The organism is Paraburkholderia lycopersici, from assembly GCF_900096975.1.
Lineage (GTDB): Bacteria > Pseudomonadota > Gammaproteobacteria > Burkholderiales > Burkholderiaceae > Paraburkholderia > Paraburkholderia lycopersici.
The window spans coordinates 228,209-285,237 of sequence record NZ_FMYQ01000003.1; the positions used below are offsets into that span (position 1 = coordinate 228,209).

At 65.9% G+C, this 57,029-nt stretch carries 49 protein-coding genes and 1 tRNA gene (2 of these 50 running past the window's edge); 16 read left to right on the plus strand and 34 right to left on the minus strand.

The annotated features are described in order from the left end of the window. The 4 genes from BLU17_RS05520 to BLU17_RS05535 all read right to left on the minus strand — a co-directional run. On the minus strand, positions 1-14 hold the 5' portion of the coding sequence (locus BLU17_RS05520; protein WP_091995558.1) for a DNA internalization-related competence protein ComEC/Rec2. Its footprint begins 2,581 nt before the window's first position; the window shows 14 of its 2,595 coding nt (coding positions 1-14); the start codon lies at positions 12-14; its stop codon lies off the left edge, out of view. A gap of 81 nt (positions 15-95) precedes the next feature. After that, the gene (locus BLU17_RS05525; RefSeq protein WP_091995560.1) at positions 96-884 is read right to left on the minus strand and encodes a TatD family hydrolase; all 789 of its coding nucleotides are present in this window, start codon (positions 882-884) and stop codon (positions 96-98) included. A gap of 20 nt (positions 885-904) precedes the next feature. Further along, positions 905-1,636, minus strand: a complete 732-nt coding sequence (gene lolD, locus BLU17_RS05530) for a lipoprotein-releasing ABC transporter ATP-binding protein LolD (RefSeq protein WP_091995562.1) — start codon at positions 1,634-1,636, stop codon at positions 905-907. Continuing rightward, on the minus strand, positions 1,629-2,882 hold the full coding sequence (locus BLU17_RS05535; RefSeq protein ID WP_091995564.1) for a lipoprotein-releasing ABC transporter permease subunit: 1,254 nt from the start codon (positions 2,880-2,882) through the stop codon (positions 1,629-1,631). The genes lolD and BLU17_RS05535 overlap by 8 nt, the downstream gene beginning before the upstream one ends. A gap of 295 nt (positions 2,883-3,177) precedes the next feature. On the opposite strand from BLU17_RS05535, the gene BLU17_RS05540 reads away from it, so the two are divergent. From BLU17_RS05540 to BLU17_RS05560, 5 genes are all read left to right on the plus strand, one after another. Then, the gene (locus tag BLU17_RS05540) at positions 3,178-4,317 is read left to right on the plus strand and encodes a regulator (protein WP_176928924.1); all 1,140 of its coding nucleotides are present in this window, start codon (positions 3,178-3,180) and stop codon (positions 4,315-4,317) included. A gap of 33 nt (positions 4,318-4,350) precedes the next feature. After that, positions 4,351-6,057 carry a single-stranded-DNA-specific exonuclease RecJ gene (recJ, locus tag BLU17_RS05545; protein ID WP_091995566.1) on the plus strand — a complete coding sequence of 569 codons (1,707 nt, stop codon included), beginning with the start codon at positions 4,351-4,353 and terminating at the stop codon, positions 6,055-6,057. A gap of 121 nt (positions 6,058-6,178) precedes the next feature. Continuing rightward, positions 6,179-7,283, plus strand: a protein-coding gene (gene prfB / locus BLU17_RS05550) for a peptide chain release factor 2 (RefSeq protein WP_143189184.1) whose coding sequence is annotated in 2 segments (ribosomal slippage) — positions 6,179-6,259 and positions 6,261-7,283 — 1,104 coding nt in all. Because the reading frame shifts where the segments join, the coding sequence is not laid out codon by codon here. Positions 7,284-7,498: 215 nt separating this feature from the next. Then, positions 7,499-9,034 (plus strand): lysine--tRNA ligase, encoded by a 1,536-nt coding sequence (gene lysS, locus BLU17_RS05555; protein WP_091995568.1) that lies wholly within the window; start codon positions 7,499-7,501, stop codon positions 9,032-9,034. A gap of 306 nt (positions 9,035-9,340) precedes the next feature. Next, entirely contained in the window at positions 9,341-10,066 is a 726-nt protein-coding gene (locus BLU17_RS05560) for a glycine zipper 2TM domain-containing protein (protein ID WP_091995571.1), read from the plus strand. A gap of 111 nt (positions 10,067-10,177) precedes the next feature. Here the strand turns inward: BLU17_RS05560 and iscX are convergent, their stop codons facing one another. The 12 genes from iscX to BLU17_RS05620 all read right to left on the minus strand — a co-directional run bounded on the left by iscX (position 10,178) and on the right by BLU17_RS05620 (position 19,700). Further along, complete coding sequence (gene iscX / locus BLU17_RS05565) at positions 10,178-10,375, minus strand: Fe-S cluster assembly protein IscX (RefSeq protein WP_091995573.1); 198 nt, start codon at positions 10,373-10,375, stop codon at positions 10,178-10,180. Positions 10,376-10,400: 25 nt separating this feature from the next. Next, complete coding sequence (gene fdx, locus BLU17_RS05570) at positions 10,401-10,742, minus strand: ISC system 2Fe-2S type ferredoxin (RefSeq protein ID WP_091995576.1); 342 nt, start codon at positions 10,740-10,742, stop codon at positions 10,401-10,403. Between the two features lie 158 nt (positions 10,743-10,900). Further along, the gene (gene hscA / locus BLU17_RS05575; protein WP_091995578.1) at positions 10,901-12,772 is read right to left on the minus strand and encodes a Fe-S protein assembly chaperone HscA; all 1,872 of its coding nucleotides are present in this window, start codon (positions 12,770-12,772) and stop codon (positions 10,901-10,903) included. A gap of 65 nt (positions 12,773-12,837) precedes the next feature. Beyond that, a complete protein-coding gene (gene hscB, locus BLU17_RS05580; protein ID WP_091995581.1) occupies positions 12,838-13,386 on the minus strand; it encodes a Fe-S protein assembly co-chaperone HscB in 549 nt (182 codons plus the stop codon). 75 nt (positions 13,387-13,461) lie between these two features. After that, entirely contained in the window at positions 13,462-13,785 is a 324-nt protein-coding gene (gene iscA / locus BLU17_RS05585; protein WP_091995583.1) for an iron-sulfur cluster assembly protein IscA, read from the minus strand. 142 nt (positions 13,786-13,927) lie between these two features. After that, positions 13,928-14,332, minus strand: a complete 405-nt coding sequence (gene iscU, locus BLU17_RS05590) for a Fe-S cluster assembly scaffold IscU (RefSeq protein WP_091995585.1) — start codon at positions 14,330-14,332, stop codon at positions 13,928-13,930. 98 nt (positions 14,333-14,430) lie between these two features. Beyond that, positions 14,431-15,654 (minus strand): IscS subfamily cysteine desulfurase, encoded by a 1,224-nt coding sequence (locus BLU17_RS05595; protein WP_091995587.1) that lies wholly within the window; start codon positions 15,652-15,654, stop codon positions 14,431-14,433. A gap of 81 nt (positions 15,655-15,735) precedes the next feature. After that, positions 15,736-16,269 carry a Fe-S cluster assembly transcriptional regulator IscR gene (gene iscR / locus BLU17_RS05600; protein WP_091995590.1) on the minus strand — a complete coding sequence of 178 codons (534 nt, stop codon included), beginning with the start codon at positions 16,267-16,269 and terminating at the stop codon, positions 15,736-15,738. A gap of 167 nt (positions 16,270-16,436) precedes the next feature. Further along, positions 16,437-16,919, minus strand: a complete 483-nt coding sequence (locus BLU17_RS05605; protein ID WP_091995592.1) for a low molecular weight protein-tyrosine-phosphatase — start codon at positions 16,917-16,919, stop codon at positions 16,437-16,439. A 132-nt stretch (positions 16,920-17,051) separates the two neighbouring features. Continuing rightward, positions 17,052-17,285: a hypothetical protein gene (locus BLU17_RS05610; protein ID WP_091995594.1), complete on the minus strand. Its 234-nt coding sequence runs from the start codon at positions 17,283-17,285 to the stop codon at positions 17,052-17,054. A 168-nt stretch (positions 17,286-17,453) separates the two neighbouring features. Next, positions 17,454-18,899: a lactate utilization protein B gene (locus BLU17_RS05615; protein ID WP_091995596.1), complete on the minus strand. Its 1,446-nt coding sequence runs from the start codon at positions 18,897-18,899 to the stop codon at positions 17,454-17,456. 78 nt (positions 18,900-18,977) lie between these two features. Further along, positions 18,978-19,700: a (Fe-S)-binding protein gene (locus BLU17_RS05620; protein ID WP_091995599.1), complete on the minus strand. Its 723-nt coding sequence runs from the start codon at positions 19,698-19,700 to the stop codon at positions 18,978-18,980. Between the two features lie 189 nt (positions 19,701-19,889). Between BLU17_RS05620 and BLU17_RS05625 the strand changes: the two genes are divergently transcribed. Continuing rightward, positions 19,890-20,690, plus strand: a complete 801-nt coding sequence (locus BLU17_RS05625) for an IclR family transcriptional regulator (RefSeq protein WP_091995601.1) — start codon at positions 19,890-19,892, stop codon at positions 20,688-20,690. Between the two features lie 163 nt (positions 20,691-20,853). Here the strand turns inward: BLU17_RS05625 and pbpG are convergent, their stop codons facing one another. Continuing rightward, the gene (gene pbpG, locus BLU17_RS05630) at positions 20,854-22,038 is read right to left on the minus strand and encodes a D-alanyl-D-alanine endopeptidase (protein WP_091995603.1); all 1,185 of its coding nucleotides are present in this window, start codon (positions 22,036-22,038) and stop codon (positions 20,854-20,856) included. A 710-nt stretch (positions 22,039-22,748) separates the two neighbouring features. Here pbpG and BLU17_RS05635 point away from each other — a divergent pair. Further along, complete coding sequence (locus BLU17_RS05635) at positions 22,749-23,321, plus strand: phasin family protein (protein WP_091995605.1); 573 nt, start codon at positions 22,749-22,751, stop codon at positions 23,319-23,321. Positions 23,322-23,558: 237 nt separating this feature from the next. On the opposite strand, the gene lpdA is transcribed toward BLU17_RS05635, so the two are convergent. The 3 genes from lpdA to aceE all read right to left on the minus strand — a co-directional run bounded on the left by lpdA (position 23,559) and on the right by aceE (position 29,858). Beyond that, complete coding sequence (gene lpdA / locus BLU17_RS05640; RefSeq protein WP_091995607.1) at positions 23,559-25,316, minus strand: dihydrolipoyl dehydrogenase; 1,758 nt, start codon at positions 25,314-25,316, stop codon at positions 23,559-23,561. A 97-nt stretch (positions 25,317-25,413) separates the two neighbouring features. After that, a complete protein-coding gene (gene aceF, locus BLU17_RS05645; protein ID WP_091995609.1) occupies positions 25,414-27,081 on the minus strand; it encodes a dihydrolipoyllysine-residue acetyltransferase in 1,668 nt (555 codons plus the stop codon). An 80-nt stretch (positions 27,082-27,161) separates the two neighbouring features. Further along, complete coding sequence (gene aceE, locus BLU17_RS05650) at positions 27,162-29,858, minus strand: pyruvate dehydrogenase (acetyl-transferring), homodimeric type (protein WP_091995611.1); 2,697 nt, start codon at positions 29,856-29,858, stop codon at positions 27,162-27,164. 295 nt (positions 29,859-30,153) lie between these two features. Between aceE and fixL the strand changes: the two genes are divergently transcribed. From fixL to BLU17_RS05670, 4 genes are all read left to right on the plus strand, one after another. Then, positions 30,154-32,667 carry an oxygen sensor histidine kinase FixL gene (gene fixL, locus BLU17_RS05655; RefSeq protein WP_091995613.1) on the plus strand — a complete coding sequence of 838 codons (2,514 nt, stop codon included), beginning with the start codon at positions 30,154-30,156 and terminating at the stop codon, positions 32,665-32,667. Continuing rightward, entirely contained in the window at positions 32,664-33,311 is a 648-nt protein-coding gene (gene fixJ, locus BLU17_RS05660; protein WP_028210080.1) for an oxygen response regulator transcription factor FixJ, read from the plus strand. Before fixL ends, fixJ begins: the two co-directional genes overlap by 4 nt. Before the next feature lie 275 nt (positions 33,312-33,586). Next, positions 33,587-34,441 (plus strand): bifunctional methylenetetrahydrofolate dehydrogenase/methenyltetrahydrofolate cyclohydrolase FolD, encoded by an 855-nt coding sequence (folD, locus tag BLU17_RS05665; RefSeq protein WP_091995616.1) that lies wholly within the window; start codon positions 33,587-33,589, stop codon positions 34,439-34,441. A 253-nt stretch (positions 34,442-34,694) separates the two neighbouring features. Beyond that, positions 34,695-36,794, plus strand: coding sequence for a M3 family metallopeptidase (locus BLU17_RS05670; protein ID WP_091995618.1), 2,100 nt, complete (start codon positions 34,695-34,697; stop codon positions 36,792-36,794). A 79-nt stretch (positions 36,795-36,873) separates the two neighbouring features. Here the strand turns inward: BLU17_RS05670 and BLU17_RS05675 are convergent, their stop codons facing one another. Both BLU17_RS05675 and dinB read right to left on the minus strand, forming a co-directional pair. Beyond that, positions 36,874-38,160 carry an amidohydrolase family protein gene (locus BLU17_RS05675; protein WP_091995620.1) on the minus strand — a complete coding sequence of 429 codons (1,287 nt, stop codon included), beginning with the start codon at positions 38,158-38,160 and terminating at the stop codon, positions 36,874-36,876. Between the two features lie 98 nt (positions 38,161-38,258). Next, complete coding sequence (gene dinB / locus BLU17_RS05680) at positions 38,259-39,452, minus strand: DNA polymerase IV (protein WP_176928926.1); 1,194 nt, start codon at positions 39,450-39,452, stop codon at positions 38,259-38,261. 140 nt (positions 39,453-39,592) lie between these two features. On the opposite strand from dinB, the gene BLU17_RS05685 reads away from it, so the two are divergent. Continuing rightward, positions 39,593-40,297: an aspartate/glutamate racemase family protein gene (locus BLU17_RS05685; RefSeq protein WP_091995623.1), complete on the plus strand. Its 705-nt coding sequence runs from the start codon at positions 39,593-39,595 to the stop codon at positions 40,295-40,297. A 93-nt stretch (positions 40,298-40,390) separates the two neighbouring features. Here BLU17_RS05685 and BLU17_RS05690 read toward each other — a convergent pair. Both BLU17_RS05690 and BLU17_RS05695 read right to left on the minus strand, forming a co-directional pair. Then, positions 40,391-40,467 (minus strand) — tRNA-Met (locus BLU17_RS05690). Positions 40,468-40,606: 139 nt separating this feature from the next. Beyond that, the gene (locus BLU17_RS05695) at positions 40,607-41,149 is read right to left on the minus strand and encodes a PadR family transcriptional regulator (protein ID WP_091995625.1); all 543 of its coding nucleotides are present in this window, start codon (positions 41,147-41,149) and stop codon (positions 40,607-40,609) included. Positions 41,150-41,364: 215 nt separating this feature from the next. On the opposite strand from BLU17_RS05695, the gene BLU17_RS05700 reads away from it, so the two are divergent. Then, on the plus strand, positions 41,365-42,354 hold the full coding sequence (locus tag BLU17_RS05700; RefSeq protein WP_091995628.1) for an NAD(P)H-dependent flavin oxidoreductase: 990 nt from the start codon (positions 41,365-41,367) through the stop codon (positions 42,352-42,354). Between the two features lie 74 nt (positions 42,355-42,428). On the opposite strand, the gene BLU17_RS05705 is transcribed toward BLU17_RS05700, so the two are convergent. Continuing rightward, complete coding sequence (locus BLU17_RS05705) at positions 42,429-43,049, minus strand: 2-hydroxychromene-2-carboxylate isomerase (RefSeq protein WP_091995630.1); 621 nt, start codon at positions 43,047-43,049, stop codon at positions 42,429-42,431. 180 nt (positions 43,050-43,229) lie between these two features. Between BLU17_RS05705 and BLU17_RS05710 the strand changes: the two genes are divergently transcribed. Beyond that, a complete protein-coding gene (locus tag BLU17_RS05710) occupies positions 43,230-43,958 on the plus strand; it encodes an SDR family oxidoreductase (RefSeq protein ID WP_091995632.1) in 729 nt (242 codons plus the stop codon). A 123-nt stretch (positions 43,959-44,081) separates the two neighbouring features. After that, complete coding sequence (xth, locus tag BLU17_RS05715; RefSeq protein WP_091995634.1) at positions 44,082-44,867, plus strand: exodeoxyribonuclease III; 786 nt, start codon at positions 44,082-44,084, stop codon at positions 44,865-44,867. 7 nt (positions 44,868-44,874) lie between these two features. Here xth and BLU17_RS05720 read toward each other — a convergent pair whose 3' ends face one another. The 4 genes from BLU17_RS05720 to glnA all read right to left on the minus strand — a co-directional run bounded on the left by BLU17_RS05720 (position 44,875) and on the right by glnA (position 51,452). Then, a complete protein-coding gene (locus tag BLU17_RS05720; RefSeq protein ID WP_091995636.1) occupies positions 44,875-46,968 on the minus strand; it encodes a prolyl oligopeptidase family serine peptidase in 2,094 nt (697 codons plus the stop codon). A gap of 107 nt (positions 46,969-47,075) precedes the next feature. Then, complete coding sequence (ntrC, locus tag BLU17_RS05725) at positions 47,076-48,647, minus strand: nitrogen regulation protein NR(I) (RefSeq protein ID WP_091995638.1); 1,572 nt, start codon at positions 48,645-48,647, stop codon at positions 47,076-47,078. A 56-nt stretch (positions 48,648-48,703) separates the two neighbouring features. Beyond that, on the minus strand, positions 48,704-49,846 hold the full coding sequence (glnL, locus tag BLU17_RS05730; RefSeq protein ID WP_091995640.1) for a nitrogen regulation protein NR(II): 1,143 nt from the start codon (positions 49,844-49,846) through the stop codon (positions 48,704-48,706). A gap of 190 nt (positions 49,847-50,036) precedes the next feature. Continuing rightward, positions 50,037-51,452, minus strand: coding sequence for a type I glutamate--ammonia ligase (gene glnA / locus BLU17_RS05735; RefSeq protein WP_091995642.1), 1,416 nt, complete (start codon positions 51,450-51,452; stop codon positions 50,037-50,039). Between the two features lie 470 nt (positions 51,453-51,922). On the opposite strand from glnA, the gene BLU17_RS05740 reads away from it, so the two are divergent. Next, on the plus strand, positions 51,923-52,387 hold the full coding sequence (locus BLU17_RS05740; protein ID WP_091995644.1) for a rhodanese-like domain-containing protein: 465 nt from the start codon (positions 51,923-51,925) through the stop codon (positions 52,385-52,387). 113 nt (positions 52,388-52,500) lie between these two features. Here BLU17_RS05740 and BLU17_RS05745 read toward each other — a convergent pair whose 3' ends face one another. The 5 genes from BLU17_RS05745 to hrpA all read right to left on the minus strand — a co-directional run. After that, positions 52,501-53,328 carry a competence/damage-inducible protein A gene (locus BLU17_RS05745; RefSeq protein WP_091995646.1) on the minus strand — a complete coding sequence of 276 codons (828 nt, stop codon included), beginning with the start codon at positions 53,326-53,328 and terminating at the stop codon, positions 52,501-52,503. A gap of 35 nt (positions 53,329-53,363) precedes the next feature. Then, on the minus strand, positions 53,364-54,197 hold the full coding sequence (locus tag BLU17_RS05750) for an EI24 domain-containing protein (protein WP_091995648.1): 834 nt from the start codon (positions 54,195-54,197) through the stop codon (positions 53,364-53,366). A gap of 152 nt (positions 54,198-54,349) precedes the next feature. Beyond that, on the minus strand, positions 54,350-55,408 hold the full coding sequence (locus tag BLU17_RS05755; protein WP_091995650.1) for a sterol desaturase family protein: 1,059 nt from the start codon (positions 55,406-55,408) through the stop codon (positions 54,350-54,352). A gap of 13 nt (positions 55,409-55,421) precedes the next feature. Further along, on the minus strand, positions 55,422-56,435 hold the full coding sequence (locus BLU17_RS05760) for a YVTN family beta-propeller repeat protein (protein ID WP_091995652.1): 1,014 nt from the start codon (positions 56,433-56,435) through the stop codon (positions 55,422-55,424). A gap of 146 nt (positions 56,436-56,581) precedes the next feature. Next, positions 56,582-57,029, minus strand: the end of a protein-coding gene (hrpA, locus tag BLU17_RS05765; RefSeq protein WP_245746731.1) for an ATP-dependent RNA helicase HrpA. 4,196 nt of this gene lie beyond the right edge of the window; 448 of the gene's 4,644 nt are visible here — the last part of the coding sequence; its start codon lies beyond the right edge, outside the window; it ends in the stop codon at positions 56,582-56,584.

The following is a 57,029-nucleotide window of genomic DNA, read 5'->3' on the forward strand; positions in this document are numbered from 1 at the left end:
CAAATCGCCCGCATCCCGCCTCCTCGCGACGAAGGGGCGAAAGACGTCGAATGCGCCGCGCGGCATGCCCGCCGCGCCCGCCACCCTCGAAACGATTATGCCGACGAAACCGCGAGCCGCGGCAGCGCCGCCGCCGCGTTAGCCGTTGTGCCAAGGGCGAGTTCCTCGGCGCTCAAGCCGCGCAAGCCCGCGAGCACCGCACCGATGCGCGGCACCTGGTCGGGCGTGTTGCGCTCGCGGTAGCGCCAGGCGGGCGCGATGTCGGGCGCGTCGGTTTCCACAACGATCGCCTCGAGCGGCAACTGCTGCGCGAGCCTGCGGATCTGCAGCGCGCGCTCGAACGTGACGTTGCCGCCGAAGCCCAGATGCAAGCCGTGATCGATGAACGCGCGCGCCTGCTGGAAGCTGCCGTTGAAGGCGTGTGCAATGCCGCTTTTCACGCCGTTGCGCCGCAGCCCCTTGAGCACCTGGTCCTGCGACTTGCGCACGTGGCAGATCGCGGGCAAGTCGAACTCGCGCGCGAGACGCAGTTGCGCGTCGTAGAAGTGCTGCTGGCGCGCGTCGTCGAGACCCGGCACGAAATAGTCGAGCCCGATCTCGCCGATGCCGACGAAGCGCGGGTCGTCGAGACTCGCCTCGACTTCGCGCCGCAACGCCTCCAGATCGTCTTCGCGCGCCTGCGGCGTGTAGAGCGGATGGATGCCGAGCGCGTAGACCGCGCCCCCGGTTCGATGCGCGAGCGCGCGCACCGTCGCGAAGTTTTCGCGCGCCACCGCGGGAATCACGATCCGCCCCACCCCCGCCGCCTGCGCGGCCGCCGCGACCGCGTCGCGGTCCGCGTCGAACTCGGCGGCGTCGAGGTGGCAATGCGTGTCGATCCACATGGCGTGCGCGCCCCGGCGGCTCAGACCGGCACGACCGGCTCTTCGTGCAGCATGCCGTCGCGCAGCCGCACGATGCGATCGCAGCGCGCCGCGAGATCGGGATCGTGCGTGACGATCACGAAGCTCGTCTGGAACTGTTCGGACAGTTCGAGCATGAGGTTGAAGACGGTGTCGGCCGTTGCGCCGTCGAGGTTGCCCGTGGGCTCGTCGGCGAGCACGCACGCGGGCTTCGTCACCAGCGCCCGCGCGATCGCCACGCGCTGGCGCTCGCCGCCCGAGAGCTCGCCCGGCCGGTTGCGCGCGCGATGCGCGAGACCCACGCGCTCCAGTATCGCCATGGCTTCGGCGCGCGCGTCTTCCTGCATCATGCGCCGGATGCGCAGCGGCATCGCCACGTTGTCGAGCGCCGAGAACTCGGGCAGCAGGTGGTGGAACTGATAGACGAAGCCCAGCGCGCGATTGCGCAACTCGTTGCGCTCGCGCTCGGAAAGCTCGGTGAACGGCTTGCCGAGCACCGAGACCTTGCCGGCGCCCGGCTCGTCGAGGCCGCCCAGCACGTGCAGCAGCGTGCTCTTGCCCGACCCCGAAGCGCCTACCACGGCGAGCTTCTCGCCGCGCCTGACCTTGAGCTCGGTGTCGTGGAGCACCTGCACGGAAAGCGCGCCCTGGCCGAATACCTTCGAAACGCCGTGCGCTTCCAGCACGTACGGATAGTCGCCAGCCGCGGCGACGAGCGATTGACGGTCATTCATAGCGCAGCGCCTCCGCGGGTCGAACCTTGGCCGCGCGCCAGCTCGGATAGAGCGTCGCGAGCGCGGACAGCACGAAAGCGATGACGCCGATGCGTATCACATCCGAAGCGACGAGCTCCGAAGGCAGCTCGCTGATGAAATAGACCGAAGGCGGCAGGAACTGGATGCCGAGCAGATGCTCGATCATCGGCACGCTCCACGGAATGCTCCACGCGATCAGACAGCCGAGCGCAATGCCGATGCCGGTGCCCACGAAGCCGATCGTCACGCCCTGGACGACGAAAATCTTCATGATCGAGCCTGGCTGCGCGCCGAGCGTGCGCAGGATCGCGATGTCGGCCTGCTTGTTGGTGACGGTCATGACGAGCGAAGACACGAGATTGAACGCCGCGACCGCGATGATGAGCGTGAGGATGATGAACATCATGCGCTTTTCGATCTGCACGGCCGAGAACCAGGTCTTGTTCTGCTGCGTCCAGTCGCGGATATAGAGGTCGCCCGAGAGCGTGTGCACGAGCTGGCGCGCCACCGCCGGCGCGCGCTGCATGTCCTTCAGGCGCAGGCGCACGCCGCTCGGCGCGCCGAGACGGTAGAGCACTTGCGCGTCGCGGATGTTGACGAGCGCGAGCGTGCTGTCGTACTCGTAGTGGCCCGACTCGAACACGCCCGCCACCGTGAACTGCTTCAGGCGCGGCAGCATGCCGGCCGGCGTGATCGAGCCCTCGGGCGCGACGAGCGTGACCTTGTCGCCGACCGTCACGCCGAGGTTCACGGCGAGGTCCGCGCCGAGCACGATGCCGAAGCTGCCGGGCGTCAGATCGTTGAGACTGCCCGCCTTCATTTCCTTGCCGATGTCCGAGACCTGCGGCTCCTCGGAAGGCTCGATGCCGCGCAGCGCGACGCCGTTCACGCTGTCACCGCGCGTGAGCAGCGCCTGGGCGTCGACGTAGGGCGCCGCGCCGATCACCTCGGGATTGGTTTTGGCCTCCTTCGCCGTGAGTTGCCAGTCGGGCATCGTGCCTGTCGGCGAAAAGATTTCGATGTGCGCGAGCACCGAGAGCATGCGATCGCGCACGTCGCGCTGAAAGCCGTTCATCACCGAGAGCACGACGATCAGCGCCGCGACGCCGAGCGCGATGCCCGACATCGAGACGAGCGCGATGAACGAGATGAAGCCGTTGCCGGTCGTGCGCTTGCCGGCGCGGGTGTAGCGCCAGCCTATCTGCCATTCGTAGGGAAGTTTCAAGCGAATCCTTTTTGCGTCTTCGTTGCGCTCCGGCAGCGTACCGACCTTGGGGCCGGTGCGCCGGACGGCCGGAGAATATCGTGCCCGGTCGGGCGGCGATAACCGCGAAGTTTGCCACATTGACGGCGCTTCACGGACTTTCACGCTGACCGCGGCGGCCCGCGGAGGCGCCCGCGCGCCCTTTCCTTCGAGCCGTTTTTCGGCCACAAGTGCCGCAGCGGCAGCGCGGGCGGGCGGCGGCGGGCCGCCGCAAGGGCGTCCGAACGCTGCCCGGGGCACGGAGCGCCGAAGTACAATGCGCACCATCATGCCCGCCGACCGACTTCATCTCCTCGTCCCGTTCGCCCTGCCCTCCGCGGCGGCCGCCTCCACTGCGCTAGCGGGCCTCGACTACCCGGCGCTCGCGAAACTGGTGGCGCGCGCGACGCTCGGCGAGCAGGTGATCGGCGAGGACTTCCAGCGCACGCTGCCGCATGAGCGCTGGGTCGCGCGGCAGTTCGGCGCGCTCGGCGCGGCGAGCGCCGGCGGCACGCAGCCCGCCGCGTCGAGCGCCGACGACGAGGCGCCGCTCGCGCCCTACATGCTGCTCGCCGACGGCGGCACGCCCGGCGACGCGACGTGGGCATGCGTGCAGCCCGTGCACGTGCGCATCGCGCACGATCATCTCGTGCTGATCGACCCCGCCTCGCTCGAACTCGCCGATGCCGACGCCGCCGCGCTCTACACGGTCGCCAAGCCGCTGATCGAAGCGCTCGGCGTGCGCATCGAGGCCCCCACGCCGCAGCGCTGGTATCTCTCCTCGGAAGGCTTCGGCACGCTCGCGGGCGCTTCGCCCTTGCGCGCGAGCGGCCGCAACATCGAGATCTGGCTGCCGCACGAAGCCCATTCGGGCCAGCGTTCGCGCGCCTGGATGAAGGTGCAGAACGAAGTGCAGATGGCGTGGTTCGAGCATCCCGTCAACGAGGCGCGCGAGGCGCGCGGCCTGCCCGCCGTCAACTCGATCTGGTTCCACGCGCAGGGCGCGCTGCGCGCCGTGACGAGCCCCTTCGCCCGCGTGCGCTCCGACGCGGCCGCCACGCGCGGTCTCGCGCTCGCCGCGAACGCCGACGTGGGCGCCGCGCCCGCGACCTTCGAAGCGCTCGCGCGCCGCCTGCAAGACCCGCGCGACGGCGCGGGCACCGGCGCGACGCTCGTCGAACTCGACCCGTTTTCGGCGGCCTTCATCCAGCAGGACTGGGGCCGCTGGAACGCCGCGTTTGCGCAACTCGAGCGCGACTGGTTCGCGCCCGCGCTCGCGGCGCTGCAAGCGGGCGCGCTCGGCGCGCTCGATCTCACGCTGTGCGGCGACACCGGCTCGGTCACGCTCTCCGTCTCGCGCGGCGATCTGCGCAAATTCTGGCGACGCCGCGTGTTCGCGTCGCTCTTCGTCGAATGATTCCCGAATGATTTCCTTCTCCCGCCGCCCCGCATGACCCGAATCGTCACCCGCGCCTGCTCGCCCGCCGACACCGAAGCGCTCGTGCGCCACGGCCTGCATCCCGTGCTCGCGCGCCTCTATGCCTCACGCGGCGTCTGCCAGCCCGACGAGATCGAAACCGGCCTCGCGCGCCTGATCCCGCCCGCGGGCATGAAGGGTCTCACCGAGGCCGCCGTGCTGCTCGCCGACGCGCTCGCGGCAAACCGGCGCATGCTGGTGGTCGCCGACTACGACTGCGACGGCGCGACCGCCTGCGCGGTGGCCGTGCGCGGCCTGCGCATGCTGGGCGCGCAGATCGACTATCTCGTGCCCAACCGCTTCGAGTACGGCTACGGCCTCACGCCCGAGATCGTCGCGCTCGCCGCGCAGCGCCCGGGCGGCAAGCCCGACCTGCTGATCACGGTCGACAACGGCATCGCGAGCGTGGAAGGCGTGGAGGCCGCGAACACGCTCGGCATCGACGTGCTCGTGACCGACCACCACCTGCCCGGCGACACGCTGCCCGCCGCGCGCGCGATCGTGAACCCGAACCAGCCGGACTGCGGCTTCGAAAGCAAGTGCATCGCGGGCGTGGGCGTGATGTTCTACGTGCTGCTCGCGCTGCGCGCCGAACTGCGCCGCCGCGACGCGTTCGACGACGCGAAGCCGGAGCCGCGTCTGGACGGCCTGCTCGATCTCGTCGCGCTCGGCACCGTCGCCGACGTCGTGAAGCTCGACTGCAACAACCGCGTGCTCGTCGCGCAGGGCCTGCAGCGCATCCGCAACGGCCGGATGCAGCCGGGCATCGCCGCGCTCTTTCGCGCCGCGGGCCGCGACGCGAAGAGCGCATCGGGCTTCGACCTCGGTTTCGCGCTCGGACCGCGCCTCAATGCGGCGGGCCGGCTCTCGGACATGTCGCTCGGCATCGAGTGCCTGACCACCGACGACGTGGGCCGCGCCTGGGCGCTCGCGCAGCAGCTCGACGCGATGAACCGCGAGCGCCGCGAAATCGAGGCCGGGATGCAGCAGCAGGCGCTCGCCGATCTCGCCGACGTCGATCCCGAGGGCAAGGCCACGCTCACGCTCTTCAACGCGGGCTGGCACCAGGGCGTGATCGGCATCGTCGCGGGGCGGCTCAAGGAGAAGTTCCACCGCCCGTCGTTCACGTTCGCGCCCGCCGACGACGGCGGCGAACTCGTCAAGGGCTCGGGCCGCTCGATCCCCGGTTTCCATCTGCGCGACGCCGTCGATCTCATCAGCAAGCGCGAACCCGGCCTCATCCACAAGTTCGGCGGCCACGCGATGGCGGCGGGCCTGACGATCGCCGCCGCCGACGTGCCGCGCTTCGCCGCCGCATTCGAGCGCGTGGGCCGCGAATGGCTCACGGCAGAAGCGCTCGCGCGCACCGTCGAAACCGACGGCGACCTCGAAGACGCCTACTTCACGCCCGATTTCGTCGCGATGCTCGACGCGGCCGTCTGGGGCCAGGGCTTTCCCGCGCCCGTGTTCGCGGGCGAATTCGAGGTGGCCTCGCAGGCGCTCGTGAAGGACAAGCACCTCAAGCTGCAGCTGCTGCGCGGCCGCCAGCGCTTCAACGCGATCTGGTTCAACCACACGGACCCGCTGCCGCAGCACACGACCGTCGCCTACCGGCTCGTGCGCGACACCTGGAACGGCGTCTCGCGCGTGCAGCTCGTCGTGGAGCACGCGGCGCTCTAAAGAGACTGCCCGAAGCCCGCTCCGGGCACGCGTGCGCGGGCCGCCCTATCGGCCCGCGCCACCCTTGATCCGGGTCCAATCGGCTATAATTGCGTGTTTTACACGCCGGATCACGACACAAATGGAAGCGGAACGTCTCAACGCGATCGAAGCCCTTTTGGCGGACCTGCGCACGCGCGCGGGCGAGCTACGGGGGTATCTTTGACTACGACGTAAAAGCCCGACGGCTCGTCGAAGTCAACAGCGAACTCGAAGACCCCAACGTCTGGAACGACTCTAAACACGCCCAGGGTCTCGGCAAGGAAAAGAAGCTGCTCGAGGGCGTGGTGCACGTGCTCGACGGCATCGAGAACGACACGCGCGACACCCAGGATCTCTTCGAGATGGCCCGCGAGGAAGGCGACGACGACACGCTCGCCGCCATCGAAGCCGACGCCCACGAGATCGAGAAGCGCGTCGCCGACGTCGAATTCCGCCGCATGTTCGCGAATCCGGCCGACCCCAACAACGCGTTCATCGACATCCAGGCCGGCGCCGGCGGCACCGAAGCCTGCGACTGGGCGGCCATGCTGCTGCGCCAGTACCTGCGCTACTGCGAGCGCAAGGGCTTCAAGACCGAAGTGCTCGAAGAGTCCGAAGGCGACGTGGCCGGCATCAAGAGCGCGACGATCAAGGTCGAGGGCGAATACGCCTACGGCTTCCTGCGCACCGAAACCGGCATTCACCGGCTCGTGCGCAAGTCGCCGTTCGATTCGTCGGGCGGGCGCCACACGTCGTTCTCGTCGGTGTTCGTGTATCCGGAAATCGACGACTCGTTCGAGATCGACGTCAACCCGGCCGATCTGCGCATCGACACGTTCCGCGCCTCGGGCGCGGGCGGCCAGCACATCAACAAGACCGACTCGGCCGTGCGGATCACGCACCTGCCGTCGGGCATCGTGGTGCAGTGCCAGAACGACCGCTCGCAGCACCGCAACCGCGCCGAAGCCATGGCCATGCTGAAATCGCGCCTGTACGAAGCCGAAATGCGCAAGCGCCAGTCGGAACAGGACAAGCTCGAAGCGGGCAAGTCGGACGTGGGCTGGGGCCACCAGATCCGCTCCTACGTGCTCGACAACAGCCGCATCAAGGATTTGCGCACCAACGTCGAAATCAGCAACACGAAGGCCGTGCTCGACGGCGATCTCGACGACTTCATCAGCGCGAGCCTGAAACAGGGCGTGTAAGCCCGCGTTTGCTCCGGGCGCCGCATTGCGTTTCGCGCCGCCCTCTTTCGCAGCGTCCGTCCGTCACGCGGCGGGCGCTGCGGGAATCGAAGTCCGCACCTTGCGCCAGAGCAGCCGCGCTGGCGCCGCGACCCGCGAGGCGCCTCGCCCGGGCCGCACACCCGAAACATCCGCTGCAACATCCGCGAACCGCGAATCAAAGAACCCGAGCCATCATGACCGAACCGACCCAGCCGAACGCGCCCAGCACCGCGCCCGAACTCGACGACAACCAGATCATCGCCGAGCGCCGCGAGAAGCTGCGCGCGCTGCGCGAGGCGGGCGTCGCCTATCCGAACGACTTCCGCCCCACCCATCACGCCGCCGACCTGCAGCGCGACTACGCCGACACCGACAAGGACGCGCTCGAAGCGCAGGCCCTCGAAGTGTCGATCGCGGGCCGCATGATGCTCAAGCGCGTGATGGGCAAGGCGAGCTTCGCGACGGTGCGCGACGGCTCGGGCCAGATCCAGTTCTTCATCACGCCCGCCGACGTCGGCGACGCCATCTACGACGCGTTCAAGAAGTGGGATCTCGGCGACATCGTGGCCGCGAAGGGCGTGCTGTTTCGCACCAACAAGGGCGAACTCTCGGTGCGCTGCACCGAACTGCGCCTGCTCGCGAAGGCGCTGCGCCCGCTGCCGGACAAGTTCCACGGCCTCGCCGACCAGGAAACGCGCTATCGCCAGCGCTACGTCGACCTGATCGTCACGCCCGAATCGCGCAAGACCTTCGTCGCGCGCACGAAGGCGATCTCGTCGGTGCGCCGCTTCATGGCCGACGCCGGCTTCATGGAAGTCGAAACGCCGATGCTGCACCCGATCCCCGGCGGCGCGGCGGCCAAGCCGTTCATCACGCACCACAACGCGCTCGACATGCAGATGTTCCTGCGCATCGCGCCCGAGCTGTATCTGAAGCGCCTGGTCGTCGGCGGCTTCGAGCGCGTGTTCGAGATCAACCGGAATTTCCGCAACGAGGGCGTGTCGCCGCGCCACAATCCGGAATTCACGATGATGGAGTTCTACGCCGCGTACACCGACTACACGTGGCTCATGGACTTCACCGAGGCACTGATCCGCCAGGCCGCCGTCGATGCGCTCGGCAGCGCCGTCGTGACCTACCAGGGCCGCGAGCTGGACCTCTCGAAGCCGTTCCACCGCCTCACGATCACCCAGGCGATCCAGAAGTACGCGCCGCAGTACACGACCGAACAACTTGCCGACGCTGCGTTCCTGCGCACGGAACTCAAGAAGTTCGGCGTGGACGCGAACCAGCCCGCGTTCCTGAACGCCGGCGTCGGTTCGCTGCAACTGGCGCTGTTCGAGGAGACCGCCGAGTCGCAACTGTGGGAGCCGACCTACATCGTCGACTACCCGGTGGAAGTCTCGCCGCTCGCGCGCGCCTCGGACACCCAGCCGGGCATCACCGAGCGCTTCGAGCTTTTCATCACGGGCCGCGAGATCGCGAACGGCTTCTCGGAACTGAACGATCCGGAAGACCAGGCCGCGCGCTTCAAAAAGCAGGTCGAGCAGAAGGACGCCGGCGACGAAGAAGCCATGTACTACGACGCCGACTACATCCGCGCGCTCGAATACGGTATGCCCCCGACAGGCGGCTGCGGCATCGGCATCGACCGCCTCGTGATGCTGCTCACCGACAGCCCGAGCATCCGCGACGTCATCCTCTTCCCGCACCTGCGCCGCGAAGACTAAGCGACGCGTGTTGTGCCACCACGGGGCGCATGCGGTTCAAGCCGCGTGCGCCCCGTGTCTTTGGGCATACCCGACGTGAGCGTTTGTAACCGCCGGTAAAATGCGCCGGCCGAAACCGCGTGCGTGGCGGGCACATCGACTGCGCCGGTCTCCAAATCGGCGTCACGCCATTCGATACGGCGATCGCACCCTTTGAGCCGCGTCGCCGTCGGCGGTGCCGGGTTACAAATTGAAACGTCGAGTGAACGGGTTTGGCTCAAACTGGATCTCACTAGAGAACCAACTCTGCCGAAGACGGAGCCTGTCATGAACACCCCTGATCCGACCACACCGAAACGCCGCCTGCATCCGCTTGTCGCGACTGCGGCGGCAGCCGTCATCATCGCGAGCCTGGCCGCTACCGCGGCCATTACCGGGGTCTTCCCGAAAGCCGCCAGCACTGCCGCGCAAAGTGCCCAGGGCCAGACGGGCCAGACGGCCATGACGGGCTCACAGCCCGTGGTCGATTCCACAAAGCCCGTGCAAGCCTCGCAGTATGCACAGAACGCACAAGAGGCGCCGGCCGCTCCGCAGCCGGCCCCGGCGCAAGCGCAGCAGCAGGCCGCCGTATCCGCCGCCCCGGCGCAGCAATACGGCCAGCAGCCGCAGCCTTCGCAGCAGCAGTACGCCCAGGAAGCGCCGCCGCCCGCACAGGCCGCGTGCTCGTCGTGCGGCACCGTCGTCGCGATCTCCGCGGTCAAGCACGAAGGTCATGGCACCGGCATCGGCGCCGTGGGCGGCGCGGTGGCCGGCGGCGTGGTCGGCAACCAGTTTGGCTCGGGCGGCGGCCGTACCGCCATGACGCTGCTCGGCGCACTCGGCGGCGGTTTTGCCGGCAACTCGGTCGAAAAGCATCTGCGCAGCACGACAAGCTATTCGGTGCGCGTGCGCATGGAAAACGGCAAGATGCGCTATTTCACGTATCACGAAGCGCCGCCGTTCCAGCAGGGCCAGCGTGTGCGTGTGGAGAACGGCACGCTGGTTGCAGGCTGATCGCGTGAACTGACGCAACTGACGCGCGCATCCGCAACAAAAAAGGCGATCCGCCACACTGGCGGATCGCCTTTTTCGCATCGGCGTCCCGATCGGGGCGCGGCGGGGGAATCAGTAGCCCGCGTCTTCGATCCACGCCGCCTGGATTGCCTCGAGAATTTTTTCGTTCGAACGCTCGGGATCGTCGTCGAAGCCGTCGAGCTCGGTGATCCAGCGGTGCAGATCGGTGAAGCGCACGTACTGCGGATCGATGTCCGGATGCGTGTCCGTCAACGCCACCGCGATGTCCTGCGTATCGGTCCATTTCATGGCTGCCCGCTCCTCTTGGTGTGCCTCAGTGGTTTTCCTTCGCGTGGTTGATCGAGTAACGCGGAATCTCGACCACCAGGTCGTCGTTCTCGGGCACGATGGCCTGGCACGACAGCCGCGACGTCGGCTCGAGCCCCCATGCCTTGTCGAGCAGATCGTCTTCGTCTTCCTCCGACGGCTCGAGCGCATCGAAACCTTCGCGCACGATCACGTGACAGGTCGTGCAGGCGCACGACTTCTCGCATGCGTGCTCGATTTCGATGCCGTGTTCGAGCAGCGCGTCGCACACGCTCTCGCCCGGCTTGGCGTCGATGACCGCGCCCTCGGGGCACAGTTCGACATGGGGCAGCACCACGATTTGAGGCATTGTGATTTCCGTATCCAATAACTTTCATCTCGGGCACAGGCCCCGTCTGCGACGGCGGCATGTGCCCATTCTAATGGCGTCGCGCGGCTTGCCACATCGGGAAAGCACGCACGTGCGGAGCGTTTGCTAACGCCGCGCTCGCCGAAGACGTCGCGCGTTCAGCCGATCTCGTCGAGCTTCTTGCCCGCCAGCGCGCGCTTGATGCCCTTGTCCATGCGGCGCGCCGCGAACTCGTCGGTGCCTTCGGAAAGCGCTTTCGTCGCCGCTTCGATCGCGCCGGCGTCCTCGCCCTGCGCGACTTGCGCGAGCGCGGCGATCAGCGCGTCGAGCTGCGCGCGCTCGGCTTCGTCGAGCAATTCGCCGTCGGCCGCGAACGCGGCGTTCGTCGCTTCGATGATACGTTGCGCCTCGACCTGCGCTTCGCGCAGCGCGCGGGCCCGCATGTCGACTTCGGCCGTCTTGAAGCTGTCTTCGAGCATGCGCGCGACGTCGTCGTCGGCAAGACCGTAGGACGGCTTCACCACCACCGAAGCCTCGACGCCCGAGTGCTGTTCGCGCGCGAACACGGAAAGCAGGCCGTCCGCGTCGACCTGATAGGTGACGCGAATGCGCGCCGCGCCCGCCGCCATCGGCGGAATGCCGCGCAACTCGAAGCGAGCGAGCGAGCGGCAGTCGGCCACGAGTTCGCGCTCGCCCTGGACGACGTGGATCGCCATGGCGGTCTGGCCGTCCTTGAAGGTCGTGAAGTCCTGCGCGCGCGCGACCGGAATGGTCGAGTTGCGCGGGATGATCTTCTCGACGAGGCCGCCCATCGTTTCCACGCCGAGCGACAGCGGAATCACGTCGAGCAGGAGCCAGTCGTCCTCGCCGCCGCGGTTGCCCGCGAGCAGGTCGGCCTGGATCGCCGCGCCGAGCGCGACCACCTGATCCGGGTCCAGATTCGTGAGCGGCGCCTGGCCGAAGTACTGCTCCACGGCGCGGCGGATCACCGGCATGCGCGTCGCGCCGCCCACCAGCACCACGCCCTTCACGTCTTTCGCCGCCACCCTCGCGTCGCGCAGCGCCTTCTTCGTCGGCGTGAGCGTGCGCTGCACGAGCGCTTGCGTGAGTGCCTCGAAGCGCGGCTCGTCGATCGTCAATGCGATCTGCGCGCCGTTCGAGAGCGTGGCCTCGATGCGCGCTTCGGGCGCCGACGAGAGCGCTTCCTTCGCGTCGCGCACGCGATCGAGCAGCAGTCGCACGTCTTCGGGCGCGAGCGCCGCGCGCTCGATGCCCGACTGCTCCAGCGCGTAAGCGAAAAGCGCGTGGTCGAAATCGTCGCCGCCGAGCGCCGAGTCCCCGCCGGCCGCCAGCACTTCGAACACCCCTTTCGTGAGCTTGAGAATCGACAGATCGAAGGTGCCGCCGCCGAGATCGTAGACCGCATAGAGACCTTCGGCGCCGTTGTCGAGGCCGTAGGCAATCGCCGCCGCGGTCGGCTCGTTGAGCAGACGCAGCACGTTCAGGCCCGCGAGACGCGCGGCGTCCTTGGTCGCCTGGCGCTGCGCTTCGTCGAAGTACGCGGGCACGGTGATGACAGCGCCGACGAGTTCGTCGCCAAGCGTGTCTTCGGCGCGCTGGCGCAGCGTCGCGAGAATTTCCGCCGAGACTTCGACGGGGCTTTTCACGCCGTCCACGGTCTGGATCTGCACCATGCCGGGCGCATCGACGAAATCGTAGGGCGCGTTCGCCGCGCCTTCGACGTCGGCCTTGCCGCGGCCCATGAAGCGCTTGACCGAGACGATCGTGTTGCGGGGATCGGTGGCGGCCTCGGCCTTCGCCTTGCGGCCGATGCGACGGCCGCCGTTCGCGAGATAGCGCACGACGGAAGGCAGCAGCACGTGACCGTCTTCGTCGGGCAGCACGTCGGGCACGCCGCTGCGCACCGCGGCGACCAGCGAGTTGGTCGTGCCGAGGTCGATGCCGACGGCAAGTCGCCGCTGATGCGGTGCCGGCGCCATGCCGGGTTCGGAAATTTGCAGTAAGGCCATCTGTGTGATCTGCTTTTTTTACCTGGTTGGCGCAAGGCGCCGATATGCTTTTCCGGGCTGGTGTTTCAGCCTTCCAGCCGCTCGATCTGCGTGTCGATCTCGCCCGCCACGCGCTCGATGAACATGAGCTGGCGCACCGCCTCGGCGGCGGGCTGGTTCGAGCCGCTGTCGAGCAGTGCCGCGAGCTTCGTGAAACGCACGCGCTCGTCGTCGCGCAACCCGGCCGCCAGCGCGTCGAGCGCGTCGACGTTCTTCGCGCGGACCGCGTCTTCGATCGCCTCGCGCCATTCCATTTGCTGCATGAGGAACGCGGGCTCCATCGCCGTGTTGTTCTCCGCGCCGACGTCGATGCCGCGCAGATGCAGCAGGTACTTCGCGCGCTCGAGCGGATCGCGCAGCGTCTGGTACGCCTCGTTCGCGCGCGTGGCCCACTGCATCGCAATGCGCTTTTGCGCCTCGCCGGCCGCGGCGAAACGGTCGGGATGAACCTGCGCCTGGACGGTGCGGTAAGCGTGGTCGAGCGCGTTAGCGTCGATCCCGAACTGCTCGGGCAAACCGAACAGCACGAAATGACTATCGGAGAGCGACTTGGGAGGCGTGGAAGGCGTGCTCATCGGCTGGAACGTTCTGGTGGGGCCGTCAAAATCAAAAAGGCGGCACAGGCCGCCTTTTCACCGCTTGGCGCGGGCTCAGACGCGGAAGGACTCGCCGCAGCCGCACTCGTCCTTCACATTCGGGTTGTTGAACCGGAAGCCCTCGTTCAGCCCTTCGCGCACGAAGTCTAGCTGCGTGCCGTCGATGTAGGCGAGGCTTTTCGGATCGACGATCACCTTGACGCCGTGGCTCTCGAAGACGTTGTCCTCGGGTGCGAGTTCGTCGACGTACTCGAGCTTGTATGCGAGGCCCGAGCAGCCCGTCGTGCGCACGCCGAGACGCAGGCCCATGCCCTTGCCGCGACGGGTCAGGTACTTCTGCACGTGCTGTGCCGCTTTTTCAGTCAACGTAATTGCCATAGCATCTTCGCCGCGCCTCGCGCCGCCAGGTCGGGCTTTCGCCTGTTCCCTGCACCGCGACGCAACCCTGCTGCATCCAGAATCGTTAGTCCCAAAGCGCCGCCCCCAATGGGCCCGGCGCCGTCCTGCCCCTGCGCCGCGCTTACGCCGCGTCGGCCTTCGCTTCGGCCGTATGACGCTGACGGTAATCCGCCACCGCCGCCTTGATCGCGTCTTCCGCAAGGATCGAGCAGTGGATCTTCACCGGCGGCAGCGCCAGTTCCTCGGCGATCTGCGTGTTCTTGATGTCGAGCGCCTGGTCGAGCGTCTTGCCCTTCACCCACTCGGTGACGAGCGAACTCGACGCGATCGCCGAGCCGCAGCCGTAGGTCTTGAACTTCGCGTCTTCGATCACGCCGTCCGCGCCCACGCGGATCTGCAGCTTCATCACGTCGCCGCAGGCCGGCGCGCCGACCATGCCGGTGCCGACCGCGTCGTCGTCCTTGGCGAACGAGCCGACGTTGCGCGGGTTTTCGTAGTGGTCCAGAACCTTGTCGCTATATGCCATGATCACACTCCTTCAGTTCGTTGGCCGCGCTGCGCGCAGTTGCCTGCGCGGTGCGCTGCGGCCGGTTCGTTATTCGCTGCTGACTGCGCCGCGCTGCGTTAGTGCGCCGCCCACTGAATGGTCGACAAGTCGATGCCGTCCTTGTGCATTTCCCACAGCGGCGAGAGTTCGCGCAGCTTGGCGATCTTCGTCTTCAGCAGGTTGATGACGTAATCGACGTCCTGCTCGGTCGTGAAGCGGCCCACCGTGAAGCGGATCGAGCTGTGCGCGAGTTCGTCGTTGCGCCCGAGCGCGCGCAGCACGTACGACGGCTCCAGCGACGCCGACGTGCACGCCGACCCCGACGACACCGCCACGTCCTTGACCGCCATGATCAGCGACTCGCCCTCGACGAAGTTGAAGCTGATGTTCAGGTTGTGCGGGACACGCTTTTCCATGTCGCCGTTCACGTAGGTTTCCTCGATTTCCTGCAGGCCGCGCAGCAGCTTGTCGCGCAACATGCGGATGCGCTCGTTTTCCGTCGCCATCTCTTCGCGCGCGATGCGGAACGCCTCGCCCATGCCGACGATCTGGTGCGTCGCGAGCGTGCCCGAACGCATACCGCGCTCGTGGCCGCCGCCGTGCATCTGCGCCTCGATGCGCACGCGCGGCTTGCGGCGCACGTACAGCGCGCCGATGCCCTTCGGGCCGTAGGTCTTGTGCGCCGAGAACGACATCAGGTCGACCTTGAGCTTTTGCAGGTCGATGGGCGCCTTGCCCGTCGATTGCGCGGCGTCGACGTGGAAAATGATGCCTTTCTCGCGGCAGATCTCGCCGATCGTCTCGATGTCCTGAATCACGCCGATCTCGTTGTTCACGTGCATGACGGAGACGAGGATCGTGTCGGGGCGGATCGCGGCCTTGAAGGCTTCGAGGTCGATCAGGCCGTCTTCCTTGACGTCCAGGTACGTGACTTCGTAGCCTTCGCGCTCGAGTTCGCGGCAGGTGTCGAGCACGGCCTTGTGCTCGGTCTTCACCGTGATGATGTGCTTGCCGCGGCTCTTGTAGAAGTGCGCGGCGCCCTTGATCGCGAGGTTGTCCGATTCGGTCGCGCCAGAGGTCCAGATGATTTCGCGCGGGTCGGCGTTGACGAGCGCCGCGACCTGCTCGCGCGCTTCCTCGACGGCACGCTCCGCCGCCCAGCCGTAGGCGTGGCTGCGCGACGCCGGATTGCCGAACTGCTCGCGCAGATACGGGATCATCTTGTCCACCACGCGCGGATCGACCGGCGTCGTCGCGCTGTAGTCCATGTAAATGGGCAGGTGGGGAATGTCGTTGTTCATCTATCGCTCCGGGGAATCTTGGGTGCTGCGCTGTACTTGTGTAGTGCGTTCGGGGGGACGCCGAACCGCCGCCTGGGCCGCTTACGAACCCGCCATGTTGAAGATCGAGTTCGGCCCGAGCGGCGCCGACCTCACCGGCTCCACGGCGGGCGCTTCGGTGCGGCGATCGCGCAGGACGGCGGGCGCGGCGCCTTCGCGGGCGCGCTGCTTGTCCACCAGGTCCTTGAGGGACACCGAGTCGAGGTACTCGACCATCTTCTGGTTCAGCGTCGACCAGAGTTCGTGCGTCATGCAATGGCCGTCGTGCTGCTTGGTGCCTTCGCAGGCGCCCTTGCCGCCGCACTGGGTGGCGTCGAGCGGCTCGTCCACGGCGATGATGATGTCCGCGACCGTGACGTCCTCCGCGCGGCGCGCGAGGTTATAGCCGCCGCCCGGCCCACGGACCGATTCGACGATTTCATGACGGCGCAGCTTGCCGAACAGTTGTTCGAGGTACGACAGCGAGATGTGCTGCCGCTGACTGATACCCGCAAGCGTCACCGGGCCCTGCTCCTGGCGCAGGGCCAGGTCGATCATCGCCGTGACGGCGAAACGGCCTTTGGTGGTGAGTCTCATGATGTAGGGGAACCGCAATTCTCGACAATTTTCGTCAAGTATAAATACATGACTAACTTAGTCAAGTATCCACGTTACGATTTGGGTTATCCGATGCGTCGCGGGTGGCAGAAATGGCGCGATTTCCGCATTCGGCGCCGTCGGGCCGGATTGCATCGCGCGGCATCTCAGTCCGCCAGTTGCGGACGCAATGCTGCGAGAAGGCCCGCACAGGCAGCCTCGCATTGATCGAGCACCGTTTCGAAGCCCACGTCGCCGCCAAAATACGGATCGACGACCACGCGCGATTCTGCCTGCGGTGAAAATTCCATCAACAGACGGATCTTGTCGTGCCCGGACGCCGGACACACGTTCTGGAGCGCCGCGACATTGGCGTCGTCCATCGCCACGATCAGGTCGAAACGGCGAAAATCCTCGGCCGCGATCTGCCGGGCGCGCAGCGGCGCGAGATCATACCCGCGCTGCCCTGCCGCACGCTGGGCACGCTCGTCGGGCGCCTCGCCAATATGCCAATTGCCCGTACCCGCCGAATCGAGATCGATGCGCCCCGCCAGCCCCGCTTCGGCGACCAGATGCCGCATCACAGCCTCGGCCGTGGGCGAGCGGCAGATATTGCCAAGACAAACGAAGCAGACGGAAACCTTTTTCATCGTGGAGCGCCGGGGCACCGGCCGGCGTTCAGCGCACGGCGGCGGATCATCGATTATACAAAGCGTAACAATTACGCGCGGCGTGGCCGGGCGGCACGCTACGAGGCTTGGCCATACGGCCGCTGCAATTCATCAGATCGTATTCGACTGGGGCAGCGTCGCGACGCCGTGGTGTACCGCTTTCACCGACGACTTGCCTTCGCTGCCCACGAGGCCATACGAAACCGCGCGCGCGAGCTCGGCCGTGAACTGACCGGCGCCGAGCGGCATCTGCTGCTCGGCGGTATTCCATGCATGAATCCATGCGATCGCCGCGAGCGGCACGATCAGCGCCAGCGGCCAGTACACCGTCATTTTCTTTCTCATGATGCGACTCTCTCGACTATGGGGCAAAACGTGCGGACGCACTATCGCCAGTCGAGATCATATAGATAGTCGCAATCAGGAAAAACCCGCCCCGCATGAACACACTGTTGCGGCAGGCTAAATAGTCGGCGGAGAACGCTTGACTGACGTGCTCGCCAAACTCTTGCGTCAGCTTTTTCCCGGGCGCTTCGTCGGCTTCGTCGTATCGAGATGCGTGTGACGCGCCGCATACAGTTCGCGGAACGTGCGGCCGACTGGCGCGGGCATGTCACGCCCATTCGTCCAACCGCGCGCAAACGGCAGCTTGCGGATGAGCCGCGCCTCGCCGCCCATGCGCTCCAGCACCCGCACGCCGAGCTTCGTGAGCAGCGCGTATGCGCCAGGATGCAGCGCGAGCCAGCCCCACGCGGCCAGCGCCGCGCGCTCGCGCCACGGACGCAGATGACGCTCCGTCTGCTTCTCGCGCAGCTTGCGCAGCAGATCGGAAAGCGGAATCCCCACGGGGCAGACGCTATTGCATTCGCCGCACAGCGTGGCGGCCTGGGGAAGATCGAGGGCCCGGTCGATGCCGACGTAGCTTGGCGTAAGCACGGAACCCATCGGCCCGGGGTAGACCCAGCCATAGGCGTGGCCGCCCACCTTCTGATAAACCGGGCAGTGATTCATGCAGGCGCCGCAACGAATGCAGCGCAGCATGTCCTGGAACTCGCCGCCAATCAGGCCCGTGCGGCCGCCATCGACGAGCACGACATACATGTGCTCCGGCCCGTCCTGGTCTGCTGCCGCGCGCGGCCCGGTCAGCACCGAGAAATAGTTCGACGTTGCCTGCCCCGTCGCCGAGCGCGGCAGCAGGCGCATGGCCGTGGCGAGGTCTTCGAGCGTGGGCAGCACCTTCTCGATGCCGGTCACCGCCACGTGCACGCGCGGCATCACCGTGCACATGCCCTCGTTGCCCTCGTTCGTCACCAGCACGACCGAGCCCGTTTCCGCGACGAGGAAGTTGCCGCCCGTCACCCCCATGTCGGCCGAAAGAAAATGTGGCCGCAGGACTTCGCGTGCTTCTCGCGTCATGTCGGGAATGTCGGTCAGGCGCGGCTTGTCGTGCGTTTTCGCGAAAAGGTCGGCGATCTCGTCCTTGTCCTTGTGGACGACGGGCGCAATGATGTGGCTAGGCGGCTCGTTATCGTTGATCTGCAGGATGTACTCGCCCAGGTCGGTCTCGATGGACTGCACGCCCATTTCCGCGAGGACGGTATTGAGCCGCATTTCTTCCGAGACCATCGACTTCGTCTTGATGACCTTGTGCACGTCGTGCCGGCGCGCGATGTCCGCGACGAGCTTCGCCGCGTCGCGCGCGGTTTCCGCGTAAAGAACCGTCACGCCGCGCCGTGTCGCCTCGGTCTCGAACTGCTCGAGCCAGACGTCGAGGTTCTCCAGCGCGCGATTGCGGCGAGCCTTGAGCGCCGCGCGCGTGGCCGGGAAATCGATCGCGGTGATGGCCTCGGCGCGCGCCGAGACGAACTTGGTCGAGAGTTTCTTGAGGTTGTGCTGCAGACGCTGATCGGCCAGCTTCTGGCCGGCGCGCGCCTTGAACTGCATCGATTGGACTTGCATGGCGTCGGGGCGAAATTGAGCGGTAATCGGCAAATTCCGGGGGTTCCGGCTGGAATGATCGACGGCGACGGCCTGTGCTCACACGTCGCCGGCCAGCACCTGCGCGATGTGCAGCACGCGCGTGGTGGCGTCGCCGGTGCGGCGCAAACGTCCTTCGATGTTCAGCATGCAGCCGAGGTCGCCGAGCACCACCGCGCCCGTCCCGCTCGCCTCGACATTCGCGCATTTTTCGTCCGCGATGGCCGTCGAGATGTCCCCGTACTTCACGGCGAAAGTGCCGCCGAAGCCGCAGCAATGCTCGCAGTCTTTCATCTCGCGGACTTCGACACCGCGCTGGGCGAGCAACGTGCGCGGCTGCGCCTTCACGCCGAGCTCCCGCAGGCCAGAGCACGAGTCGTGATAGGTCACCGGCCCGCTGAACGCGCCCGGCGCAAGCGTGACCTTCGCGACATTGACAAGGAAGTCGGTCAGTTCGTAGACGCGCTCGCGCAGCTTGCCATAACGCGTCATCAATTCGGGATCGTCGCGGAACAAGTCGCCATAGTGGACGCGAATCATGCCGCCGCACGAGCCGGAGGGCACCACGACGTAGTCGAACTGCTCGAACTCGCGCAGCGTCTTTTCCGCGAGGTCGCGTGCGAGCGCTCGCTCGCCGGAGTTGTAGGCCGGCTGGCCGCAGCAAGTTTGCGCGGGCGGCACGACAACCTCATAGCCAGCCTCTTCGAGCAGCTTGAGCGTCGAAAAGCCGATTTCGGGGCGCATCGTGTCGATGAGACAAGTGACGAACAAACCGACTCGCATGGGGATTCCTCGTGAAAACCGTCCCCGATTATCCGCTGTTTCACGGCCGGCACCAACGCGCGTCTGCACTGAGTCGTGCCCCTAAAAGAAATGGCGCACCGCAACGATGACCGCCTGTCGGCGCTTACTTTTTTCACAATACGAGATACAATGCAGTTTCCGTCTCACGCGCCACACGAATCGGAACCCATGAGCGACACCCATCCAGATCCGAAGACCTCGATTCAGGTGATCGAGCGCATGATGCGCCTGCTGGACGCGCTGGCCGCGCACAGCGACCCCGTCAGCCTGAAGGAACTTGCGCAACGCACCGAGCTGCATCCTTCAACCGCGCACCGCATCCTGAACGACATGGTGAGCTGCCGCCTCGTCGACCGCTCCGACCCCGGCACCTACCGGCTCGGCATGCGGCTGCTCGAACTCGGCAATCTCGTGAAGGCGCGCCTTTCGGTACGCGATGCTGCGCTTACGCCGATGCGTGAGCTGCACCGTCTGACGGGCCAGACGGTGAATCTTTCCGTGCGCCAGGGCGACGAGATCGTCTATATCGAGCGCGCCTATTCGGAACGCTCAGGAATGCAGGTGGTGCGCGCCATCGGCGGCCGCGCGCCGCTGCACCTCACCTCCGTCGGCAAGCTGTTCCTCGCCGCCGACGAAGCGAACCGCGTGCGCGCCTACGCCACGCGCACGGGTCTTTCGGGCCATACGCGCAACAGCATTACCGATCTCGGCCGGCTCGAGCGGGAACTCGCCCATGTGCGCCAGCAATTTTGCGCGCGTGACAACGAAGAGCTCGAACTGGGCGTGCGCTGCATAGCCGCAGGCATCTACGACGACACCGGCAAGCTGGTGGCAGGCCTGTCGCTTTCCGCTCCCGCCGATCGACTGCAGGATTCGTGGCTCGGTCAGTTGAGCAAGACGGCGCTTATCATTTCGGAGTCGCTGGGCTATCACCCGGAGCCCGCCGAAGGCAACGTACAAACCGCCTGAGACCCGAAGCGGTCAAAGTCAAAAAAAGCGGAGGCATGGCCTCCGTTTTTTTTGATGCCGGTCAGCGTCATGGAACGCCCGGCACGTCCCGGCAAGCAAAACGCCCCGCAATTGCGGGGCGTTTCTCGTGGCGAATCCGAAAGCCGGCGACCGGCAAGCAGACTCAGGTGCCCGCACCGCCTGCGTCCGCACTCGTGATGCGCGGCTGCTGATCCGCGCCGCCATTGTCGAGCCACGTGCGCACACGCGTCGCATCGGCGAAGCGCGAGTACTTGCCGCTCGAATCGAGCAGCACCATGATGACCGGACGATTGTGAATCGTGCTCTGCATGACGAGGCACTCGCCCGCTTCGTTGATGAAGCCCGTCTTCTGCAGACCAATGTCCCACGACGCATTGCGCACCAACGCGTTCGTGCTGTTGTAGGCCAGGTTGCGCTTGCCCGTGAACACGTCGTAGCTGCGATCGGTCGAGAACTGGCGGATGAGCGGGTACTGGTACGCCGCGTTCACCATCTTCACGAGATCACGCGCCGTCGAAACGTTGTGGCTCGTCAGGCCCGTGGAATTCTCGAAGTGCGTGTCGGTCATGCCGAGCTGCTTCGCCTTCGCGTTCATCGCCGCGATGAACGCCGGACGACCGCCCGGGTAATAGCGCGACAGCGCCGCCGCCGCGCGATTTTCCGAGGCCATCAAAGCGATGTGCAGCATGTCCTCGCGCGACAGCACCGAGCCGACCGAAAGACGCGAGCCCGTGTTCTTTTCGTAATCGCGGTCTTCGTCCGTTACCTCGATCTGCTCGGAGAGCGATGCCTTTGAATCGAGCACGACCATCGCGGTCATGAGCTTCGAAATCGACGCGATCGGCACCACCGAGCGCGAGTTCTTGTCGAAGAGCGGCTCGAGCGTGTTCTGATCGACCACGTAGGCGACGCCCGAGCGCAGCATCAGCGAGTCGGGCGTCTCGTGCAGGCCGAACGCCTGGCCAACGGTGGGCTGGCGCGGTTCGAACGCCACGCGGCGCACCGCCGAATGATGGCGGCCGTTCATCGTATAAGCGACGCGGCGTTTTTTCGCCACCGGACGCGCATCGTCGTCCTTCGCGGCGACGGTGCGGGTTGCGACCGCCTTCTTGCTGGCCTTTGCCGTTGCCGGCTCGACCTTCGCAACCTTCCTGGTGACTTTTTTCGCCTTGGCCGTCTTGGCCGGCGCGGCGTCTTGCGACGCAGCAAAGGCGCCCTCAGGCGCCACGAGCGTCGCACTGATCGCGACGGATACAGCGACCGACAACGCGGTGCTGATAACCGACGACGGCATCAGTGAGAACAACAGGAGCTTGTCGGATTTCATTGGTGTTCTTGATGGAGCGGCGGGATCGTTCGCCAAGTGTAGTAAAACCACGAAAAATTCGCAAATTGAAGCACTTATAGGCGCTCATTAAACCGAAGTATGACCTCCGATTGAGCATGCCAATGCACTTCCCGCATTCGATGGCGGCAGACAATCGAAGAGCCGCTTCCTCCCGCCACGACACCGCTTCTCGACAACGTTTGCGGCTCACACAAGATGCGCTCGCTGCGTTAACGGCGTTCGTCGTACAGAACTTGATAGGGAATACGGGTGAGATTGTCTGACCATCAGTTCCGCCGTGCCGCGCAACGCGCGTTCGGCTGCAATGGATCATTAACGTTCCATGTAGGAATTCGGTGGACGCATTGGGTGAAATCCCGCATGCGCACTCACACGATCCATGCCGCATCTTGCCAGAAGCCGCGCTTCCCCGCTTGCTCTGCCGGCCCGCGCGCGTACCAGGCGCCAAAATCCCGCAGCATCGGGACATCGGCGCCGTTGTCGCAGCTGCCCTCATGCGTGTGGCATAAGTGTTTGTTTAATAATAAATTCTTGACATTGTGCGATGCACCAAAAATTCTTGACTTTCTTCGCCGGCATCCTAAAATCGAGTTAATGCTGCGACGCACAAAGCGAGCCGCAGAGCACCAGCGCCTTGCCACTTACTCCAGGCGACCCTCGAAGGCCGCCAACCAACCAGGAGCGTAAACATGAGTCTGCTGACCCCTGAGCAATTCGCGGCTGCCCAGAAAGCCAACCTCGAAACCCTGTTCGGCCTCACCGGCAAGGCATTCGAAGGCGTGGAAAAGCTCGTCGAATTGAACCTTCAGGCCGTTCGCTCGAATTTGGCGGAATCGCAGGAACACGCCCAGCGCGCACTGTCGGTGAAGGACGCGCAGGAATTCCTGGCCCTGCAAACGAGCTATGCCCAGCCGCTCGCCGAAAAGCTGCTGTCGTATGGCCGTCACGTGTATGAAATCGCTTCGGCCACCCAGGCCGAGTTCGCGAAGGTCGCCGAAGCCCATTACGAAGAGCAGAACCGCAAGGTTCAGTCGCTCGTCGACAACGTCGCGAAGAACGCGCCGGCCGGCTCGGAAACCGCAGTCGCCGTAATCAAGTCGGCTATCAACGCCGCGAACACGACCTACGAAACGGTCCACAAGGCCACGAAGCAAGCGGTCGAAATGGCCGAAAGCAACTTCAACGCGGCCACGGCTGCCGCAAGCAAGGCCGCCGCGCAGGCTTCGCGCTCGGCCGCCGCTTCGGCGAAGAAGACCGTCTGACTGCCTTAGATTGAACCGGAGGTCGCGCTGAAACAGCCGCGCACTCCGCGCCGCACCTGAACGCTCCGGCATGCCGCCTGGCATGTCACTTGCCCGGTCTCCGACCGGGAATCTTTTTTACGCTCAGGCGCCTCTCGCACTTCCGCAGTACTTCTCATTACCCAAAAGCAAACGGCGCACTCCTCGCGGAGTGCGCCGTTTCTTCATGTGCGCCGCACGCTGCAGCGCGGCACGGACTTACTTCTTTTTCTGCGGCGGAAGATCGGTACACACGCCTTCGTACAGTTCGGCGGCCATGCCGATCGATTCGCCGAGCGTCGGGTGCGGGTGGATCGTCTTGCCGATGTCGGTCGCGTCCGCGCCCATCTCCACCGCGAGGCACACTTCGCTGATGAGGTCGCCCGCGTTCAGGCCGACGATGCCGCCGCCGATCACGCGATGCGTCTCTTCGTCGAAGATCAGCTTGGTGAAGCCCTCGTCGCGGCCGTTGGCGATCGCGCGGCCCGACGCGGCCCACGGGAACACCGCCTTGCCGTACTTGATGCCTTCGGCCTTGCACTGGTCCTCGGTCTTCCCGGCCCACGCCACTTCCGGATCGGTGTAGGCCACCGACGGAATCTGCAGCGCGTCGAAGTACGCCTTCTCGCCGTGCGCCGCTTCCGCCGCCACGTGGCCTTCGTGCACGGCCTTGTGCGCGAGCATCGGCTGGCCGACGATGTCGCCGATCGCGAAGATGTGCGGCACGTTGGTGCGCATCTGCTTGTCGACTTCGATGAAGCCGCGCTCCGTCACCGCCACGCCGGCCTTGTCCGCGCCGATCTTCTTACCGTTGGGCGAACGGCCCACGGCGACCAGCACGAGGTCGTAGCGCTGCGGTTCGGCAGGCGCCTTCTCGCCCTCGAACGTGACGTAGATGCCGTCGTCCTTCGCCTCGGCCTTCGTGGTCTTCGTCTTGAGCATGACGTTCGCGAAGCGCTTCGCGTTGTACTTCTCCCAGACCTTCACGAGATCGCGGTCCGCGCCGGCCATCAGGCCGTCGAGCATTTCGACGACGTCGATCTGCGCGCCGAGCGTCGAGTAGACCGTCGCCATTTCCAGACCGATGATGCCGCCGCCGATCACGAGCATCTTTTGCGGGATCTGGCGCAGTTCGAGCGCGCCCGTGGAATCGACCACGCGCGGGTCTTCCGGGATGAACGGCAGCTTCACGGCCTGCGAACCCGCCGCGATGATCGCCTGCCTGAACTTGACGATCTTCCTGCCGCCCTCGCCCGCCACTTCGATGTGGTGCGGATCGAGGAACGTGCCGACGCCCGTCACGACTTCGACCTTGCGCGCCTTCGCCATGCCGGCGAGGCCGCCCGTGAGCTTCCTGACGACGCCCGACTTGAAGTCGCGCAGTTTGTCCAGATCGATCTGCGGCTTGCCGAACGTGATGCCGTGCGAGCCGAGCGCGGCGGCTTCGTCGATCACGAGCGCCGTGTGCAGCAGCGCCTTCGACGGAATGCAGCCGACGTTCAGGCACACGCCGCCGAGCGTCGGGTAACGCTCGACGAGCACCGTCTTCATGCCGAGGTCGGCGGCGCGGAACGCGGCCGAATAGCCGCCGGGGCCCGCGCCCAGCACGAGCATGTCGCATTCGACGTCGACGCTGCCGCCGAAGCTGCCCGCCTGCGGTGCCGGTGCCGCGGCCTTCGGCGCTTCGGCGGCGGCGGGCGCCTCGGCTTTCGGCGCGGGTGCCGGCGCGGCCGCGCCCGCCGACACTTCGACCAGCGCGATCACGGTGCCCTGCGACGCCTTGTCGCCCGGCTTGATCCTCACTTCCTTGACGGTGCCCGCGACGTCGCTGGGCACTTCCATCGTGGCCTTGTCCGATTCGAGCGAGAGCAGCGTCTGCTCCTTCTCGATCACGTCGCCGGCCTTGATGTTGACTTCGATGACGTCGATGTCCTTGAAGTCGCCGATATCCGGCACTTTCACTTCGACGAGACTCATGGTGTCCCCTTCAGGAACGACCGGCCGCGCCCGCCGCGGCGCGCCCCCCATGAACAAGGCGGGTGCGGTGCGGCGGCGCGGGCCGGTCGAAGCGGTTTTACAGAATCACGCGGCGGAAATCGCCGAGGATCGAAGCGAGGTACGCGTTGAAGCGCGCGGCTTCCGCGCCGTCGATCACGCGGTGGTCGTACGAGAGCGACAGCGGCAGCGTGAGGCGCGGCACGAACTGCTTGCCGTCCCACACGGGCTTCATCGCGCTGCGCGACAGGCCGAGGATCGCCACTTCCGGCGCGTTGATGATCGGCGTGAAGTGCGTGCCGCCGATGCCGCCGAGCGACGAGATCGAGAAGCAGCCGCCCTGCATCTGGTCGGGCTTGAGCTTGCCTTCGCGCGCGAGCTTCGACAGCTCGGCCATTTCCTTCGCGATCTCGACGAGACCCTTCTTGTCGGCGTCGCGGATCACGGGGACGACGAGGCCGTTCGGCGTGTCGGCGGCGAAACCGATGTGGTAGTACTGCTTGAAGACGAGGGTGTCGCCGTCGAGGCTCGCATTGAAGGTCGGGAACTTCTTCAGTGCCGCGACGCAGGCCTTGATGACGAACGCGAGCATCGTGAACTTCACGCCCGACTTCTCGTTCTCCTTGTTCAGCTGCACGCGCAGCGCTTCGAGGTCGGTGATGTCCGCTTCGTCGTTGTTCGTGACGTGCGGGATCATGACCCAGTTGCGGTGAAGGTTCGCGCCCGAAATCTTCTTGATGCGCGAGAGCGGCTTCGGATCGACGGGGCCGAACTTCGTGAAGTCGATCTTCGGCCACGGCAGCAGGTTCAGGCCCGCGCCATCGGCGGCCGGAGCGGCGGCTGCGGCGCCGGGGGCCGCCAGCGCGCCCGTCATCACGCCCTTCACGAACGCGGTGACGTCGTCCTGGGTGATGCGGCCCTTCGGACCCGTGCCCGCGACGCGGCTCACGTCCACGCCCAGTTCGCGCGCGAACTTGCGCACGGATGGCGAAGCGTGGCTCGCGCGCCGCGCGCCGCCTTCGCCGGCCTGGATGAGAGGCGCCTGCGCGAGCGCCGAAGGCGCGGCCGCCGCGGGTTTCGCGGCGACAGGCGTCGGGGCGTCCGAGGGCACTTCGACCGGCGGCTTCGGCGCCGGCGCGGCGGCCGCGCCGGCTTCGGCTTCGATCACGACGATCTCGGTGCCTTCGGAGACGGTGTCGCCGATCTTGACCTTGATCTCCTTGACGACGCCAGCCACGGGGCTCGGCACGTCCATGGTCGCCTTGTCCGATTCGAGCGTGACGAGCGACTGCTCCTTCTCGACGCGGTCGCCGACCTGCACGCCGATTTCGATGACGGGCACGTCCTTGTAATCGCCGATGTCGGGGACCTTGACGGTCTGCACGCCGCCGCTCGCGGCGGGCGCGGGCGCCGCGGCTTGCGCAGGCGCCGCCGCCTTCTGCGGCTGGGCGGGTTCCGCCGCCGGCTTCTCTTCTTTCGCGGCAGCGGCCGGCGCCGCACCGGCGCCCTCACCGTCCAGCACGAGGACGAGCGAGCCTTCCGACACGGTGTCGCCCACCTTGACCTTCAGTTCCTTGACCGTGCCCGACGCGGGGCTCGGCACGTCCATCGTCGCCTTGTCCGATTCGAGCGTGATGAGCGACTGCTCTTTTTCGACGGTATCGCCCGCCTTCACCAGCACCTCGATTACAGGAATGTCCTTGTAATCGCCGATGTCCGGCACCTTGACTTCGATCGCTTGACTCATTGTTGGTGTCTCCAGGGCCGCAGACGCGCGCCTCCCCGCTTCGGGGAGGCGCGCCTGCGATGCACGGGGGTGGTGATGCGTTAGACGGTCATCGGGTTGGGTTTGGACGGATCGAGGCTGTACTTCGCCAGGGCGTCGGCGACGACCTTGCGCTCGATCTTGCCTTCGTCCGCGAGCGCGTTGAGCGCCGCAACCGTGGTCCAGTAACGATCGACTTCGAAGAAGTGACGCAGCTTTTCGCGCGTGTCCGAGCGGCCGAAGCCGTCGGTGCCGAGCACCACGAACTTGCGCGGCACGAGCCCGCGAATCTGGTCGACGAGCGCGCGCACGTAGTCGGTCGAGGCGATGACCGGGCCTTCCGTGCCCTTGAGCAGCTTCTCGACGTGCGATTCGCGGCGCGGTTCGGCCGGGTGCAGCAGGTTCCAGCGCTCGACTTCGTGGCCCTCGCGGGCGAGTTCGGTGAAGCTCGGCACGCTCCAGAGGTCGGCCTCGACGCCCCAGTCGTTCTTGAGCAGGTCGGCGGCGGCGATCACTTCGTTGAAGATCGTGCCCGCGCCCAGCAGTTGCACGCGCGGCGCCTTCGCGTTCGCGTCGCCCTTGCGAAACGCGTACATGCCCTTGATGATGTCGGCCGCCACATGCTCGCCCTGCGGGATCGCCGGGTGCTCGTAGTTCTCGTTCATCACCGTGACGTAATAGAACACGTCTTCCTGCTCCTGCACCATGCGGCGCAGGCCGTCCTGCATGATGACGGCGAGTTCGTAGCCGAACGTCGGGTCGTAGCTCACGCAGTTCGGCACCGAGGCGGCCCACATGAGCGAGTGGCCGTCTTCGTGCTGCAGGCCTTCGCCGTTCAGCGTCGTGCGGCCCGCGGTGCCGCCCAGCAGGAAGCCGCGCGAGCGCATGTCGCCCGCCGCCCACACGAGGTCGCCGATACGCTGGAGGCCGAACATCGAGTAGAAGATGTAGAACGGCACCATGATCTCGCCGTGCGTCGAGTACGACGTCGCGGCGGCGATCCAGTCGCACATGCCACCGGCTTCGTTGATGCCTTCCTGCAGGATCTGGCCGGTCTGCGATTCCTTATAGAACATCAGCTGGTCGGCGTCTTCCGGCACGTATTTCTGGCCGTCCTGGTTCCAGATGCCGATCTGGCGGAACAGGCCTTCCATGCCGAAGGTGCGCGACTCGTCCGGCACGATCGGCACGACGCGCTTGCCGAGCGCCTTGTCCTTGAGCAGGATGTTCAGGATGCGCACGAACGCCATCGTCGTGGAAATCTCGCGGCCTTCGCCCGTGCCCTTGAGCAGCGGCTCGAACGCTTCGAGCGCCGGCACCGGCAGCGATTCCGCCTTCTGGCGGCGCGCCGGCAGGTAGCCGCCGAGTTCCATGCGGCGCTGGCGCATGTACTCGAGCTCCTGCGAGCCTTCTTCGAACTTCAGATACGGCACGTCGACGATCTGCTCGTCCGAGATCGGCAGACGGAACTGGTCGCGGAACTTCTTGAGCTGATCCACCTGCATCTTCTTCTGCTGGTGGGTGATGTTCATGGCCTGGCCGGCTTCGCCCATGCCGTAGCCCTTGATCGTCTTCGCGAGGATGAGGGTCGGCTGGCCCTTCGTGTTGCTGGCCTGCTGGAACGCCGCATAGATCTTGTGCGGGTCGTGCCCGCCGCGGTTCAGGTTCCAGATGTCGTCGTCGGACCAGTCGGCGACCAGCGCCTTCAGTTCAGGCGTGTTGAAGAAGTGCTCGCGCACGTAGGCACCCGACTCCGACTTGTACGTCTGGTACTCGCCGTCGACGACTTCCATCATGCGGCGCATCAGCGCGCCGCTCTTGTCGCGCGCGAAGAGCGCGTCCCAGCGGCTGCCCCAGATGACCTTGATGACGTTCCAGCCGGCGCCGCGGAACTCGCTTTCGAGTTCCTGGATGATCTTGCCGTTGCCGCGCACCGGGCCGTCCAGACGCTGCAGGTTGCAGTTGATGACGAACACGAGGTTGTCCAGACGCTCGCGGCCGGCCATGCCGATCGCGCCGAGCGATTCCGGCTCGTCCGTCTCGCCGTCGCCGAGAAATGCCCAGACCTTGCGGCCTTCGGTCTTCGCAATGCCGCGCGCCTGCAGGTACTTCATGAAACGCGCCTGGTAGATCGCCATGATCGGGCCAAGGCCCATCGAGACGGTCGGGAACTGCCAGAAGTCGGGCATCAGCCACGGGTGCGGGTACGACGAGATACCCTCGCCGCCCACTTCCTGGCGGAAGTTGTCGAGCTGCTTCTCGGAGAGGCGGCCGAGCAGGAATGCGCGCGAATAGACGCCCGGCGACGAGTGGCCCTGCACGAACACGAGGTCGCCGCCGTGCTCGGGGGACGGCGCGCGCCAGAAGTGGTTGTAGCCGACGTCATAAAGCGTGGCCGCCGATGCGAACGACGCGATATGGCCGCCCACGTTCGTGTGCTTGCCCGCGCGCAGGACCATGGCGATGGCGTTCCAGCGCGTGTACGAGCGGATGCGGTGTTCGATGTCCTGGTCGCCGGGGTTCTTGGCCTGATCGGCGACGGGAATGGTGTTGATGTACGGCGTGTTCGCCGAGAACGGCAGATGTTCGCCGTGCACGCGGGCGAACTCGATCTGCTTTTCGATGAGGTAGTGGGCGCGATCGGGACCGACAGTCGAAATAACGCCGTCCAGCGCTTCAAGCCATTCGGCGGTTTCCTGGGGATCCTCGTCCTTGTCGGCGGCAACGTACTTGAGGACTTCGTCGGGTACAGCGGACATGCTCGTCTCCTGGATGTAGGGGAACGCTGTTGATCGGACCATGCGGGCGGCAACGCTTAAGACGTGTCCTGGCCAGCCGCAGCAGCTTTCGGGCGATTGTAATGACCCCTCCAGGCATCGCGCAACAAAATTTTCGAATTGCGAGATGCGATTTTATAATGTGGAAAAATGCTGCGACGCACGCCCGATCGTTCCCGCCCCTGTGCCGATAACGGTCAGTTTGCACCCGTTTATCGGCGATTTACCGCTTTTTTCGCGGCATTTCCGTGTCTTACGCTGAGCTACAATCCTTGCCATGTTGACCGAACGGCTTTTCGCACGCTCGGCGCGGCCGCCCGGAACGCCCGGCGAGTCGTCGCCGTCTCGCTGGCACCACGGACCGTGGTGGTCGAATTCCTATTTGTTGACGCCGCTCCTGTCGATCCTCGTATTTCTGATCGTCATGAGCCTGATTTTGTGGAGCCTCAACCGCCGGGAACAGCAGCAGCAGGAAGACACGCTTTACCGCAACGTCGCGTGGGCCCAGCAGCAGATCCGGCTTTCCATGACGGGCGCGCAGGAGCAACTCCAGGCGCTCGCGCGCGACGTGGCTGCCGGCCACGGCGATCCGCAGTATTTCCAGACGTCCACCACGGACATCATGCAGGGTCATCCGGAAATGCTCTATCTGAACTGGTACACGAGCCAGCAGCAGCCGAGGTGGCCCAACACCGCCATGCCGGTATTCGGCCAGCGCCTTGCCAAGCCCAACGACGCTCAGATGGACGAAGCCGTCAAGGCCGCCTTCGCCGAGGCCCGCTCGACGCGCCGCCAGGTCTACTCGCCGCTCATCTACGACGACCTCGGCAACGGCTACATCACGCTGCAGACCCCGGTATACCGCGACCGCGAATTCCTCGGCTCCATCGCGGCCGTGTTTTCGGTCGAAGGCATCCTGAAGCACGACATCCCGCCCGAGCTGTCGGCCAAGTACAAGATCTCGATCCTCGACGCGAACAACCGCGAACTCGCCACCACCTCGACGCGCCCGCGCCTGCCGCGCGACGTCTACTACGACCTGCCGCTCGATCCGCCGGGCCAGGGCGTCTCGGTGCGCGTGTACTCGTATCCGCAGATGACCAACTTCACGAACAACACGCTCGTGTGGCTGGTCGCGGGGCTCTCGTGCTTCGTGCTGTGGAGCCTCTGGAGCCTCTGGAAGCACACGCGCCAGCGCTTCGAGGCGCAGCAGGCGCTCTACGCGGAGGCGTTCTTTCGCCGCGCGATGGAAAATTCGGTGCTGATCGGGATGCGCGTGCTCGACATGCACGGCCGCATCACCCACGTCAATCCGGCATTCTGTCGCATGACCGGCTGGGACGAGAGCGACCTCGTCGGCAAGAACGCGCCGTTCCCCTACTGGCCGCGCGACGCCTACCCCGAAATGCAGCGCCAGCTCGACATGACGCTGCGCGGCAAGGCGCCCTCCTCGGGCTTCGAGCTGCGCGTGCGGCGCAAGGACGGTTCGCAGTTCCACGCGCGCCTCTACGTCTCGCCGCTCATCGACAGCTCGGGGCGCCAGACCGGCTGGATGTCGTCGATGACCGACATCACCGAGCCCAAGCGCGCGCGCGAGGAACTCGCGGCCGCGCACGAGCGCTTCACGACCGTGCTCGAAAGCCTCGACGCCGCCGTCTCGGTGCTCGCCGCCGACGAGGCCGAGCTGCTGTTCGCGAACCGCTACTACCGCCATCTGTTCGGCATCCGCCCGGACGGCCACCTGGAACTCGCGGGGGGCGGCGGCTTCGATTCGGCCAACGCCTCGTCGGACTCGATCGACATGGTCGACGCCTTCGCGGGCCTGCCCGCCACCGCGCTCACCGAGAGCACGGCGGACGCGCAGGAGGTCTACGTGGAGAGCATCCAGAAGTGGTTCGAAGTGCGCCGCCAGTACATCCAGTGGGTGGACGGCCACCTCGCGCAGATGCAGATCGCGACCGACATCACCACGCGCAAGCAGGCCCAGGAACTGGCCCGCCAGCAGGACGAGAAGCTTCAGTTCACGAGCCGCCTGATGACGATGGGCGAAATGGCCTCGTCGCTCGCGCATGAGCTGAACCAGCCGCTCGCCGCGATCAACAACTATGCGTCGGGCACCGTCGCGCTCGTGAAGTCGGGGCGCGCCGCGCCCGACAACCTGCTGCCCGTGCTCGAAAAGACCGCCCAGCAGGCCGTGCGCGCGGGCATGATCATCAAGCGCATCCGCGAGTTCGTGAAGCGCAGCGAGCCCAAGCGCCAGGCCACGCGCGTGGCCGACATCGTCGCCGACGCCGTGGGCCTCGCCGAAATCGAGGCGCGCAAGCGCCGCATCCGCATCGTGACCGACATGCGTTCGCGCATGCCCGTGATCTACGTCGATCCGGTGCTCATCGAGCAGGTGCTCGTCAATCTTCTGAAGAACGCCGCGGAAGCCATGGCCGAAGCGCGTCCGAACGCGCTCGACCCCGTGATCCGCGTGATCGTGAAGCGCGAAGGCGGCAACGTGTGCGTCAGCGTCGTGGACCAGGGCCCCGGCGTGGACGAGGCCACGGCCGAGCGCCTTTTCGAGCCGTTCTACAGCACCAAGTCGGACGGCATGGGCATGGGCCTGAACATCTGCCGTTCCATTATCGAATCGCACCGCGGGCGTCTCTGGGTGGTCAACAACGTCGAAGCCGACGGCCACATCAGCGGCGCAACGTTCCATTGCAGTCTGCCCATCGGCGAATCGGACACGCCCTCGCGCAACTCCGACGAACCGACTCCACAAACCGTTACGGGAGAGCCATGAACAGCCCAGTCACCACCCAGGAAACCGTCTTTGTAGTCGATGACGACGAGGCCGTACGCGACTCCCTGCGTTGGCTCCTCGAAGCGAACGGCTACCGCGTCCAGTGTTTCAACAGCGCGGAGGAGTTCCTCGATGCCTACCAGCCGGCGCAACAGGCCGGGCAGATCGCCTGCCTGATTCTGGACGTGCGCATGTCGGGCATGAGCGGCCTCGAACTGCAGGAACGCCTGATCGCGGAAAACGCCTCGCTGCCGATCATCTTCGTGACGGGCCATGGCGACGTGCCGATGGCCGTCTCGACCATGAAGAAGGGCGCGATGGACTTCATCGAAAAGCCGTTCGACGAAGCCGAGCTGCGCAAGCTCGTCGAGCGCATGCTCGACAAGGCGCGCAACGAAAGCAGCAACGTGCAGCAGCAGCGCGCCGCGGCCGAGCGTCTCGGCAAGCTCACCGCGCGCGAGCACCAGGTGCTCGAGCGCATCATCGCGGGCCGCCTGAACAAGCAGATCGCCGACGACCTCGGCATCAGCATCAAGACCGTCGAGGCGCACCGCGCCAACATCATGGAGAAGCTCAACGTCAACACGGTCGCCGACCTGCTGCGTCTCGCGCTCTCCAACAAACCGCAACAGGCGCAGCAATAAACGTGTCTTTCTCCGGCCGCATTCGCGCGTCGTGGTGCGCGCGAATGCGGCCCGCGGCGCAGTGCCGCGATCCCTTCCGCCTCGTCCTCTTCGCTGCATCCCGCTTCGCTGCTCCTCCGCCGCTCCTGGCCGGCTCAAGCCGGAACGCGCCCGCCGCGCGGGTATAATGTCGGCCTTCGCCACGGCGCCCGCCCTACGCCGCTCGCCCGCCACCGCGCGCGCCGGCGCTCGCGCCCACACGCGTTCGCATCGCCCACTTTCGATTTCGACCGACCATGACTGCCACCCTCATCGACGGCAACGCCCTCTCCCGGAAACTGCGCACCGACGTCGCCACGCGCGCCGCCGCCCTCACCGCCCGCGGCCATCAGCCGGGCCTCGCCGTCGTGCTGGTCGGCGACAATCCGGCGAGCGAAGTCTACGTGCGCAACAAGATCAAGGCCTGCGAGGACAACGGCCTCCATTCGTCGTACGACCGCTATCCCGAGTCGCTCTCCGAAGCCGACCTGCTCAAGCGCATCGACGAACTCAACAACGATCCGAAGATCCACGGCATCCTCGTGCAGTTGCCGCTGCCGAGGCACATCGACAGCCATAAGGTGATCGAGGCGATCGCGCCCGAGAAGGACGTGGACGGCTTTCACATCGCCAACGCCGGCGCGCTCATGACGGGCCAGCCGCTCTTTCGCCCCTGCACGCCCTATGGCGTGATGAAGATGTTCGAGGAGTACAAGATTCCGCTCGAAGGCGCGAACGCCGTGGTGATCGGACGCTCGAACATCGTCGGCAAGCCGATGGCGCTCCTGCTGCTCGAAAAGGGCGCGACGGTCACGATCTGCCACAGCAAGACGCGCGACCTCGCGAAGCACACGCGCGACGCCGACATCGTGGTCGCCGCCGTGGGCAAGCGCAACGTGCTGACCGCCGACATGGTCAAACCCGGCGCGACCGTGATCGACGTGGGCATGAACCGCGACGAGAACGGCAAGCTCTGCGGCGACGTCGATTTCGCGGGCCTGAAGGACGTGGCGGGCTACATCACGCCGGTACCGGGCGGCGTCGGCCCGATGACGATCACGATGCTGCTCGTGAACACGATCGAAGCGGCCGAGCGCGCAGCAGGCGCGTAAGGCGCGGAGCTACGCCATTCGCAGCCGGAGCGGCCCGCTGGAGGGCCGCTTTCTTTTTGCTCGCGCGGTTTCGCCGCGCCGCCCGCGCGGCCGGACAAGCCACGATTTCGCCGCCGCCCCCTCACATCTGTTAATTTCCTCGGATGGCCCGGTTGGAAAGCGGACCTCGCGCCCCAATAATCGCTTTATCGGGCGTGCGCGAGGATGCCGCGCCCCGGCCCCTTAACCGCGACAGACAGGAACAGGAAGCATCATGGCTACTACCCCCTCCGACAACCCGCTCCTCGATTTCACCGGCCTGCCGCGCTTTGGCGAGATCCGCCCCGAGCACGTCACGCCGGCGCTCGACGTGCTGCTCGCGAACGCGAAAGCGGCCGTCGAGCGCGCCGCGCAACCCATGACGCCCGCGCAATGGAGCGACGTGGTCGAGCCGGTCGAGCGCGCGAGCGAGCCGCTTTCGCGCGCCTGGGGCGTGGTCGGTCACCTGAACGCCGTCGCCGACACGCCCGAGCTGCGCGCCGCCCATGGCGAAAATCTGCCGCGCGTGACCGAGTTCTGGACGAGCGTCGGCCAGAACCTCGAACTCTTCAAGAAGTACAAGGCCATCACGAATCACAACTCGTTCGAACTGCTTTCGGGCGAACGCAAGAAGATTCTCGACAACGCGCTGCGCGACTTCCGTCTTTCCGGCGCGGAACTGCCCGAAGACCAGAAGCCGCGCTTCGCCGAACTGCAGGAGCGCCAGGCCGCGCTCGCGAAGGCATTCTCCGACCACGTGCTCGACGCGACCAACGGCTACGCGTTCTACGCCACGAGCGAAGCGGAACTCGCCGGCCTGCCCGAAGACGTGATCGCCGCCGCACGCGAAGCTGCCGAACGCGAGGACAAGGAAGGCTGGAAGTTCACGCTGCACTTCCCCTCGTATTTCCCGGTGCTCCAGTACTCGGAAAACCGCGCAATGCGCGAGACGATGTACCGCGCCTACGTCACGCGCGCGTCCGAGCTCGGGCCCGTCTACGGGGCGGGCAAGGCGGAATGGGACAATACCGCGATCATCGACGAACAGCTCAAGCTGCGCGCAAAGGAAGCGAAGATGCTCGGCTACAGCAATTTCGCCGAAGTCTCGCTCACGCCGAAGATGGCCGAAACGCCCGCCCAGGTGATGAGCTTCCTCGAAGACCTCGCTACGCGCGCGCGGCCGCACGCCGAAAAGGACTGGCAGGAACTGCGCGAATTCGCCGCGAGCGAGCTGGGCCTCGCGCAGATCGAGCCGTGGGACATGGCCTTCGCCGCCGAGCGCCTGCGCCAGAAGCGCTACTCGTTCTCGGAAAACGAGGTCAAACAGTACTTCCCGGAAGACTTCGTGCTTCAGGGGCTCTTCAAGGTCACCGAAACGCTGTTCGGCGTGCGCATTCGTCCGGACAGCGCACCGGTCTGGAATCCGGACGTGCGCTTCTTCCGCGTCGAGAACGCCGACGGCACGCTCGTCGCGCAGTTCTATCTGGACCTCTACGCGCGCGAAGGCAAGCGCGGCGGCGCGTGGATGGACGACGCGCGTTCGCGCCGCAAGCTCGACGGCAACGGCGTGCAAACGCCGGTCGCCTATCTCACCTGCAACTTCTCCGCGCCGGTGGGCGGGCGCCCCGCGTGCTTCACGCACGACGAAGTCATCACGCTCTTCCACGAGTTCGGCCACGGTCTGCACCACATGCTCACTCGCGTGGACGAACTGGGCGTGTCGGGCATCAACGGCGTGGAGTGGGACGCCGTCGAGCTGCCTTCGCAGTTCATGGAAAACTTCTGCTGGGAATGGGACGTGGTGCGCGAAATGAGCTCGCACGTCGACACCGCCAGGCCGCTGCCGCGCGAACTCTTCGACAAGATGCTCGCCGCGAAGAATTTCCAGAGCGGCCTCGGCACGCTGCGCCAGATCGTGTTCTCGATGTTCGACATGGCGCTGCACGTGGACTTCGACGCTTCGAAGGGCAAGAGCGCGAACGAGCTCGCGCGCGAGATCAACGAGCGCTATCACGTCGTTCCGCAGGCGTCGTTTTCACGCTGGCCGAATACGTTCAGCCACATCTTCGCAGGCGGCTACGCGGCGGGCTATTACAGCTACAAGTGGGCCGAAGTGCTTTCCGCCGACGCTTATGCGGCCTTCGAGGAAGCAGCCCAGGCCGCGAAGTCGAGCGTGCTCGACGAAGCGACCGGCACGCGCTACCGCAAGGAGATCCTCGAAGTGGGCGGAAGCCGCCCGGCGATGGAATCGTTCAAGGCCTTCCGCGGCCGCGAGCCCAGCATCGACGCGCTGCTGCGTCACAACGGCATGGAGCAGCCGCCGGCGCAGCAATGAGCGCGCTCCGCTCTTTAGCGATCCGAACGCAAACCGCGCATGGGCAGAACCCCGTGCGCGGTTTTTTTCGCCTCGCGTTCTATCGATGCAGCCTGAAGTCGACGCTCTGCGGCCGCCCTTCGAGCGCGAGCGCCGCGCGCTGCGCGGGCTGCCGGCTCACCACCCTGCCCCGGCTCACCACCGCGAGCCGCGCCGCGCGCAGCCGGATCGCCTCGACCGGATCGCGCGCGTCGAGCACCACGAGGTTCGCCGCACAACCGGGCGCCACGCCATAACCTTCGAGACCGAGAATCGTCGCGGCATTCGCCGTCACGGCATCGAAGCAGGCACGCGAGGCGTCGATGCCCGTCATCTGCGCGACGTGCAGGCCCATGTGCGCGACCTCGAGCATGTCGCCGGAGCCGAAGCTGTACCACGGGTCCAGCACGCAATCGTGGCCGAATGCAACCGTCACGCCGGCGGCCATGAGCTCGGGCACGCGCGTCATGCCGCGGCGCTTCGGATAGGTATCGGAGCGTCCCTGCAGCGTGATGTTGATGAGCGGATTGGCGATCGCCGCGACACCTGACTCGCGCATGAGCGCAATGAGCTTGCTTACGTAGTAGTTGTCCATCGAATGCATCGACGTGAGATGCGAGCCCGTCACGCGTCCGTGCAGGCCGAGCCGATGCGTTTGCGCCGCGAGCGTTTCGATGTGGCGCGAGAGCGGATCGTCGGATTCGTCGCAATGCATGTCCACGCGCAGGCCCTTTTCCGCCGCGAACTCGCAGAGCAGGCGCACCGACTCGGCGCCGTCCGCCATCGTGCGCTCGAAGTGCGGAATGCCGCCGACCACGTCCACGCCCATCGCAATCGCGCGCTTGAGATTGCCGAACGCGCCGGGGCTGCGCAAGACGCCATCCTGCGGAAACGCCACGAGCTGCAAGTCGAGATACGGCGCGACGCGGCGCTTGACTTCGAGAAGCGCCTCGACGGCGAGGAGGCGGTCATCGCACACATCGACGTGCGAGCGGATCGCCAGCAGCCCGCGCGCGACGGCCCAGTCGCAGTACTGGATCGCGCGCTCGACGAGCGCCTCTTGCGTGAGATGCGGCTTGAGTTCGCCCCATAGCGCGATGCCTTCGAGCAGCGTGCCCGACGCGTTCACGCGCGGCAGACCGTACGAGAGCGTGGCGTCCATGTGGAAATGCGCATCGACGAACGGCGCGCTCACGAGCGCGCCGGCCGCATCGATTTCCTCGCGCGCCGCCGCCGCGAGATGCGGCTCGACAGCGGCGATCCGGCCCGCCTCGATGCCGATGTCCACCGTGGAATGCCCGGCGGGATGCGCATGCGCGAGCACCGCGCGGCGAATGATCAGGTCCATCTGCGGCTCCTTGTTCTGGCGTGGCGGTATGCGTCTTTCGCGTCGATTCTATCGACGCCAGAATCGCGCCGCCAGCGGCACGGCCCGCGCGAGCCATCTCACACGAGCGCGATGGGGCCGTCTTCTTCGGGATCGTCGTCGAAGAGCGCGAACTGACCGCGCCGCGCGGGGTTCTCCTCTTCGAGCCGCACGCCCACGCCGAGCAGACGCACCGCCAGCTTGCGGCGCGTGAGCCCCTTTTCGAGCAGCAGGAGCATCGTGCGCACATCGGCGGCATCGGTCACGCACTCGACCGTCGTGCGCTGGAAGTTGGCGAAGCGGATCTTCACGAAGAGCTTGCGCACCGCGTGCGCGCAACCCGCGCGTTCGATGCGCGCGTCGAGCTGCGCGGCAAGGCGCTTGAGCTCCTCGCTGCAGGCTTCGAGCGTGCGCAGATCGTTCACGTAGGTCGTCTCGACGCTCACCGACTTGCGCTCCTGATCGGCGCGCACGGGCCGATCGTCCATGCCGCGCGCGAGTTCGTGGAGCCGCTTGCCGAACACGCCGAAATGCCGATGCAGATCGAACAGCGACCACGTGCGCAACTGCGCGCACGTCGAAAGCCCGAGGTTCTCGAGCTTCGCCGCCGTGACCTTGCCCACGCCGTGAATCTTGCGCACGGGCAGCGCGGCGACGAAGGCATCGACCTCATGCGGACGCACGACGAACAGGCCGTCGGGCTTGTTCCAGTCGGAGGCGATCTTGGCGATGAACTTGTTGGGCGCAACGCCCGCCGAAACCGTGACGCCCACGGTCTCGCGCACACGCTCGCGAATCTCCTCGGCGATGAGCGTGGCGCTGCCCCTGCAGCGCGTGGCGCGCGTGACGTCGAGATAGGCTTCGTCGAGCGAGAGCGGCTCGACGTCGGGCGTGTAGTCGCGATAGATGGCCATGATCTGGCGCGAGGCGGCGCGGTATTTCTCCATCGCCGTGGGCAGGATCAGCAGGTCGGGACACTTGCGCATGGCGAGCGCCGACGACATCGCCGAATGAATGCCGAAGCGCCGCGCCTCGTAATTGCAGGTCGCGATCACGCCGCGCTGGTCGGGCCGGCCGCCCACCGCGAGCGGACGGCCGCGCAGCGAGGGATCGTCGCGCATTTCGACCGATGCGTAGAAACAGTCGCAGTCGCAATGGATGATCTTGCGAGCAACGGCGGCAAAAGCCGCGGCGGACCGCCCCGAATCGGGTGCGGCCGGCGGCGCGAGGTCGGGAAAAGGCGCATTCACGGCCCCGATACTGTACAAAAACACAGTGCCGTTTTCAAGACGGCCGTATGCGTCCGCCCCCGTTGCCGTACCGTGGAAGATCGGCCCGACCGTACCTGTACGGCTGTCCGCGCCCGCCTATACTCGTGCGAATTGACCGGCGCATGAGAGCGAGAGACAAATCGATGAAGACGATCGGCGTGATCGGAGGAATGAGCTGGGAATCGTCGGCGGAATATTACCGGCTACTGAACCGCCACGCGAAGGCGCGCCTCGGCGGACACCACAACGCACGCAGTCTGATGGTGACGGTGGACTTCGCGCAGGTCGAGGCGCTTCAGCGAGCGGGCGACTGGGACGCGCTCGGCTTGCAGATGGCCGAGGCCGCGCGGCAACTGGAGCGCGGCGGCGCCGATATCGTGCTGCTCGCGACGAACACGATGCATCGCGTGCGCGCGGCGATCCAGGCGGCGATCACGATCCCCTTCCTGCACATCGCGGATCCGACCGGCGAGGCGTTGCGCACCGCCGGCTTCACGCGTGCCGGCCTGCTCGGCACGCGCTACACGATGGAGCAGGACTTCTACGTGGGACGGCTGCGCGAAACGCACGGCATCGAAGCGATCGTGCCGAACGAACCTGATCGCGCGGACGTGCATCGCATCATCTACGACGAGCTGTGTCACGGCAACGTGGACGCGCACTCGCGGCGCGTCTATCAGCGCGTGATCGAAGACCTCGCCGCGCGCGGCGCGCAGGCAGTCATTCTTGGCTGCACGGAGATTACGCTGCTGATCGGCCAAAGCGATTCGACCCTGCCGGTGTTCGATACCACGGCGTTGCATGCGCAAGCTGCAGTCGATTGGGCGATCGATTGGGCGATCGGCTGATTCTATGGACGGGGAAAGCAAAAAGCCCGTAAGACTTGCGTCTTACGGGCTTCGAAATCCTGCTGACCGGACGTTAAAGCAATCCAAAAGGATTGGTTGCGGGGGTAGGATTTGAACCTACGACCTTCGGGTTATGAGCCCGACGAGCTGCCAGACTGCTCCACCCCGCGTCCGTCAGAGAAAAGAAGTATAAGGCTTCGAAGCCATCCCGTCAAACATCTTTTTCATACAGATGAAACATCACGCGTTCGAATACCGTCGCCGCGCCGGCTGGCATCCGCCAAATCAGTTCGTACACCCTGGCAAATTTCAGCGCGCAGCGGCTTCGTCGAGCAGAGGCGTCACCTCTTCTGCCCACGCGAGCCACATCTCCTGTGTGCGAATCCCCGCCTTGAGGATCGCGTACTGCAACTGCTGCCCGCGCGTGAGCGACGCCGCGCCGAAGTCGCGCTGCTCGATCGCCCGATAAGTCGCAAGCCGCGCGCGACCGTCGTCGATAAGCTTCACCAGTTCCTCCGCCAGGCCAAGCGGCCCGATCACGGCGTCGGCGCGCAGCTTGAGCAGGAAGACGTTGCGCGAGTCGGGGCCGACGGCCGTCTCGCGTGCCCAGCGCGCAACCTCGTTCCGCCCGACCGGCAACACGCAATACACCTTCTTGCGCGTCGCGGCGGCCGTCTCGTCCTCTACGACCGAGACCCAGCCCGCCTCGACCATACGGCCAAGCTCGCGGTAAATCTGCTGATGGGTGGCATGCCAGAAATAGCCGATCGCGCGGTCGAAGCGGCGCGCGAGGTCGTAGCCCGACGAAGGCTTTTCCAGCAAGGCGATAAGAATGGCGTGCGGCGTCGACATGCGGCGATTCTAAACCACGCCTCTCACGTCACCGGTGCTGTTGCGGATCGAATTTCGCCACTATGCAACTGATTGCATAGTGGCGACGGCTTTGCTATGTTTAGTCCTGCCAGCCGGCGCGTGGCGTCAACCCACCGCGCACCGGCACAACACATGCCAGTAAAAACAACGCCGTGGCGGCCGTCGCCGCCTCGTGCCCAGTCAAGGAGATATGGATGTCCCTGCCCGCCGTGCTGCGCCGCGGCCTGTCGATTCCGGTCGTCGGCTCGCCGCTCTTCATCATTTCGAATCCCGATCTCGTGATCGCCCAGTGCAAGGCGGGCGTGGTGGGCTCGTTCCCCGCGCTCAATGCACGGCCGGAACCCGTGCTCGGCGAATGGCTGGACCGCATCACCACCGAACTCGCCGAGTACAACGCGAAGCACCCCGACTCGCCCGCGGCACCGTTTGCCGTGAACCAGATCGTGCACAAGTCGAATGACCGTCTCGAACACGACCTCGGCGTGTGCGCCGAATACAAGGTGCCGATCGTCATTACTTCACTCGGCGCGCGCGAAGAGGTGAACCATGCAATCCACGCCTGGGGCGGCATCGTGCTGCACGACGTGATCAACAACCGGTTCGCGAAAAAAGCCATCGAGAAAGGCGCCGACGGCCTGATCGCCGTCGCCGCCGGCGCGGGCGGCCATGCCGGCACGCTCTCGCCGTTCGCGCTCATCCACGAGATTCGCGAATGGTTCGACGGTCCGCTGCTGCTCTCGGGTGCGATCGGCAATGGCAACGCGATCCTCGCGGCGCAGGCGGCAGGCGCGGATCTCGCGTATATCGGCTCGGCGTTCATCGCCACGCACGAGGCGAACGCCGTCGACGCGTACAAGCAGATGATCGTCGAGGGCAGCGCGGGCGACATCGTCTATTCGAATCTCTTCACGGGCGTGCACGGCAACTATCTGCGCCAGAGCATCGTCGCGAGCGGTCTCGATCCGGACGCGCTGCCGCAATCCGATCCGTCGACGATGAATTTCGGCTCGACGCGCGCGAAGCCGTGGAAGGACATCTGGGGTTCCGGCCAGGGCATCGGCGCGGTGAAAAGCGTCGTGCCCGCGGCGGAACTGATCGCGCGTCTGAAGCGCGAATACGAGGCGGCGCGCGCACGTCTGGGCGTCATCGCCGCGCCGCAGGCCGAGGAACAGGCGGCGATCTGACCGGCGGGCGCCAGGCGGGAGCGGCCATGCAGCGCCCGCTTTTGCGCCATATGCGGATCATCGGGATCGACGGCTCACGCGTGCGACTTCACGCGTGCGATTGCTTCCTCGACGTCGCGCAACTGGTCTTTGCCGAAGTACATTTCGTCGCCCACGAAAAAAGTCGGCGAGCCAAATGCGCCGCGCTCGAACGCCGACTGCGTGTTCGCGAGCAGCGCGGCTTTTACGCCGGCATCCCGAATCGCCGTTTCGAACGCGGTGGCGTCGAGGCCATCCGCTTCGAGCGCCGCGCCGATCACGGCGGGATCGTCCATCTTGAGGCCCTCTTCCCACATGTGCGCGAACATGCGGTCCACGTAGCGCTCGAAAGTGCCGTCGCGCTGCGCAGCCATCGCGCCGCGCATGATTTGCAGCGTGTTCACGGGAAAGTGCGGGTTGTGGCGATAAGCGGCGAGCCCGTGCCGCTCGATGAAGCGCCGCATCTCCAGCTGCATGAACTTCTGCTTGTTCGCGATGCCCGCGTACGCCTCCGCCGGCGAGCGATTGCCGCTCAGCTTGAAGAGACCGCCCAGCAGCACCGGCACGTAGTCGAAGCGCACCTGCTGCCGCGCCTCGATGCCGCCAATCACCTTGTGACTCAGGTAAGCATTGGGACTGCCGAAGTCGAACAGGAACTCAACCTTCACGTCTGCCATCGTCTCTCCTCCATGCGGATATGGCCGTCGTCACGATCCACATCGCAGAACGCGTTGCCCGTTCGTCCCGGCGGCGACGTCCTAAGATACCCGAAAGCGGGTGCCGTTATCGATTGCGCCTCGCGAATACCGCCAGGACACATTGATGGCCGGAGCCATTCCGGCAAGGAGACAAGCACCATGACGCAAAAGAAAGCCGTGCTCGTGATCGGCGCCGGCGACGCCACCGGCGGCGCCATTGCGCGCCGCTTCGCGCGCGAGGGCTACATCGCGTGCGTGACGCGCCGCCATGCCGACAAGCTCGCGCCGCTCGTCGCGCAGATCGAAGCCGAAGGCGGCATCGCCCATGCGTTCGGCTCGGATGCGCGCAAGGAGGAGGACATGATGGCGCTTTTCGCCGATATCGAAGCGCGTATCGCGCCCATCGAGGTGGCGATCTTCAACATCGGCGCGAACGTGCGCTTCGGGATCACCGAAACCACGGCGCGCGTTTATCACAAGGTGTGGGAAATGGCCTGCTTCGCCGGCTTTCTGATGGGGCGCGAAGCCGCCAAGGCCATGTTGCCGCGCGAACGCGGCTCGATCTTCTTCACGGGCGCGACCGCAAGCGTGCGCGGACGCGCCGGCTTTGCCGCGTTCGCGGGCGCGAAGCATGCGCTGCGGGCGCTCGCGCAGTCGATGGCGCGCGAACTCGGACCACAGGGCATCCACGTCGCGCAGATCATCGTCGACGGCGCGATCGATACCGAGTTCATCCGCGAGAATTTTCCCGAGCGCTACAAGCTCAAGGAACGCGACGGCATCCTCGACCCCGCGCACATCGCCGACGCCTACTGGACGCTGCACCAGCAGCCGCGCGACGCATGGACGCACGAACTCGATCTGCGGCCATGGATCGAGGAATGGTGACGCGGCTGCCGCCCGCCGCGCGAAGCAGGCGATAATGGCGCGTCGCGCGCGTCGCCCGGACGGTGTGCGCTTTGCCGCATTCCGCCGCAACGCATCGCGCGCAGCCACTCTATCGAGCCTCTCATGAAAATCGCCACCTGGAACGTCAACTCCCTCAAGGTCCGTCTGCAGCACGTCATCGACTGGCTCAACGAGAGCAAGACCGACGTGCTCTGCCTTCAGGAGCTGAAGCTCACCGACGACAAATTCCCGCGCGCCGATCTCGAAGCGCATGGCTACCGCAGCTGGTTCGCTGGCCAGAAGACCTATAACGGCGTGGGCATTCTCGTGCGCGACGGCCTTTTCGTCGACGAAGCCACGGTCGTGCGCAACATTCCCGGCTTCGAGGACCCGCAGCAGCGCGTGATCGCCGCGACCGTGGGCGACGTGCGCCTCGTGAGCGCGTACTTCCCCAACGGCCAGGCGCCGGGCACCGAGAAGTTCGCGTACAAGCTGCAATGGCTCGACGCCATGCACGACTGGCTCGCGCAGGAAATGCAGCGCTACCCGAAGCTCGCGCTGCTCGGCGACTACAACATCGCGCCCGAAGACCGCGACGTGCACGACCCGAAGGCCTGGGAAGGCCAGAACCTCGTCTCGCCCGAGGAACGCGCGCAGTTCCGCCGCCTCATCGAACTGGGTTTCGTCGATGCATTCCGCCAGTTCGAGCAGCCCGAAAAGACCTTTACGTGGTGGGACTATCGCATGTTCGCGTTTCGCCGCAACGCGGGCCTGCGTATCGACCATATCCTGCTTTCGCCCGCGCTCGCGCAGCACCTCACTTCGTGCGAAGTGGACAAGGTGCCGCGCAAGTGGGAACAGCCGTCCGACCACACGCCGGTGGTCGCCGGCCTCGATGTGGGCGACTGAGCGCGCCTTACCAGTTCCCCGCGAGCGTGGTCCACAGGAAGCGATAAACGAGCGCGTCGTATTGCGCGCGCTCGAGCGAATCGCTGCCGGGACCATGCCCGCCCTCGGTGTTCTCCAGATACCAGACGTTCGCGTGCCCCTGCTGCTGCATGCGCGCGACCATTTTGCGCGCGTGCGAGGGATGCACGCGGTCGTCGCTCGTCGACGTCGTGAACAGCGAGGGCGGATACGCAACGTCCGGCTTCACGCGATGGTAAGGCGAGTACGCGGCGAGTGCGCGTGCTTCTTCGGTATCCTCAGGATCGCCGTATTCGTCGATCCACGACGCGCCCGCATGCAACAGCGGATAGCGCTGCATGTCGAGCAGCGGCACTTCGCAGACCACCGCGCCGAATAGCTCGGGGCGCTGCACCATGCACGCGCCGACGAGCAGCCCGCCATTGCTGCCGCCCTTGATGCCAAGCTGCGCGGCGCTCGTATAGCCATCGGCGATCAACTGTTCGGCCACCGCGATGAAGTCGTCGAACGAGCGCTGCCGGTGCTCGCGCTGCGCCTTGACGTGCCATGCCGTGCCATACTCGCCGCCACCGCGAATGTGGGCGATCGCCACCACGCCGCCTTGCTCCAGCCAGCCGATGCCCGAGCCCACGAGATACTGCGGCGTGAGCGCAATGGCGAAACCGCCATAGCCCGTGAGCAGACACGCAGACGGCTTGCGCCCCTCGCCTTCGAGCACCGCCCTCGGCCCGACCACCGTGAACGGCACGCTGGTGCCATCGGCGGAGCGCGCGTGCGAACGGATCACCGTGAGCGGACCGGCGTCGAACTGCCTGGGCCAGCGGTCGAGCAACTCCCATTGCTGGAGATCGGTCCCGGCGAGATCGGCGAGCCAGTATTCGGGCGGCAGCAGATAGTCGTCCACGTCGACGAACACTTCGTCGTTGAGGGTGTCCTCGACAGGCGACACATCGACCTGCGAACTCGCGCGCGCGGGAAACAGGCGCGATTCCCAGCGCCACGCGCCGTCCGCGTGCCGCGGTTGCCACAGCATCGTGCGGCTCTGCACGTCGTCGAGCCACGAGACGATCAAGACGTTTTGCGTATTGGTCCAGTCGCATGCAGACGTGACGGGCGTGGGCGTAAACAGGGCCGTGAATGTGCGATCGCCCGCGAGGAAGGTGTCCTCGCGGATCGCGAGCAGCGCGCCGCCCTCGTACGTGGTACCCGAAATCGTCCAGTCGAGGCGCGGCTCCAGAAGCAGCCATCCGTGCCACGCACCCACCGCGACGTGCGCGGGCACGTCGTACGCTTTCCAGTCTCCGCGCTCATCGAGACGATACGTGTATGAATCGAAGAAGTCGACGCTGCGCACCACGTCGTGACGCTTCTCCACGGGATCGTAATCGCCTTCCACACTGATGTCGCCGAATTCGCCGCGAAACACCACGGGCGCATCGGCGAGCGCCGTCCCGCGCGTCCAGCGGCGCACCTCGCGCGGGTAGCCCGAGCGCGTGAGCATCTTCTTGCCGCTCTTGCCGCCCGCGTCCCATCCCACGTAGACCGTATCGCGATCGATCCATGAAATCGTATGCTTGCCTTCCTTCGAGATGGCGAAGCCATCGTCCACGAATGCGCGACGCACGATGTCGAATTCGCGCACGATGACGGCGTCGGCGCCGCCATCGGAAAGCTGGACCAGCGCGCGGTCGCCATCCGGGTAGAGGATGTCGATGCCCGCGCACACCCAGGGCACGCCCTCTTGCGCGCCGAGCGCGTCGAAGTCGATGAGCGTCTGCCACTGCGGTTTGTGCGCGCGCCAGTCGGCCCAAAGCGCGCGGCGCCACAGGCCCTTGGGGTTGTCTTCATCCTCCCAGAGATCGTAGGCCCATTCCTGCCAGCGACTCGGGATCACTGGCCGCTCGCGCGGCAAATAGGCTTGCGCAAGGCGCTTCTCGAGCGCTTCGAAGCGCGCGCCGCCCTGCCACGCAGCGCGCGTGCGCGCGTTCTGCGACTCGACCCACGCCATGGCGGCGGGGTCGTCGAGCGATTCGAGGGAAAGGAACGGATCGGCCTCGGCGGGCCAGGGGGAAGTCACGGGCATGATCGGTCGTCGACAGGAAAACAGCGTCGATTATGCCCTGCGCGCACGCCGGCGCACCGCGCATCGGGCCGGCTCGCGTGGCACGAGTCCCGCCCGATGCACAATGCTCATTCGAGATTGAGCTCCTGGATCTTGCGCGTAATGGTGTTGCGGCCTATGCCGAGACGCTCGGCCGCCTCGACCTTGCGTCCGCGCGTGAAGTCGAGCGCCTCGCGGATCACTGCGGCTTCGAAGCGGCGCGAGAGTTCGTCCATGACGTCCGCGCTGTTCTCGCGCAGCAGACGCGCGACTTCCGTGCGCAAACCGCTCTCCCACACGCTGAGCGGCGACACGACGGCGCCGTTGGCCGCGCCGAATCCAGGCGCGCCGAACACCGCACCGCCGATGGCGCCGGGCACGCCGCCCGCGCCGGCCACCGTGCTCGCCACCGGCGACACGCCCGCCGCGCCGACGGCCACCGCGCCCGCCGCCTCGGCGGCCACAACCGCGTCACCCGGCGCCGCGGCGAGGCCCGGCGCGCCGTGCGCGGGCATGAGGTCGGGCGGCAGATCCTTGATCTCGATGGTTTGCGCGGGCGCCATCACCGTGAGCCAGTTCGCGAGATTTTCGAGCTGACGAACGTTGCCCGGAAACGGCAGCGACGACATATACGCGAGGGCCTCGTCCGACACGCGCTTGGGCTCGACGCCCAGCTCGCGCGCGCTCTTCTGCAGAAAGTGGCGTGTGAGCAGCGGAATATCCTCGCTACGCTCGCGCAGCGCGGGCAGACGCAGACGGATCACGTTGAGCCGGTGATACAAGTCCTCGCGGAACAGCCCCTGACGCACGCGCGTTTCCAGGTTCTGGTGCGTCGCGGCGATCACGCGCACATTCGCGCGCAGCGGGTTGTGGCCGCCCACGCGGTAGAACTGCCCGTCCGAGAGCACGCGCAAGAGGCGCGTCTGCAGATCGAACGGCATGTCGCCGATTTCGTCGAGGAACAGCGTGCCGTTCTCGGCCTGCTCGAAGCGGCCCTGGCGCATGGCCTGCGCGCCCGTGAACGCACCGCGCTCGTGGCCGAACAGTTCGGATTCCAGAAGATCCTTCGGGATGGCCGCCGTATTGAGCGCGATGAACGGACCGTTCGCGCGTGGGCTATGCCGGTGCAAGGCGCGCGCGACAAGCTCCTTTCCGGTGCCCGACTCGCCCGTGATGAGCACGGTGGCCGCCGAGTGCGAGAGCCGCCCGATGGCGCGAAACATGTCCTGCATGGCTGGCGCCTGGCCGAGCATCTCGGGCGCCTCGGCGGGACGGTCGTCCCAGTGCTGTTCGCCGCGCATGCTTTCGTCCACGGCGCGGCGAATCAGCTCGACGGCTTTGTCGACGTCGAAGGGCTTGGCGAGATACTCGAACGCGCCGCCCTGAAATGCCGCTACCGCGCTATCGAGGTCCGAGAACGCCGTCATGATGATGACGGGCAAACCCGGCAGGCGCTCGCGCACGGTTTGCAGCAGCTCGAGGCCCGAGCCGCCCGGCATGCGGATGTCGGAGACGAGCACCTGCGGGCTGTCGTGATCGAGCGCGCTCGCGGCCTCGCGCACGTTCGAAAAACTGCGGGTGGCGAAGTTCTCCCGCGCGAGTGCCTTTTCGAGCACCCAGCGGATCGATTGGTCGTCGTCTACTATCCAGATCGGCTTCATAAGGTCGGTCAGAAGTCCTGGTGGCGTGCAAATCTACGGTCAGGTCCCGCTATCGTTCAGCAATCGAGCGGCAGCAGGATCTGGAATTCGGTATGGCCCGGCCGGCTGTCGACTTCGATGAGTCCGTCGTGTTGCTGGACGAACGTCTGCGCGAGCGTGAGGCCGAGACCGCTGCCATCCTCGCGTCCAGAGACGAGCGGATAGAAGATGCGGTCGCGGATGTCCTCGGGAATGCCGGGCCCGTTATCGGTGATATGCAAGTCCAATGCCAGCTTGCACAGGCGTTTTGAAATCGTGACCTTGCGCGCGATGCGCGTGCGCAACTCGATGCGCGCGTCGCCCTGAGAAATGCGCACGCGCAGCGCCTGCGCCGCGTTGCGCACGATATTCAGCAGTGCCTGGATCAGTTGCTCCTTGTCGCCGCGCAGATCGGGCACGCTCACGTCGTAGTCGCGCTCGATCGTGAGGCCGCGCGGAAACTCGGCGAGGATCACGGCGCGCACGCGCTCGCACACTTCGTGAATGTTCACGTCGCCGACGATGTGCGGATGCCGGTGCGGCTCGAGCAGCCGGTCCACGAGCGTCTGCAGGCGGTCCGACTCCTTGATGACCACCTGGGTGTACTCGCGCAGTTCGTCGCGCTGCAGCGTGCCGAGCTCGAATTCGAGCAGCTGCGCCGCGCCGCGAATGCCGCCGAGCGGGTTCTTGATCTCGTGAGCGAGATTGCGGATAAGGTGCTTGTTCACGGCGGTGAGGTCGTGAATGCGCTCCTCGCGGTCGCTGCGCAGGTGCCGCTCGTTCTCGAAGAGTTCGAGCAGCACGTAGTCGGGCGCGCTCTCGAGAAAGCCCACCACCACGTGCACGTTCAGCGGCTCGCGGCCCGGGCGTTCGAGCGAGGCGTCGAGCCGCGTCGCATGAAAACGATGCGCGGCGATCGACGCGATCGTCGAGAGCAACTCGTCAGCGTTCGAGAAGAGATCGGACCACGCCATCTGCGCGAGCTGACGGCGCGAGAGTTCGAGCATCGCCTCGGCCGAAGGATTCGCAAACGCGACGCGCAGCGTGCGCTTGTCGAGGACGAGCACGACTGTCGGCAGCGCCTCGAAGCCGGGCAGCAAGCCCGAATCGACGAGCGGCGCTTCGTCCGAGAGCGGATCCGCGTGGCCCTTTCTGGCCTTGATCAGATTCTTGAGCACCATGTTTCAGGCCGGCGGCCATGCGGCGCCGGCAACGGTCCTGGTCGTAAATCGTGGTCGTTCGTCGGCGAGCGGTTCAACGAAAAAGGGACGGCACCGCCGTCCCTTCGAGACCATTTCGCACATGCCCTGCGAGTCGGACGAACTGAACCGGCGCTTCGCTGAGTGGAGTCCAGCGAAGCGCCATCGCCATTTACAGCGAGTAGTACAGTTCGAACTCGACCGGGTGCGTGGTCATGCGCACGCGTTGCAGTTCGGCTTCCTTCAGCGCGAGGTACGCGTCGATCATGCCGTCGGTGAACACGCCACCGCGCGTGAGGAACTCGCGATCCTTGTCGAGCGCTTCCAGTGCCTGGTCGAGGCCCGCGCAAACGGTCGGAATCTTTGCATCCTCTTCCGGCGGCAGGTCGTACAGGTTCTTGTCCGCGGCTTCGCCCGGGTGGATCTTGTTCTGCACGCCGTCCAGACCCGCCATCATCAGGGCCGAGAAGCACAGGTACGGATTGGCCAGCGGATCCGGGAAGCGCGTTTCGATACGGCGGCCCTTCGGATTCGAGACGTGCGGAATACGGATCGACGCCGAACGGTTGCGGGCCGAGTAAGCGAGCTTGACCGGCGCTTCGAAGTGCGGCACCAGACGCTTGTACGAGTTCGTGCCCGGGTTCGTGATGGCGTTCAGCGCGCGCGCGTGCTTGATGATGCCGCCGATGTAGAACAGCGCGAACTCGGAGAGGCCGGCGTAGCCGTTGCCCGCGAACATGTTCTGGCCGTCCTTCCAGATCGACTGGTGAACGTGCATGCCCGAACCGTTGTCGCCGACGATCGGCTTCGGCATGAACGTCGCCGTCTTGCCGTACGTATGCGCGACGTTGTGGACGATGTACTTCAGTTGTTGCGTCCAGTCGGCGCGCTGAACCAGCGTCGAGAACTTCGTGCCGATTTCGTTCTGGCCCTGGCCCGCCACTTCGTGGTGGTGCACTTCGACCGGAATGCCGATCTGTTCGAGCAGCAGACACATTTCCGAGCGGATGTCCTGGAACGAGTCGACCGGCGCGACCGGGAAGTAGCCGCCCTTCACGCCCGGACGGTGACCCGTGTTGCCGCCCTCGATTTCGCGCGCCGACGACCACGGCGCTTCATCCGAGCCGATCTTCACGAACGAGCCCGACATGTCCGTGTTCCACTGGACCGAGTCGAAAATGAAGAATTCGGGTTCCGGGCCAAAGTAGGCGGTGTCGCCGAGGCCCGTGCTCTTCAGGTAAGCTTCGGCGCGCTTGGCGAGCGAGCGCGGGTCGCGCTCGTAGCCCTTGCCGTCGGCCGGCTCGACCACGTCGCAGGTCAGCACGAGCGTCGATTCTTCGTAGAACGGGTCGATGAAGGCCGTGTTGGGATCCGGCACGAGCAGCATGTCCGAGGCTTCGATGCCCTTCCAGCCGGCGATCGACGAACCGTCAAACGCATGGCCCGACTCGAACTTGTCTTCGTCGAATGCCGACAGCGGAACCGAGACGTGCTGCTCCTTGCCGCGCGTGTCCGTGAAGCGGAAGTCGACAAACTTGACGTCTTCGTCCCTGACGAGCTGCATGACGTCGGCCACGGATTTACTCATAACCTATTCTCCTGATTAACGATTTTGGCGAACGCTGCCGCCGTCCCAATCTTGCTGATCCTCGCCGGCCGCCTGGTTCCCAGGTCTGCGCTTCTCATCCCGGCAGCCGGCTGCGAATCGATCGCGACGTATAAAGCAGCTTTTGTGCCACGCATGCGCCAAGCTGGCGCAAAACCCTTTCGCGACGCGCACTTGCAGTGAAAAATCATGCGCAGCGCCCTGATGGAGCCGCTAACCCGCCGGCTCTTCGGCACCAATTCTGTGCAATCCCGAATTTGGCGCGCGAAATACAATCAATTATGGTGCATTACGCCAAATTTGCACCAACTTAATGCAACCGCTTTTGATGTCGCAAGCGTGCGCGTACGCTTGCGGAGCATCGCCGTTTCCCTGCCCGCTGCCGCCGCCCCGCCCGGTCCCCCCGCGCTAGAATAACTTTTTGGTCCACGCGTAACAGGAGATCCGTTGTCATGAGTACGCTCGAACAGTTGTACGCCCAAGCCGAGAAGCGCCGCGTCGAGAACCAGTTGCCCTACGCGGGCGCGGTATCGCCCGCGGAGGCATTCGAGCTCCTGCAACTCGATCCGCGCTCGCGCCTCGTCGATGTGCGCACACGCGCGGAACTCGACTGGGTCGGCCGTCCCGTGGTGGGCGACGGCCAGTACGCGCACGTCGAATGGACCCGCTATCCGGGCGGCGTGCCCAACCCCGAGTTCCTCGCCCAGCTCAAGAGCGCCGTGGACCCCGACGCGCCCGTGCTGTTCCTGTGCCGCAGCGCCGCGCGCTCCAAGCTCGCGGCCATCGAAGCCGCAAAAGCCGGCTTCACGCGCGCCTACGATCTGCTGGAAGGCTTCGAAGGCGACAAGGACAGCCAGGGCCATCGCAAGACCGTGACGGGCTGGTGCTTCCGCGGCCTGCCATGGATCGGCGCTTAAGACCGCGCCCGATCCAACCCAACGGGCCACTCTGAGCGGCGCGTGTGACACGCCGATGATGCGCCGCCGTGTTGCCACGCCGACCGTGAACCCGCGCGCGGCACGCTGCGGCGCTAGCGATCGGCCGAGGCCTCGTCCGGCGCCGCCGGCTCGACCACGTCGCCGCCCAGTTCGTGCACACCTTCACGCAGCTTCACGAAAGCGGCCGCCACGGCCTCCGGCTCCCCCTTCACCCCCAGATCGATGTGCCGGCGCGCGTAAATGCCGCCGCGTTCCGCGTCGCCCACGCTCGGCAGGCTGAACACGCGCACGCCCGGGAAGTCGCGCTCGATGCGCTCCATGAGCGGCGTAAGCGTCGATTCCGGCAGCTCGAACACGAGCAGCGACTTCTCCGCGTGCGGCGTCTGGTGATGCAGATGCGCGTACTTCGTATCGAGCACCCACTCGATCATCGGCCAGGCCATCACGGGGAAGCCGGGCACGAAGTGGTGGTCGTGAATCGAAAAACCCGGAATCTTGTTGTAGCCGTTCGGGATGATCTCGCAACCCTGCGGGAACGTGCCCATCTGCAAGCGGTGCAGGTTCTCGGGCGACTGGTAGTCCACGGGACCGGCGCCCGTGTGCATGTCGCGGATGCGCTCGCGGATCGCTGCCCCGGCGTCGGGGTGCAGCGCGAGCGGCACGCCCAGCGCGGCCGCCGCGCATTGCCGCGTATGGTCGTCCGGCGTCGCGCCGATGCCGCCCGTCGAGAACACGATATCGCCCGAAGCGAACGAGCGCCGCAGCGTCTCGGTAATGCGCGCGGGATCGTCGCCCACGTACTGGGCCCACTCGAGCGAGAGGCCCCGCGCGCCGAGCAATTCGATGACCTTCGGCAGATGCTTGTCGGAGCGGCGCCCCGAAAGAATCTCGTCGCCGATGATGATGACGCCAAATGCCATGTGTCGCCTCGTTGATTGGTCTTGCTGATTGAGCGTTAGTGCACGATCGTCACGTCGCCCGACCCCTGCTGCACTTCGTGCGCGCGCAGGCGTTGCAGCGCGCGCAAGCAGTAGTGGCCGAACCAGAGCGCCGTGAACACCAGAATGAACGCGTAGATCCAGATGGTCACGGCCGCGAGCACCGGGAAGAACAGGAGCAGCCACGCCGAGACGGCCCAGATCGCCGTGGGCAGCGAGCCGAGCAGCCCGCTCACCACGCCGATCACGAGCAGCGGCAAGCGATGGCCGCGCACCAGCGCGCGGCGCTCCTCGACGCTGGCATGCAGCGCGAGCGCATCATAGGTCATCACGCGATAGGTGAGCCAGCCCCAAAGCAGCGGCGGAATGAGCGCGAAAAACGGCGGGATCAGCCAGAGCGGCAGCGTAACGACCATCAAGATCAGGCAGACGACGGTCGTGACGAGCGAATAGAACAGGCTGCCGTACCAGCTGCCGCCGTGCCGCGGCTCGAGCGTGGCGTACTGGCGCTTCGAAAGATGGCGGATCACGCGCGGCATCGAAATCGTGACGATCAGCAACAGCACGGTGATGACGATGAGCGGAATCGTCAGGATGATGACGAGAAATGGTGCGATCGTCGCGCGAAGCCAGCCGAACCCGAGCGCGTCGAACAGATGATAGACGTAGGCCATCGACGGCCAGTTCGCGAGCACGCCGCGCATCAAATCGAGCAGCGGCTGCCAGAACATGTAGAGCACGGCGCCCCACACCGCTGCCGCCACGAAGAACGGCACGAACGTGAGGAGCAGCATGGCGGGATGGAACACGCTCGCGAGCGCGCGTCCAAACGAGCGCAACAGGTCGTTCATGCGAGCGGAATGCGGCGGAAGAGATGGGCGGAGAACACGGTGTCGGCGAAATCGGTGCGGGCAAGCAGACAGCATAAACCACCGCGCGCAAGGCGGGTAAGACGGGGACGAACGGCGGGAAGGACCGGCGAACGAAGCTGAAAGGTGCGCGCTCAGGTCACCGTGGCGTCGTCGCGCGCCTCGGCTTGCGCGGCCGTGGCGGCGCCGGCGCAAGCGCGCGAGCGCAGGCGCCGCGCGATGCGCGAAAACGCATAGGCCTGCTGCGCCCAAAATCCTTCACCATAGCGCGCGCCTTCGAGCTGGTCGCGTATGCCGGTGGGCTCGATCTCGCGATTGAACGACGCGCTGCCGAACATCATGTCCCACCACGGAAACAGCACGCCGAAGTTGCAGCCGTAGTGGGTGCCTTCGTGACCGTAGCCGATGGCGTGATGGCGGCGATGAAAACGCGGGCTCACGACAAGCCGCTCGCCAAGCCAGCCGAAATGCACGCGGATGTTGGCATGCTGCACGCTCTGCACGAAGTTGGTGAGCGCGACGAGCCCGACGAACTGCGCGGGCGGCACGCCGATCACGAGCGCGACGGCGGCGAACATGCACGACTGCCCCAGCACGTCGAGCAGATGATTGCGGTCGTCGCACCAGAGCGACATCTTGCGCTGGCTGTGATGCACGGCGTGCAGTTCCCACCAGACGCCGTAGCGATGCGAAAGCCGGTGATACCAGTAGCTGAAGAAGTCGAGCACCACGAGGTAGATCGCAAACGCCACGAGCGGCTGCGTGGTCACACCGGGCCAGAGATTGTCGAGGTCCACGGTCATCACGCCCATGAGCCGCAGCGCACTCTGCGCGCGGTCGAAGAACGGCTGCATCGTGAAGAAGAACAGCAGGTTCAGGATGCCGAGGCGCGTAATCCAGGTGTAGAGCGCGTCGACGCCCACGCCCTTGCGGTCGCGCCACTTCTCCGCTGGCACGACCGCTTCGAGCGGGCGCAGCAGCGCGTACATCAGACCCACTTCGAGCAAACCGGCGATCACCCAGTAAAGCGCGTCGTAGGTCTCTTCGTCCACGTCCATCATGCCGACGCGAAAGAGCAGCGGCTGCACCGCGTTCACGTAGAGGAGCGTCTGCAGCCACGACACGAGGTCGTCGGCACCCGAGACCACTGCGTGGCCTGCTTGCGCGACGAATGCCAGGACAGACGCTCCCATCGCGCGAAGGCCCTTAAGCCCCGTTCGGCGCCGTGACGGGCGCGCGGTCGTAGAAGTAGATGCCATGCGGCGAGCGGCCCACGGCAATCGTCTTGATGAGCTTCTTCGTCTGCATGTCGATCAAACCGATGTGCTTCGCGAAACGGAACGTCACCCACAGGTAGCGCTTGTCGGCGGTGAGTTCCATGTCGTCGGGTCCTGGCATCAGGCCGCTGATCTCGCCGGTCTTTTCAAGCGTTTCTTCGTCGATGATGCTGATGACGTTCGACACGCGGCTCGACACCAGCACGTGACGGCCGTCCACGAGCGAGCGGAAGTTGTGCGCGGCCTTGCCCACCTGGATCGTCTTGACGACCTTCTGGTTGCGCCAGTCCACCACCGCGACGTAATCGGCGCCGGTCATGCCGACGAGCAGGTACTTGTCGCCGGGCGTGAGCCACAGGCCCGCCGGCGCGGGACCGACCTTCATTTTCCAGAGCACCTTCTGGGTGGGCAAATCGACTGCCGCAATCTCGCCCGACACCTGCAGCGAAACGAACACGGTGCGGCTGTCGTTGGTGAACGCGAGGTGGCTCGGCATGGCCGAGAGCGGCAGGCGCTTCGCGAGCGTGATGTTGCTGCCGCCGCCGTACTGGTAAATGTCGAGGCGGTCGAGCCGCAGGCCCGTTGTGACGAACCACTTGCGATCAGGCGAGAAGCCGAGCTGATACGGGTCTTCCACATTCTCGACCCAGCGCTGCGGCTTGCCCGTTTTCGGGTCGACGAACAGCAGGTTGTTCGACACCGAGTTGGCGACGATCAGCGAGCTGTTGTCGGGCGTCGGAAAGAGGTGGTGCGGCTCCTTGCCCGTGGGCACGGTGCCGACGACTTCGTGTGTCTTGTCGTCGATGAGGCTCAGCGTGGCTTCGCCCGAATTGAGGACGATGATGTCGTTCGCGCGAGCGGTCGCGCAGGCAAAGGCGGCGCACGCGAGTGCAACGGCGGCGACCTTGACGGCGACGCGGTTAAGAGTGTTGTGGTTCGGCATGAAGAATCGTTCCCGGGCAGATTCGTGATTGTAGAACGTCTACCTGTGCGCAAGGTTGACGTAGGCCCCTTGAAATATGAAGGGGCGCGATTAAGCGCCCCTTTTTTTCGAAGAATTGTTATGGCCCGTAAAGCGCCCGGGACGGTCTATCGCTGCATCGATTCCCAAACCTTGTAAAGGCGTTTCACCGAAACCGGCATCGGCGTGCGCAGTTCCTGCGCGAAAAGCGAGATGCGCAACTCTTCGAGCAGCCAGCGGAACTCCGAAAGACGCGGATCGAACACGCCGCCGCGCTGCGAAAGCGCACGCTGATACTGCTGCGCGAGCGGCTGGAATTCGGCGGCCTGACGCGCGTCGCGTGCCGGGTCGGCGCGCAGCTTGTCGATGCGCAGCGCGACGCCCTTCAGGTAGCGCGGGAAATGCACGAGCTGCGCATACGGCGTCTCCAGAATGAAGCGCTTGCTGATGAGCGCGTCGACCTGCGCCTGCATGTCCGCCGCCGGCGCGCCGAAGGCCTTGGCCTGCACGAGCTTTTTCGTCAGCGAGGCGTATTCGGCGAGAATCTGGCCCACCAGCCGCGCGATTTCCTGGGCG

What these genes read in the sequence shown, in the direction of transcription:
- BLU17_RS05525 (WP_091995560.1), bottom strand. Translation starts at nt 884, where the DNA reads ATGTGGATCGACACGCATTGCCACCTCGACGCCGCCGAGTTCGACGCG.
- lolD (WP_091995562.1), bottom strand. Translation starts at nt 1,636, where the DNA reads ATGAATGACCGTCAATCGCTCGTCGCCGCGGCTGGCGACTATCCGTAC.
- BLU17_RS05540 (WP_176928924.1), top strand. Translation starts at nt 3,178, where the DNA reads ATGCGCACCATCATGCCCGCCGACCGACTTCATCTCCTCGTCCCGTTC.
- recJ (WP_091995566.1), top strand. Translation starts at nt 4,351, where the DNA reads ATGACCCGAATCGTCACCCGCGCCTGCTCGCCCGCCGACACCGAAGCG.
- lysS (WP_091995568.1), top strand. Translation starts at nt 7,499, where the DNA reads ATGACCGAACCGACCCAGCCGAACGCGCCCAGCACCGCGCCCGAACTC.
- BLU17_RS05560 (WP_091995571.1), top strand. Translation starts at nt 9,341, where the DNA reads ATGAACACCCCTGATCCGACCACACCGAAACGCCGCCTGCATCCGCTT.
- iscX (WP_091995573.1), bottom strand. Translation starts at nt 10,375, where the DNA reads ATGAAATGGACCGATACGCAGGACATCGCGGTGGCGTTGACGGACACG.
- fdx (WP_091995576.1), bottom strand. Translation starts at nt 10,742, where the DNA reads ATGCCTCAAATCGTGGTGCTGCCCCATGTCGAACTGTGCCCCGAGGGC.
- hscA (WP_091995578.1), bottom strand. Translation starts at nt 12,772, where the DNA reads ATGGCCTTACTGCAAATTTCCGAACCCGGCATGGCGCCGGCACCGCAT.
- hscB (WP_091995581.1), bottom strand. Translation starts at nt 13,386, where the DNA reads ATGAGCACGCCTTCCACGCCTCCCAAGTCGCTCTCCGATAGTCATTTC.
- iscA (WP_091995583.1), bottom strand. Translation starts at nt 13,785, where the DNA reads ATGGCAATTACGTTGACTGAAAAAGCGGCACAGCACGTGCAGAAGTAC.
- iscU (WP_091995585.1), bottom strand. Translation starts at nt 14,332, where the DNA reads ATGGCATATAGCGACAAGGTTCTGGACCACTACGAAAACCCGCGCAAC.
- BLU17_RS05595 (WP_091995587.1), bottom strand. Translation starts at nt 15,654, where the DNA reads ATGAACAACGACATTCCCCACCTGCCCATTTACATGGACTACAGCGCG.
- iscR (WP_091995590.1), bottom strand. Translation starts at nt 16,269, where the DNA reads ATGAGACTCACCACCAAAGGCCGTTTCGCCGTCACGGCGATGATCGAC.
- BLU17_RS05605 (WP_091995592.1), bottom strand. Translation starts at nt 16,919, where the DNA reads ATGAAAAAGGTTTCCGTCTGCTTCGTTTGTCTTGGCAATATCTGCCGC.
- BLU17_RS05610 (WP_091995594.1), bottom strand. Translation starts at nt 17,285, where the DNA reads ATGAGAAAGAAAATGACGGTGTACTGGCCGCTGGCGCTGATCGTGCCG.
- BLU17_RS05615 (WP_091995596.1), bottom strand. Translation starts at nt 18,899, where the DNA reads ATGCAAGTCCAATCGATGCAGTTCAAGGCGCGCGCCGGCCAGAAGCTG.
- BLU17_RS05620 (WP_091995599.1), bottom strand. Translation starts at nt 19,700, where the DNA reads ATGCGAGTCGGTTTGTTCGTCACTTGTCTCATCGACACGATGCGCCCC.
- BLU17_RS05625 (WP_091995601.1), top strand. Translation starts at nt 19,890, where the DNA reads ATGAGCGACACCCATCCAGATCCGAAGACCTCGATTCAGGTGATCGAG.
- pbpG (WP_091995603.1), bottom strand. Translation starts at nt 22,038, where the DNA reads ATGAAATCCGACAAGCTCCTGTTGTTCTCACTGATGCCGTCGTCGGTT.
- BLU17_RS05635 (WP_091995605.1), top strand. Translation starts at nt 22,749, where the DNA reads ATGAGTCTGCTGACCCCTGAGCAATTCGCGGCTGCCCAGAAAGCCAAC.
- lpdA (WP_091995607.1), bottom strand. Translation starts at nt 25,316, where the DNA reads ATGAGTCTCGTCGAAGTGAAAGTGCCGGATATCGGCGACTTCAAGGAC.
- aceF (WP_091995609.1), bottom strand. Translation starts at nt 27,081, where the DNA reads ATGAGTCAAGCGATCGAAGTCAAGGTGCCGGACATCGGCGATTACAAG.
- aceE (WP_091995611.1), bottom strand. Translation starts at nt 29,858, where the DNA reads ATGTCCGCTGTACCCGACGAAGTCCTCAAGTACGTTGCCGCCGACAAG.
- fixL (WP_091995613.1), top strand. Translation starts at nt 30,154, where the DNA reads ATGTTGACCGAACGGCTTTTCGCACGCTCGGCGCGGCCGCCCGGAACG.
- fixJ (WP_028210080.1), top strand. Translation starts at nt 32,664, where the DNA reads ATGAACAGCCCAGTCACCACCCAGGAAACCGTCTTTGTAGTCGATGAC.
- folD (WP_091995616.1), top strand. Translation starts at nt 33,587, where the DNA reads ATGACTGCCACCCTCATCGACGGCAACGCCCTCTCCCGGAAACTGCGC.
- BLU17_RS05670 (WP_091995618.1), top strand. Translation starts at nt 34,695, where the DNA reads ATGGCTACTACCCCCTCCGACAACCCGCTCCTCGATTTCACCGGCCTG.
- BLU17_RS05675 (WP_091995620.1), bottom strand. Translation starts at nt 38,160, where the DNA reads ATGGACCTGATCATTCGCCGCGCGGTGCTCGCGCATGCGCATCCCGCC.
- BLU17_RS05685 (WP_091995623.1), top strand. Translation starts at nt 39,593, where the DNA reads ATGAAGACGATCGGCGTGATCGGAGGAATGAGCTGGGAATCGTCGGCG.
- BLU17_RS05695 (WP_091995625.1), bottom strand. Translation starts at nt 41,149, where the DNA reads ATGTCGACGCCGCACGCCATTCTTATCGCCTTGCTGGAAAAGCCTTCG.
- BLU17_RS05700 (WP_091995628.1), top strand. Translation starts at nt 41,365, where the DNA reads ATGTCCCTGCCCGCCGTGCTGCGCCGCGGCCTGTCGATTCCGGTCGTC.
- BLU17_RS05705 (WP_091995630.1), bottom strand. Translation starts at nt 43,049, where the DNA reads ATGGCAGACGTGAAGGTTGAGTTCCTGTTCGACTTCGGCAGTCCCAAT.
- BLU17_RS05710 (WP_091995632.1), top strand. Translation starts at nt 43,230, where the DNA reads ATGACGCAAAAGAAAGCCGTGCTCGTGATCGGCGCCGGCGACGCCACC.
- xth (WP_091995634.1), top strand. Translation starts at nt 44,082, where the DNA reads ATGAAAATCGCCACCTGGAACGTCAACTCCCTCAAGGTCCGTCTGCAG.
- BLU17_RS05720 (WP_091995636.1), bottom strand. Translation starts at nt 46,968, where the DNA reads ATGCCCGTGACTTCCCCCTGGCCCGCCGAGGCCGATCCGTTCCTTTCC.
- ntrC (WP_091995638.1), bottom strand. Translation starts at nt 48,647, where the DNA reads ATGAAGCCGATCTGGATAGTAGACGACGACCAATCGATCCGCTGGGTG.
- glnL (WP_091995640.1), bottom strand. Translation starts at nt 49,846, where the DNA reads ATGGTGCTCAAGAATCTGATCAAGGCCAGAAAGGGCCACGCGGATCCG.
- glnA (WP_091995642.1), bottom strand. Translation starts at nt 51,452, where the DNA reads ATGAGTAAATCCGTGGCCGACGTCATGCAGCTCGTCAGGGACGAAGAC.
- BLU17_RS05740 (WP_091995644.1), top strand. Translation starts at nt 51,923, where the DNA reads ATGAGTACGCTCGAACAGTTGTACGCCCAAGCCGAGAAGCGCCGCGTC.
- BLU17_RS05745 (WP_091995646.1), bottom strand. Translation starts at nt 53,328, where the DNA reads ATGGCATTTGGCGTCATCATCATCGGCGACGAGATTCTTTCGGGGCGC.
- BLU17_RS05750 (WP_091995648.1), bottom strand. Translation starts at nt 54,197, where the DNA reads ATGAACGACCTGTTGCGCTCGTTTGGACGCGCGCTCGCGAGCGTGTTC.
- BLU17_RS05755 (WP_091995650.1), bottom strand. Translation starts at nt 55,408, where the DNA reads ATGGGAGCGTCTGTCCTGGCATTCGTCGCGCAAGCAGGCCACGCAGTG.
- BLU17_RS05760 (WP_091995652.1), bottom strand. Translation starts at nt 56,435, where the DNA reads ATGCCGAACCACAACACTCTTAACCGCGTCGCCGTCAAGGTCGCCGCC.